Annotated in this window: 51 protein-coding genes, 6 tRNA genes and 1 pseudogene (2 of these 58 running past the window's edge); 41 read left to right on the plus strand and 17 right to left on the minus strand. The window is 62.7% G+C overall.

What is annotated here, in order from left to right:
* From ACX9NZ_RS02405 to ACX9NZ_RS02445, 9 genes are all read left to right on the plus strand, one after another.
* Nucleotides 1-396 carry the 3' end of a peptide ABC transporter substrate-binding protein gene (locus tag ACX9NZ_RS02405; RefSeq protein ID WP_407495764.1) on the plus strand. The gene continues 1,284 nt to the left of window position 1, outside the view, so only the last 396 of its 1,680 coding nucleotides appear in the window; its start codon lies off the left edge, out of view; its stop codon occupies nt 394-396.
* A gap of 218 nt (nt 397-614) precedes the next feature.
* Nucleotides 615-1,649 carry an ABC transporter permease gene (locus ACX9NZ_RS02410; protein WP_118653986.1) on the plus strand — a complete coding sequence of 345 codons (1,035 nt, stop codon included), beginning with the start codon at nt 615-617 and terminating at the stop codon, nt 1,647-1,649.
* A gap of 33 nt (nt 1,650-1,682) precedes the next feature.
* On the plus strand, nt 1,683-2,615 hold the full coding sequence (locus ACX9NZ_RS02415; RefSeq protein WP_233546203.1) for an ABC transporter permease: 933 nt from the start codon (nt 1,683-1,685) through the stop codon (nt 2,613-2,615).
* 4 nt (nt 2,616-2,619) lie between these two features.
* Nucleotides 2,620-3,753, plus strand: a complete 1,134-nt coding sequence (locus tag ACX9NZ_RS02420) for an ABC transporter ATP-binding protein (protein ID WP_407495766.1) — start codon at nt 2,620-2,622, stop codon at nt 3,751-3,753.
* Nucleotides 3,754-4,776, plus strand: a complete 1,023-nt coding sequence (locus ACX9NZ_RS02425) for an ABC transporter ATP-binding protein (protein ID WP_118653983.1) — start codon at nt 3,754-3,756, stop codon at nt 4,774-4,776.
* Nucleotides 4,777-5,031: 255 nt separating this feature from the next.
* Nucleotides 5,032-6,771 carry an ABC transporter substrate-binding protein gene (locus ACX9NZ_RS02430; RefSeq protein WP_407495768.1) on the plus strand — a complete coding sequence of 580 codons (1,740 nt, stop codon included), beginning with the start codon at nt 5,032-5,034 and terminating at the stop codon, nt 6,769-6,771.
* A 208-nt stretch (nt 6,772-6,979) separates the two neighbouring features.
* A tRNA-Leu gene (locus ACX9NZ_RS02435) sits at nt 6,980-7,069 on the plus strand.
* A 120-nt stretch (nt 7,070-7,189) separates the two neighbouring features.
* The gene (locus ACX9NZ_RS02440; RefSeq protein ID WP_118653981.1) at nt 7,190-9,496 is read left to right on the plus strand and encodes a SpoIIE family protein phosphatase; all 2,307 of its coding nucleotides are present in this window, start codon (nt 7,190-7,192) and stop codon (nt 9,494-9,496) included.
* Between the two features lie 52 nt (nt 9,497-9,548).
* The gene (locus ACX9NZ_RS02445; RefSeq protein WP_407495771.1) at nt 9,549-10,277 is read left to right on the plus strand and encodes an anti-sigma factor antagonist; all 729 of its coding nucleotides are present in this window, start codon (nt 9,549-9,551) and stop codon (nt 10,275-10,277) included.
* A 133-nt stretch (nt 10,278-10,410) separates the two neighbouring features.
* Here ACX9NZ_RS02445 and ACX9NZ_RS02450 read toward each other — a convergent pair.
* Nucleotides 10,411-10,484: transfer RNA gene (locus tag ACX9NZ_RS02450), tRNA-Cys, on the minus strand.
* Nucleotides 10,485-10,526: 42 nt separating this feature from the next.
* A tRNA-Gly gene (locus ACX9NZ_RS02455) sits at nt 10,527-10,602 on the minus strand.
* Nucleotides 10,603-10,946: 344 nt separating this feature from the next.
* Here ACX9NZ_RS02455 and ACX9NZ_RS02460 point away from each other — a divergent pair.
* From ACX9NZ_RS02460 to ACX9NZ_RS02495, 8 genes are all read left to right on the plus strand, one after another.
* Nucleotides 10,947-11,021: transfer RNA gene (locus ACX9NZ_RS02460), tRNA-Val, on the plus strand.
* A 3-nt stretch (nt 11,022-11,024) separates the two neighbouring features.
* Nucleotides 11,025-11,100 (plus strand) — tRNA-Gly (locus tag ACX9NZ_RS02465).
* A gap of 43 nt (nt 11,101-11,143) precedes the next feature.
* Nucleotides 11,144-11,217: transfer RNA gene (locus ACX9NZ_RS02470), tRNA-Cys, on the plus strand.
* Nucleotides 11,218-11,685: 468 nt separating this feature from the next.
* On the plus strand, nt 11,686-13,908 hold the full coding sequence (gene nrdD / locus ACX9NZ_RS02475; RefSeq protein WP_118653979.1) for an anaerobic ribonucleoside-triphosphate reductase: 2,223 nt from the start codon (nt 11,686-11,688) through the stop codon (nt 13,906-13,908).
* A gap of 9 nt (nt 13,909-13,917) precedes the next feature.
* The gene (gene nrdG / locus ACX9NZ_RS02480) at nt 13,918-14,499 is read left to right on the plus strand and encodes an anaerobic ribonucleoside-triphosphate reductase activating protein (RefSeq protein WP_118653978.1); all 582 of its coding nucleotides are present in this window, start codon (nt 13,918-13,920) and stop codon (nt 14,497-14,499) included.
* Nucleotides 14,500-14,608: 109 nt separating this feature from the next.
* Nucleotides 14,609-15,223, plus strand: a complete 615-nt coding sequence (locus tag ACX9NZ_RS02485) for a GNAT family N-acetyltransferase (protein WP_294124058.1) — start codon at nt 14,609-14,611, stop codon at nt 15,221-15,223.
* A 75-nt stretch (nt 15,224-15,298) separates the two neighbouring features.
* Nucleotides 15,299-15,868, plus strand: coding sequence for a GTP cyclohydrolase I FolE (folE, locus tag ACX9NZ_RS02490; protein WP_118653976.1), 570 nt, complete (start codon nt 15,299-15,301; stop codon nt 15,866-15,868).
* Between the two features lie 140 nt (nt 15,869-16,008).
* Nucleotides 16,009-16,896: a biotin--[acetyl-CoA-carboxylase] ligase gene (locus ACX9NZ_RS02495; protein ID WP_294159708.1), complete on the plus strand. Its 888-nt coding sequence runs from the start codon at nt 16,009-16,011 to the stop codon at nt 16,894-16,896.
* Between the two features lie 292 nt (nt 16,897-17,188).
* On the opposite strand, the gene ACX9NZ_RS02500 is transcribed toward ACX9NZ_RS02495, so the two are convergent.
* Genes ACX9NZ_RS02500 through ACX9NZ_RS02520 form a run of 5 tightly spaced genes read right to left on the minus strand, consistent with a single transcriptional unit; the run spans nt 17,189 to nt 20,718 of the window.
* Nucleotides 17,189-18,583: an oxaloacetate decarboxylase subunit alpha gene (locus ACX9NZ_RS02500; RefSeq protein ID WP_118653974.1), complete on the minus strand. Its 1,395-nt coding sequence runs from the start codon at nt 18,581-18,583 to the stop codon at nt 17,189-17,191.
* Between the two features lies 1 nt (nt 18,584).
* Complete coding sequence (locus ACX9NZ_RS02505) at nt 18,585-18,743, minus strand: OadG-related small transporter subunit (RefSeq protein WP_407495775.1); 159 nt, start codon at nt 18,741-18,743, stop codon at nt 18,585-18,587.
* Nucleotides 18,744-18,758: 15 nt separating this feature from the next.
* A complete protein-coding gene (locus tag ACX9NZ_RS02510; RefSeq protein WP_006723662.1) occupies nt 18,759-19,877 on the minus strand; it encodes a sodium ion-translocating decarboxylase subunit beta in 1,119 nt (372 codons plus the stop codon).
* A gap of 54 nt (nt 19,878-19,931) precedes the next feature.
* A complete protein-coding gene (locus ACX9NZ_RS02515; RefSeq protein ID WP_407495777.1) occupies nt 19,932-20,336 on the minus strand; it encodes an acetyl-CoA carboxylase biotin carboxyl carrier protein subunit in 405 nt (134 codons plus the stop codon).
* Nucleotides 20,326-20,718 carry a hypothetical protein gene (locus tag ACX9NZ_RS02520; RefSeq protein ID WP_294123530.1) on the minus strand — a complete coding sequence of 131 codons (393 nt, stop codon included), beginning with the start codon at nt 20,716-20,718 and terminating at the stop codon, nt 20,326-20,328. Before ACX9NZ_RS02520 ends, ACX9NZ_RS02515 begins: the two co-directional genes overlap by 11 nt.
* Nucleotides 20,719-20,944: 226 nt before the next feature.
* On the opposite strand from ACX9NZ_RS02520, the gene ACX9NZ_RS02525 reads away from it, so the two are divergent.
* Together ACX9NZ_RS02525 and folB are read left to right on the plus strand one after the other, a co-directional pair.
* Entirely contained in the window at nt 20,945-21,547 is a 603-nt protein-coding gene (locus tag ACX9NZ_RS02525) for an HD domain-containing protein (protein WP_294123532.1), read from the plus strand.
* A 26-nt stretch (nt 21,548-21,573) separates the two neighbouring features.
* Complete coding sequence (folB, locus tag ACX9NZ_RS02530) at nt 21,574-22,059, plus strand: dihydroneopterin aldolase (RefSeq protein WP_294123535.1); 486 nt, start codon at nt 21,574-21,576, stop codon at nt 22,057-22,059.
* A 17-nt stretch (nt 22,060-22,076) separates the two neighbouring features.
* On the opposite strand, the gene ACX9NZ_RS02535 is transcribed toward folB, so the two are convergent.
* Nucleotides 22,077-22,232: a hypothetical protein gene (locus ACX9NZ_RS02535; protein ID WP_407495982.1), complete on the minus strand. Its 156-nt coding sequence runs from the start codon at nt 22,230-22,232 to the stop codon at nt 22,077-22,079.
* A gap of 17 nt (nt 22,233-22,249) precedes the next feature.
* A pseudogene (locus tag ACX9NZ_RS02540) lies at nt 22,250-22,621 on the minus strand (histidine kinase dimerization/phospho-acceptor domain-containing protein); the annotation flags it as partial.
* 35 nt (nt 22,622-22,656) lie between these two features.
* Between ACX9NZ_RS02540 and ACX9NZ_RS02545 the strand changes: the two are divergent.
* Both ACX9NZ_RS02545 and ACX9NZ_RS02550 read left to right on the plus strand, forming a co-directional pair.
* Complete coding sequence (locus ACX9NZ_RS02545) at nt 22,657-23,142, plus strand: mannosyltransferase YkcB-related protein (RefSeq protein ID WP_302742233.1); 486 nt, start codon at nt 22,657-22,659, stop codon at nt 23,140-23,142.
* A 22-nt stretch (nt 23,143-23,164) separates the two neighbouring features.
* A complete protein-coding gene (locus tag ACX9NZ_RS02550) occupies nt 23,165-24,394 on the plus strand; it encodes a CPBP family intramembrane glutamic endopeptidase (protein ID WP_294123539.1) in 1,230 nt (409 codons plus the stop codon).
* On the opposite strand, the gene ACX9NZ_RS02555 is transcribed toward ACX9NZ_RS02550, so the two are convergent.
* On the minus strand, nt 24,389-25,684 hold the full coding sequence (locus ACX9NZ_RS02555) for a type II toxin-antitoxin system HipA family toxin (protein WP_294123541.1): 1,296 nt from the start codon (nt 25,682-25,684) through the stop codon (nt 24,389-24,391). The genes ACX9NZ_RS02550 and ACX9NZ_RS02555 overlap by 6 nt on opposite strands.
* A 3-nt stretch (nt 25,685-25,687) precedes the next feature.
* Nucleotides 25,688-26,134, minus strand: a complete 447-nt coding sequence (locus tag ACX9NZ_RS02560) for a helix-turn-helix domain-containing protein (RefSeq protein WP_199588911.1) — start codon at nt 26,132-26,134, stop codon at nt 25,688-25,690.
* A 236-nt stretch (nt 26,135-26,370) separates the two neighbouring features.
* On the opposite strand from ACX9NZ_RS02560, the gene ACX9NZ_RS02565 reads away from it, so the two are divergent.
* The 10 genes from ACX9NZ_RS02565 to ACX9NZ_RS02610 all read left to right on the plus strand — a co-directional run bounded on the left by ACX9NZ_RS02565 (nt 26,371) and on the right by ACX9NZ_RS02610 (nt 32,990).
* A complete protein-coding gene (locus ACX9NZ_RS02565; protein WP_233546200.1) occupies nt 26,371-27,609 on the plus strand; it encodes a radical SAM/SPASM domain-containing protein in 1,239 nt (412 codons plus the stop codon).
* Between the two features lie 105 nt (nt 27,610-27,714).
* Nucleotides 27,715-28,200, plus strand: coding sequence for a hypothetical protein (locus ACX9NZ_RS02570; protein ID WP_118653965.1), 486 nt, complete (start codon nt 27,715-27,717; stop codon nt 28,198-28,200).
* Nucleotides 28,201-28,236: 36 nt separating this feature from the next.
* A complete protein-coding gene (locus ACX9NZ_RS02575) occupies nt 28,237-28,482 on the plus strand; it encodes a helix-turn-helix domain-containing protein (protein WP_118653964.1) in 246 nt (81 codons plus the stop codon).
* A gap of 263 nt (nt 28,483-28,745) precedes the next feature.
* Nucleotides 28,746-29,138, plus strand: coding sequence for a hypothetical protein (locus tag ACX9NZ_RS02580; protein ID WP_147352850.1), 393 nt, complete (start codon nt 28,746-28,748; stop codon nt 29,136-29,138).
* Nucleotides 29,139-29,285: 147 nt separating this feature from the next.
* Nucleotides 29,286-30,092, plus strand: coding sequence for a hypothetical protein (locus tag ACX9NZ_RS02585; RefSeq protein WP_459389429.1), 807 nt, complete (start codon nt 29,286-29,288; stop codon nt 30,090-30,092).
* The gene (locus ACX9NZ_RS02590) at nt 30,089-30,811 is read left to right on the plus strand and encodes a hypothetical protein (protein ID WP_118653962.1); all 723 of its coding nucleotides are present in this window, start codon (nt 30,089-30,091) and stop codon (nt 30,809-30,811) included. Before ACX9NZ_RS02585 ends, ACX9NZ_RS02590 begins: the two co-directional genes overlap by 4 nt.
* A gap of 36 nt (nt 30,812-30,847) precedes the next feature.
* Entirely contained in the window at nt 30,848-31,516 is a 669-nt protein-coding gene (locus ACX9NZ_RS02595; RefSeq protein WP_158574838.1) for an ATP-binding cassette domain-containing protein, read from the plus strand.
* A 49-nt stretch (nt 31,517-31,565) separates the two neighbouring features.
* Nucleotides 31,566-32,219 (plus strand): hypothetical protein, encoded by a 654-nt coding sequence (locus ACX9NZ_RS02600; RefSeq protein ID WP_118653960.1) that lies wholly within the window; start codon nt 31,566-31,568, stop codon nt 32,217-32,219.
* A 283-nt stretch (nt 32,220-32,502) separates the two neighbouring features.
* Complete coding sequence (locus ACX9NZ_RS02605; RefSeq protein WP_407495787.1) at nt 32,503-32,775, plus strand: hypothetical protein; 273 nt, start codon at nt 32,503-32,505, stop codon at nt 32,773-32,775.
* A gap of 50 nt (nt 32,776-32,825) precedes the next feature.
* Nucleotides 32,826-32,990: a hypothetical protein gene (locus tag ACX9NZ_RS02610; protein WP_294159743.1), complete on the plus strand. Its 165-nt coding sequence runs from the start codon at nt 32,826-32,828 to the stop codon at nt 32,988-32,990.
* An 85-nt stretch (nt 32,991-33,075) separates the two neighbouring features.
* Here the strand turns inward: ACX9NZ_RS02610 and ACX9NZ_RS02615 are convergent, their stop codons facing one another.
* The 3 genes from ACX9NZ_RS02615 to ACX9NZ_RS02625 all read right to left on the minus strand — a co-directional run bounded on the left by ACX9NZ_RS02615 (nt 33,076) and on the right by ACX9NZ_RS02625 (nt 39,185).
* Nucleotides 33,076-35,208 (minus strand): YgiQ family radical SAM protein, encoded by a 2,133-nt coding sequence (locus ACX9NZ_RS02615; protein WP_407495790.1) that lies wholly within the window; start codon nt 35,206-35,208, stop codon nt 33,076-33,078.
* 74 nt (nt 35,209-35,282) lie between these two features.
* Entirely contained in the window at nt 35,283-35,942 is a 660-nt protein-coding gene (locus ACX9NZ_RS02620) for an HAD family hydrolase (RefSeq protein WP_407495793.1), read from the minus strand.
* 285 nt (nt 35,943-36,227) lie between these two features.
* Nucleotides 36,228-39,185: a magnesium-translocating P-type ATPase gene (locus ACX9NZ_RS02625; protein ID WP_407495796.1), complete on the minus strand. Its 2,958-nt coding sequence runs from the start codon at nt 39,183-39,185 to the stop codon at nt 36,228-36,230.
* Between the two features lie 635 nt (nt 39,186-39,820).
* Between ACX9NZ_RS02625 and ACX9NZ_RS02630 the strand changes: the two genes are divergently transcribed.
* The 4 genes from ACX9NZ_RS02630 (at nt 39,821) to ACX9NZ_RS02645 (ending at nt 42,635) form a co-directional block, all read left to right on the plus strand.
* Nucleotides 39,821-40,486 carry a YoaK family protein gene (locus ACX9NZ_RS02630; protein ID WP_118653955.1) on the plus strand — a complete coding sequence of 222 codons (666 nt, stop codon included), beginning with the start codon at nt 39,821-39,823 and terminating at the stop codon, nt 40,484-40,486.
* Nucleotides 40,487-40,582: 96 nt separating this feature from the next.
* Complete coding sequence (locus ACX9NZ_RS02635) at nt 40,583-41,254, plus strand: DUF3990 domain-containing protein (RefSeq protein ID WP_407495799.1); 672 nt, start codon at nt 40,583-40,585, stop codon at nt 41,252-41,254.
* Complete coding sequence (locus ACX9NZ_RS02640; protein WP_118653953.1) at nt 41,235-41,897, plus strand: helix-turn-helix domain-containing protein; 663 nt, start codon at nt 41,235-41,237, stop codon at nt 41,895-41,897. Before ACX9NZ_RS02635 ends, ACX9NZ_RS02640 begins: the two co-directional genes overlap by 20 nt.
* A 144-nt stretch (nt 41,898-42,041) precedes the next feature.
* Entirely contained in the window at nt 42,042-42,635 is a 594-nt protein-coding gene (locus ACX9NZ_RS02645; protein WP_294159757.1) for an RNA polymerase sigma factor, read from the plus strand.
* 20 nt (nt 42,636-42,655) lie between these two features.
* Here the strand turns inward: ACX9NZ_RS02645 and mnmA are convergent, their stop codons facing one another.
* Together mnmA and cysK are read right to left on the minus strand one after the other, a co-directional pair.
* Entirely contained in the window at nt 42,656-43,840 is a 1,185-nt protein-coding gene (mnmA, locus tag ACX9NZ_RS02650) for a tRNA 2-thiouridine(34) synthase MnmA (RefSeq protein WP_407495803.1), read from the minus strand.
* A 48-nt stretch (nt 43,841-43,888) separates the two neighbouring features.
* Nucleotides 43,889-44,827 (minus strand): cysteine synthase A, encoded by a 939-nt coding sequence (cysK, locus tag ACX9NZ_RS02655; RefSeq protein WP_407495806.1) that lies wholly within the window; start codon nt 44,825-44,827, stop codon nt 43,889-43,891.
* A 245-nt stretch (nt 44,828-45,072) separates the two neighbouring features.
* Here cysK and ACX9NZ_RS02660 point away from each other — a divergent pair, with 245 nt between their 5' ends.
* A complete protein-coding gene (locus ACX9NZ_RS02660; protein WP_302742206.1) occupies nt 45,073-45,495 on the plus strand; it encodes an RrF2 family transcriptional regulator in 423 nt (140 codons plus the stop codon).
* A gap of 13 nt (nt 45,496-45,508) precedes the next feature.
* Here the strand turns inward: ACX9NZ_RS02660 and ACX9NZ_RS02665 are convergent, their stop codons facing one another.
* Nucleotides 45,509-45,874, minus strand: a complete 366-nt coding sequence (locus ACX9NZ_RS02665; RefSeq protein ID WP_118653949.1) for a phage holin family protein — start codon at nt 45,872-45,874, stop codon at nt 45,509-45,511.
* A gap of 160 nt (nt 45,875-46,034) precedes the next feature.
* Between ACX9NZ_RS02665 and ACX9NZ_RS02670 the strand changes: the two genes are divergently transcribed.
* From ACX9NZ_RS02670 to dnaE, 5 genes are all read left to right on the plus strand, one after another.
* Entirely contained in the window at nt 46,035-47,108 is a 1,074-nt protein-coding gene (locus ACX9NZ_RS02670) for an FAD:protein FMN transferase (protein ID WP_302742205.1), read from the plus strand.
* Nucleotides 47,109-47,215: 107 nt separating this feature from the next.
* Nucleotides 47,216-47,512: a YerC/YecD family TrpR-related protein gene (locus ACX9NZ_RS02675; protein ID WP_118653947.1), complete on the plus strand. Its 297-nt coding sequence runs from the start codon at nt 47,216-47,218 to the stop codon at nt 47,510-47,512.
* 182 nt (nt 47,513-47,694) lie between these two features.
* Nucleotides 47,695-50,697: a PD-(D/E)XK nuclease family protein gene (locus ACX9NZ_RS02680; RefSeq protein ID WP_407495809.1), complete on the plus strand. Its 3,003-nt coding sequence runs from the start codon at nt 47,695-47,697 to the stop codon at nt 50,695-50,697.
* A 3-nt stretch (nt 50,698-50,700) separates the two neighbouring features.
* Nucleotides 50,701-54,249 (plus strand): UvrD-helicase domain-containing protein, encoded by a 3,549-nt coding sequence (locus ACX9NZ_RS02685; RefSeq protein WP_407495811.1) that lies wholly within the window; start codon nt 50,701-50,703, stop codon nt 54,247-54,249.
* 342 nt (nt 54,250-54,591) lie between these two features.
* A protein-coding gene (gene dnaE / locus ACX9NZ_RS02690) for a DNA polymerase III subunit alpha (RefSeq protein WP_407495813.1) crosses the window boundary here: on the plus strand, nt 54,592-55,886 show its 5' portion. 2,509 nt of this gene lie beyond the right edge of the window; the window shows 1,295 of its 3,804 coding nt (coding positions 1-1,295); its start codon is at nt 54,592-54,594; its stop codon lies beyond the right edge, outside the window.

The raw sequence follows: 55,886 nt of genomic DNA on the forward strand, positions 1-55,886 counted from the left end.
GCCGTTGGCTTCACTGTCAAGCAGGACGCCGTCGAGTGGGCTACCTACCTCGACAACCTCTCCAAGGACGAGTTCTCCCTTGGCCGCCTTGGTTGGACTGCCGACTATCCGACCATGGACAACTTCCTGTATCCGAACTTCTACACGGGTGCCGACAACAACTACGAGAAGTACTCCAACCCTGAGGTCGACAAGATGATGGAAGAGGCCCGTCAGATCCAGGACGAGGAGGAGCGTAAGGCAGCTTGCCGCAAGGTCTGCGCTCTCATCGGTGAGGATATGCCGGTTATTCCGATCATGTTCTACGCTCACAACTACGTCGCCTCTGAGCGCATGAAGAACTTCAACTACGACGCTCAGACCATCCCACACTTCGAGACGGCTGAGATCGCCTAGCGACCGGGATCAAAACCCGATAGCGCATGAACAGCAGGACATCGCGCAAGCGGTGTCCTGCCTTTGTTTGGCGGGTAATGCTGCAAAGTGCGGAATCGATCGTGTATATCTACGCATAATCCCCGCAGTATTCCTTAGCGGGTGACGTATAATTGCAATTTACGCTGCGACATACTGCAGCAAAGTGTAGTGTCCAAGAGACTAGGGAGGGTATCGCTGTGCTCAGGTACATCCTCAAGCGAATCCTGCAGTTCATCCCGGTCTTCCTCGGCGTCACGCTCATTCTGTTCATCATGCAGAATGTCGTGCCCGGCGATCCCATCAAGCTGATCGCCGGCGAGAAGAAGCTCGACCCGGTTACCGAGATGAACATCCGCGCCGCTCACGGCTTAATCGTGACGGACGAGAACGGCGACATCGTTTTCGACGAGAACGGTGACACCATCGAAACCCCCATGTGGGATCGTTACTTCACTTATCTGAGCGGCCTGCTCCATGGTGACCTTGGCCGTTCCTACCAGCGTGGCATCGACGTGTCGACCATGATTCTCGATGCCTATCCCTACACGGTGCAGATCGCCGTTGTCGCCATCGTCATCGAGGCAATTGTGGGCATTGGCGCCGGTATCATCTCGGCTATTAAGCGGTACTCCTTCTGGGACATCCTCGTGACCCTCACCACCTCGATGCTCGTGGCGATGCCCGCGTTCTGGCTCGGTCTGCTCCTCCAGTTGATATTTGGCATCTGGCTTAAAGACGCTACCGGCGGTGCCGTTGCGTTGCCCGTCTCGGGCGTCCCCGGTCCGCGCCCGATGTTCCCCGGCTGGATGTACTACATCCTTCCCGCCATCACGTTGGCTGCGGTATCCACCGCCTACACGGCCCGTATCATGCGTTCGCAGCTGATCGAGGTCATGAACCAGGACTACATCCGCACTGCCAAGGCCAAGGGCCTCTCCAAGCGCTCGATCATCTTCCACCACGCGCTCAAGAACGCCCTGATCCCGGTCGTTACCTATGTGGGCATGGACTTCGGTGCGATGCTCGCCGGTGCCATCCTGACCGAGACAGTCTTCAACTGGCCCGGTATCGGCCAGATGACGTACACCGCTATCACTCGCCGCGACTGGCCCATCGTCATGGGCGCCGTCACGGTCATCGTCATCGTGGTCATGATCATCAACCTGATCGTCGACGTGAGCTACGCGTTCCTCGATCCGCGTATCCGCCTTGGTAACAAGAGCGATAAGTAGGAGGCAAGAGACGTGCAGTACTCAATGAATACAATGGGCGAGCAGGTTCGCGCCGCCGCGGCCGAGGCCCATGTCGTTGCCAATGGCTCCGACAAACCCACGCGCACCCTGTGGGGTGACGCCTTCAAGCGCCTGAGGAAGAACAGGCTCGCGATGTTCGCCATCGTGTGGATCCTCATCGTCGTCGTCATCGCGGTCACCGCGGACCTGTGGGTTCCGAGTGTGCTCGGCGATCCGAACGCATCCGACACGGCCACCATGGTTATGAACTCCCGCCTTGCACCGTCCCTCCAGCATCCTTTTGGCACCGACACCCTTGGCCGCGATGTGCTCTCCCGCGTCATCTACGGCGCGCGCATCTCGCTGACCGTCGGTATCGTCGCCACGGGCATCTCCACTGCCATCGGACTGGTCATGGGCGCACTCGCCGCATACTACGGCGGCATCTGGGATACCATCATCATGCGTCTGGCCGACATCTTCCTGGCGTTCCCCTACACGCTGTTCGTCATCGCTATGATCGCGGTCATCGGCAATGGTATTCAGAACGTGTTTATCGCCATCGGCATCCTTGGCTGGCCCTCGATCGCCCGCGTGTTCCGCTCCGCCATCCTCTCCGTCAAGGAGAGCGACTACGTGGATGCCGCCCGATCCATGGGCGCTTCCGACGCGCGCATCATCGCCCGCCATATCTTCCCCAACTCCGTTGCTTCTATCGTGGTCTATGCCACTATGAACATCGGTGGCGCCATCCTGACCGAGTCCGCCCTGTCCTTCTTGGGCCTCGGCGTCGTCCCGCCCGATCCGTCGTGGGGCACCCTCATCCAGGAGGGTCAGAAGTACCTGCAGACCGAGCCGTGGCTCATGATCATGCCCGGCATCGCCATCCTGACCACCGTGCTCGCGTTCACGCTGCTCGGCGACGGCCTGCGTGACGCTCTCGACGTGAAGATGAAGGACGCGTAAAACCATGGCTAAGAACAACGATACTTTCGTGGACCTCAAGACGCAGCCGATCCCCGAGGGCCAGCATCTGCTCGAGGTCGACGACCTGAAGATGTACTTCCACACCGAGGACGGCGTCGTGCATGCCGTTGACGGCGTGAGCTACACGCTCGATCGCGGCGAGACGCTCGGCGTGGTGGGCGAATCCGGCTCTGGCAAGTCCGTGACCGCCATGACCATCATGGGCCTCATCTCCATGCCTCCCGGTAAGATCGAGGGCGGTTCCGTGACCTATCGCGGTCGCGACCTCCTCAATATGTCTGAGGAGGAGATGCAGCACGTCCGCGGCAATGACATTGCGATGATCTTCCAGGACCCCATGACCTCGCTCAACCCGGTTTACAAGATCGGTCGTCAGGTGGGGGAGGGCCTTCGTCTGCACCGCGGCTACTCCAAGCAGGAGGCGCTCAAGCGCGCCACTGAGCTGCTCGACCTCGTGGGCATCCCTGAGCCCGAGAAGCGCGTGAACGAGTATCCGCACCAGTTCTCCGGCGGCATGCGCCAGCGCGTCATGATCGCCATGGCTCTCGCCTGCGATCCCGACATCCTGATTGCCGACGAGCCCACTACGGCCCTCGATGTGACCATCCAGGCGCAGATTATCGAACTTATGCAGGAGATGCAGGAGAAGAACGGTAACGCCATCATCATGATCACCCACGACCTGGGCGTCGTCGCCGACATGGCCGACAAGATCATGGTCATGTACGCAGGTCACCCCGTGGAGTTCGGCACTGCCGACGAGATCTTTTACGAGAGCCGCCACCCCTACACCTGGGGCCTCATTCGCTCCATTCCCGAGCAGGCTACCGACGAGAAGAAGCCGCTTACGCCAATTCACGGCAATCCGCCGTCGCTCGTCAACCTGCCGCAGGGTTGCGCGTTCGCGCCTCGTTGCCCGTATGCCACGGAGCTCTGCCACAAGGAACGCCCCAAGAAGTTCGTCATGGACAACGGTCATTACTCCGAGTGTCATTACGCCGATGACGATGCCTTCGTAAAGAAGTTCGCACCCGACACCTCCCGCTCCCGCGGGACCATGCCGACCGCGATTCCCGATAACGCGGATGTCGCAGCTTCGAAGGGAGGCGAGGCCTAAATGGCAGACAACAATACTCCGCTGCTCAAGGTTGAGCACCTCACGAAGGAGTTCCCCACCGGCTCCGGTTTCCTGGGCGGTAGGTTCTCCAAGAAGGTCGTCTCTGCGGTGAATGACGTCTCGTTCGAGATCCGCGCTGGCGAGACCTTCGGTCTGGTGGGCGAATCCGGTTGCGGTAAGTCCACCACCGGCCGCGCCATCATGCACCTCGACCCGCCGACGTCCGGCAAGGTGTACTTTGAGGGCAAAGATATCTCCAAGATGAACAAGGCCGAGCTCAAGGATATGCGCCGCGACATGCAGTTCATCTTCCAGGATCCGTATGCATCGCTCAATCCGCGTATGACGATCGGCGAGATTGTTTCCGAGCCCATGGTCATCCATGGCATCGGTACGCCCGAGGAGCGCATGGATCGCGTTCGCGAGCTGCTCGACGTCGTTGGCCTCAATCCCGAGCACATTAACCGCTATCCGCATGAGTTCTCTGGTGGCCAGCGTCAGCGCGTCGGTATCGCCCGCTCGTTCATTCTGCGTCCGAAGCTGATCATCTGTGACGAGCCCGTTTCCGCGCTCGACGTCTCCATTCAGGCCCAGGTTCTGAACTTGCTGAAGGACCTTCAGCAGCAGTACGGTACCGCCTATCTGTTCATTGCCCACGACCTTTCCGTCGTTCAGCACATTTCCGATCGCGTCGCCGTCATGTACCTCGGTAAGATGGTCGAGCTGTCCGACTGGAAGAGTCTGTACGCCGAACCGAACCATCCGTATACGCAGTCGCTGCTCTCCGCCGTGCCGGTCCCCGATCCGGACGTGCAGAAGAGCCGCAAGCGCATCATTCTTGCCGGTGATCCGCCGAGTCCGATCGACCCGCCGAGCGGTTGCCGTTTCCACACGCGTTGCCCGATCGCGCAGGGCAGATGTGCCGAGGAAGTGCCCGAGTTCCGTGAAATCGGCGCGGGCCACTTCTGTGCTTGTCATTATGCGACGCCGTTCCCCATCAAGGAGTCGTACATCGACCTGTAAGGGCCCCTCAGCCCTCATGACGCCAACCGATCAAACGTCCTCGAAAGCCCGCCTTTGGCGGGCTTTCTGCGGAATGTACGCTTGGATGTGAAACGCGAGGGCTGTCCGTACTTAGTCGCGCGCGTGGACGAGAAAAGTCTCATGCATGAGGGGACTTTGCTGGGATGGTCACTGCTCGGTTGGGGTTGCGCGGGTTTTGCTTTAGAGTGGTGGGATGAAAGTGCATCTGTGCAATAGATCCGGGAAGGGGCCGAGATGATCGACAGGCGTGCATTCCTAGGCGCTGCGGCATGCGGTGTGATGGGGCTTGGACTAAGCGGGTGCAGCCAGGTTGAGGGCGGCGATGCGGGCTCAAGTGATGACGTCCCGTCCTCATGGGTGACGTGTCGCATCGGCAAGCCCTCGGCAATCGACCCCCTGCTCGTCTCCGATCGCTTTGGCCTGCAGGTGCTTCAGGCGCTATTCTGCCCGCTCACGTGCATCGTGGATGGTGTGGCGACCCCCGCTGCCGCCCGTAGCGTCACCGTTTCCGATGACGCGCGCACGTTCACCTTCAGCCTTGTCGAAGGTGCGACGTTCCACAATGGTGAATCCGTCACGGCCTCTTGCTTCAAGCGGGCGTGGGAGCGTTTGGTCAAGCCGATGTCCGACGATACGGATGAGGATCGGACACACAAGGAGAATGGTGGCGAGGGCCCTCGTAGCCGCTGGGGATCCTTGCTTTCCGCCATCGATGGGTATGATGCCCTGTCTGGCGGCCGGGCCTCGGAATTGGTCGGTTTACGCTGTCCTGACGACCTCACGCTTACCGTGTCGCTTACCGAGCCGCATGCAGCCTTCGCCTCGATTGTCTCGCATCCAGCTCTCGGTCCTGTTCCCGCGAGTGCGGAGGACAATCCCGTTATGTTTTCGGAACAGCCCATGGGCAATGGACCGTTCATGTTAGACCGCCCGTGGAAGGGAAAGGGCGACATTCGGCTCACGCGCTTTGACGAGTGCGCATATGGTGCGAGCTTGGTGGATGGCGTCCTACTCGCCATTCATGACGACACCGTTGCCGCATACAACCATTTCCAGGCGGGTGTCCTCGATATCTGCGATGTGCCCGTTGACCAGTTGAAGGATGCCGAAGATGCGCGCGGCATTTCGTCGAGCGCGGGGACCATGAAACCGGGCGAGCGGTTCGTTCAGGGGCCTGAAGCCGGGTTGACGTACATGGTGTGCAACACGCGTGTGGCCCCGTTCGACAACGCCGTCTTTCGCCGTGCGATTTCCTGCGGTATCGACCGCGAAGCCCTTTGCAAGAAGGTGCTCAATTACAGCGCCGCTTCCGCCATGAGCCCGGTTGCCCCATGCGTGGGCGAGGCGGTGTCGTGGGAGGCGTGCGCGTTTGATGCTGACCGGGCTCTGGAGCTCATAGAGGGGCTGAGCGCGCAGGAGCGGGAGGACGAGGCCCAGCAGACCATGGGTTCTGCCGAAGAGTCAAAAGACGCTCCAGAGATGACGGCGGAGCCGCTGAATCTCGATTTCACCCTAACGTATCGCGAGGGGGGCGTGCAGGGGCGCATCGCCGACCAAATCGCGAGCGATTTGTCCGACTTGGGGCTGACGGTGAAGACCGCTGCGCTGGCAGCGGAAGACCTCGCCGAAAGCCTTGATAAGGGCGATTGTGCGTGCTGCCTCGTCACGTTCGACCCGGCGGCTGCCACAATCGACACGGTGGTGTCCCAGTTGCTTGGCACCACGTCTGAGCGAGGCTCATGGGCGGGATACGAAGATGATGCGCTCACCGCCGCCCTCACCACCATGGCCGAGCAGCGCGACGCGACGGAGCGTACCGAGCGCGCAAGGGAGGCCCTTGTCCTTGCGTCCGAGGCGATGCCGATGATCCCCCTGGTGCATCCGGCGTATGCCAAGGTCGCATCTGATCGCGTGCAGATGGCGAATGTCTTGCCGAACGGGCTCGTCGATCTTGGTTCCGTAGAGCTCGTCTAGCCCTAAATCCCCAGCGGGGAAGGGCGGATCTTTCTTACTGCCAGGCCCCGCCTCTCACCTGCGTTCAGAGGGATCTTTGCAGGTACTTCTTGCAAGGAAGTCTTCTGCAGGCCCTTTCGCAAAACTTTTTTGAAAAAGGGGCTTGCGCGAATGATGGGACTCGGGGTACTATCTTCCTCGTTGCAGACGCGGTAACGCGAAAGCAAACGTCGGAGTGGCGGAATTGGCAGACGCGCTAGCTTGAGGTGCTAGTGACCACATTTCGGTCATGCGGGTTCAAGTCCCGCCTCCGACACCACGCATGTGAAACGCGAGCCCGGTTTGGGTTCGCGTTTTTGCTATATATCGCACGCGGCCGTGCGATTCGCCGGCAGCCCCCTCGCGCGTCCGCGTTATGTTGGTACGGCGGAGGTGGCGCATGGAACATATGCACAACGAGGAATTGAGCGACGTCGCCCGTTTGGTCGAGGTGACGAGTGACGCCGTCGCTATCTGTGATGCCGACGGCGCGGTACGCCATGTCAACCGCCAGTTTCTCGTCCTCCAGAAGATGAGCCGCTCCCAAGTCGTCGGCGCCGACATCAAAGACCTGCTCTACAGTTCGGGATTTGAGCGAGCCGCCGGTCACAAGATGCCTTTTTCGTCCGATGGCGAAGAGAACACGCTGATGCTCAAATTGCCCGACGGCTCCTTCATCCCCGTACGCGTACGTGCGCTTGAGCTCATCGAGACGGAGAAGGGCGACTGCCATGCGCATCGATATGTGGTCGCCATCCGCAGCCTCGAGGAGCAGTACGCCCACGATCGCAAGACGCAGCGCCTGCTTTCTGAGCTCCAAGCCGCCAATAAACGCCTCTCGGGCACGCTGTCGGTCATCATGTCCACGGTGGGCTCCAGCGATATGTCGACGTTGCTGGACACGGTGCTCAACCGCATGGCCGACACGCTCGATGCGGCGGGAACGACCATCTACTTTGCCGAGGGTGGCGGCTTCAAGCTGCGCGGTGTGAGCCGAGGCATTGCGGCCAGGTATGTACCCGATTTCATTCCCTATGGCGCGGGTGTGCCCACCCACGTCCTACGCGAGCAACGAGCCTGCCGACTGTCGCTGGTGCCCGTCGATCCCGCAGACCCTACGGCACCCGGCGCCTTTTATGACCTCGATGCCCGTGTGCGGCACAACGTGCGCCTGCAGGACATGCCTCCATTCAAGACCATGATTGCGGTCCCCGTGTACTTTGGAACGCAGGTTTTGGGCGTTGTTGAGCTTGGCTGGACGCGCCCGTGCAATCCGCGCATCTACGACGTCCGTGTTCTCGAGGTCATATGCGATTATCTGTCCATTGAGTTGATGGGGGTGGTGAGCAGTCTGCGTGCCGCGCGCACCTCGTCCCTCACGCGCTCGCTTAGTCGAATTCGCGAGCTTTTGTACGCGAACGGAAAGGACCCCATTGCGGCATGGACCGAGATGACAAGCGAAGTCACTGAGCAGTTGTCTTGCCACCTTTTGCCCGTGTTACATGATGTGGAGCGCGGTGCCTACGTGATTGACTTTGATGGCGGAAGCCGCATGGACCTTCCCTGCGACGTTGAGGAAATGTTTTTCTCGGTGACGACTCCCGCTGCCCGAGTGGGCGCTCCCGCATCGGCCGACCTGCTTGGTGACGAGGCGGGTGCCCTCGCGGCGCCCGAGCCTCCCAAGCAGATTCGCTTGGCGCGTGTGGACCGCATCACCTGGGTCGGTGAGTGGCTTGAGCGTCACGGCCTTCCGTGCCAGGGCGTTTTCGTGGATATGGGTCGCGAGCAAGACGAGGGCGCATTTGTCGAAGACGACGGCCCGTTCGCCGCCGTCCTCCCGCCCCGTCGATTCTTGTTGCTACGTGATGATTCCCAAGAACCCGTGGACGATATGGAGTTCGATTACCTGACGCATCTCGCGCATGACTTCGAGCTCATCATGGACGGGGCCGTGCAGCAGAAGAGCGAGCGTCGCATTGCCCAGACCTTGCAGGCTGGCATGCGCAACGACCTTGGGGTTGTTCCGGGCATCACCTCGGATTCGCTGTATTCTTCCGCCACGCGCCAAGCGCTCGTGGGGGGCGACTTCTACACCCTCATCCGCCTGCCCGACGATCGCGCCGTGATGATTTTGGGCGATGTGTCGGGAAAGGGCGTGGAGGCTGCGTCGATGTCCGCGCTCGTCAAGACGGCACTCACCGCATATGCCTGGGAGGGGGCGAGCCCGGCGCGTATGGCGCGGTCGCTCAACCGCATGCTCATGAGTTTCTCGCGCGTGGAGACCTTCGTGACCATGTTCATCGCAAAGCTCGATCTGCGCCATGGGCGCGCGACGTATTGTTCGGCCGGCCATCCCCCCACCATGCTCGTGAAGGCCAACGAGGCCGATGGCGTGGAGGCGGAGTTGCTGAGCGTCCAGTCGGGTGTGGTGGGCGCCTTCTCGAGTATGGTGTACGAGAACGGTACCTTCTCGTTTAACCCCGGGGACATTCTCTTTATGTACACCGACGGTGCCATCGAGGCCCGCGATGCTGCAGGCGAGTTCTTTGGCGAGGCTCGTTTGCGTGAGGTGCTGCTTCGTGCCGCTGCTGAGGGCGTTGAAGGCCTGTGCGCACAGGTTCTGGATGAGCTCGATGCATTTACGGGTTCGGCACTCGATGACGATATCGCCCTCGTGGCGTTGAGGTTCGACCGGCGCGGCGTCTGATGCGTTTGCGTGCGAGGGTATCGGTGGACGGTGAACGGGGAACCATAGCAACATGAACGAGTGGAATGACATAGCCGTAATCGCCCCGGCGGGCGATATCGATATCGCTTCGGTACCGCGCCTGCGTGAGCAGGTCGATGCCCTCATCGAAAACGGGGTACGGCGCATTCTGGTGAACTGCCAGAATGTGAGTTTCATCGACTCGACGGGGCTGGCGTTCCTGCTCGTGCGCGCGCGGACGCTATTCGATCGCGAAGGGCTGCTCTCGCTGGTGAACACCTCTCCCCAGGTGGTTCGCTTTCTCCAGATCGCCCGCCTGCTGGACGCCCTGCATGTTTCGGCCGCAGAAAAGCCGCCTATTCCGGTGCTTGCGCCCGATGCGCCGCCCCTGTGGAGCAAAACGCTCGCCATTCGACCCGGCGTCGAGAACCTGGGCATGTACCGGCACCGCATCGCTGAGTTGCTGGGTGGCCTGCCGCTGTCGCGCGATGACTGCTTCGACACCGCTTTGGCGGCGGGCGAAGCGCTGTCGAATGCCTACGATCATGCCTGCGGCGGCAAGGGGAGCACCATGACGGTGATCGCCTACACCGACCGCGTGGTGATCGAGGTGCGTGATTGCGGGTGCGGATTCGAGATCGCGGACGGCGAGGAACCTCCAGGGAGTCGAGAGCGCGGTCGCGGCATCCGACTCATGCGCATGTTGGTCGATAGCGTCGACGTGCGCCGTCGCGTCGACGCGCCTGGCACGCAGGTGCGCCTTATCAAGATGATCGCTTGATGCTCCTGCGGCGGGGCGGGGATCGCATTCGTTGCCACTGGTTTTGTTTTGGCGCCTGGGCAATGACCCCTCTTGACGAGCATGGTCTGGTACGGAAAAGGGCACCCCAAAGGATGCCCTCAATCAAATCATATGGAGGCGGCTCCCGGATTCGAACCGGGGGTAAAGGCTTTGCAGGCCTCTGCCTTACCACTTGGCCAAGCCGCCGAATGAATAGAGCCGATTCTTCAATCGGCTCTTTACAAACGATGGAGCGGACAACGGGGCTCGAACCCGCGACCCCAACCTTGGCAAGGTTGTGCTCTACCAACTGAGCCATGTCCGCTTGCGAGAAAGTACTATACGCAATCAGACGATAATGTGCAAGTCATTTTTCATGATTGTTTACGCTGCTGGGGTGATCCTTGGGGTCGTCCAGACAGCGACCGCCTGTCCTCACGGGCACGCCGCGACAAGTCCGCACCGGTGCCGCGGCGACGAGTTCTTGCCGCAGGGCTCGTTGGCTTGCGTGAGTCGCAGGCATCCTCCTCGAGATCGGTGCGCGGTAATCTGCGTAAAACCCGAGATTAGACTGCTGTTTCAAACAATTTTAAAAAAGATGGAAAAAGTTGTTGACCGAACGCTCGTATCTGGGCTATATTAATCCCCGCGCTGATGCGCACCTGAGTTGGGCGATTAGCTCAGGGGGAGAGCACTACCTTGACACGGTAGGGGTCACAAGTTCAAATCTTGTATCGCCCACCATAAGCGGACATGGCTCAGTTGGTAGAGCACAACCTTGCCAAGGTTGGGGTCGCGGGTTCGAGCCCCGTTGTCCGCTCCATTATATGCGCCAGGGCCGATTTCAATCGGCCCTTTGCATATAAGGCGAAGTGGCCAAGTGGTAAGGCAGAGGCCTGCAAAGCCTTTACCCCCGGTTCGAATCCGGGCTTCGCCTCCATATGATCATGCTGGGCACCCCACGGGGTGTCCATTTTTTCTTTCGTTCCTCCGCGTTCCGAGTGCGCGAAGCCCAATCACAACATATAGGCTTCCTGCGGTTATGGTGAGGGTCTCTTGTTCCACTTGTCGGCGACTGGCGGAGAACTTGTGGACACCTCGGTTGCGGCTCCCGCGAGCATTTTGTCATCCATGCAGGTGGGGGACGGTGGGCTCTCTCCTAGCAATTCGGGTCAATTTGCAACCTTGAATGAGAGGAAAAATTAGCACATTGCTTCTGACCTGCTAAAACACAACATATAGTGATTCCGTTTACGGATGTCACCAGATATTGATGGCAAAATGCCGTATCATACTTGTGAAAGGCAATGATGAGCCTCGACCCCGCTGCCATATGCAAATGCGTGGGGCCGGGGCTTTCCTATCCCGTAACGAAGTCACGAGCAAGCTTGGGTCGCGGAGGAGTCACATGAAGATCATCAAGCGCAGCGGTTCCGAGGTCACGTTTGACCTCCAGAAGATCATCAACGCCATCAACGGCGCCAACAGTGAGGTCAAGAGCAGTGAGCGCCTCACCGATCGTCAGGTTCGCTACGCCGCGGAAAACGTCGCCGACCGCTGCGAAGAGGCCGGCCACACGGTCTCCGTCGAGGAGATCCAGGACATGGTCGAGGATGAGCTTATGGCCCTTGATCGCTTCGAAGTCGCCCGTCGTTACATCATCTACCGTTACGTGCAGGGCCTCAAGCGCCAGAAGAACACCACCGACGACAAGATCCTGTCACTCATCGAGTGCAACAACGAGGAAGTCAAGCAGGAGAACTCCAACAAGAACCCGACCGTCAATTCGGTGCAGCGCGATTACATGGCCGGTGAGGTTTCCAAGGACCTCACGCAGCGCGTCCTGCTTCCCGCCGAGGTCGTTGAGGCCCACAACGAGGGCATCATCCACTTCCACGACTCCGATTACTTCGCCCAGCATATGCATAACTGCGACCTCGTGAACCTTGAGGACATGCTGCAGAACGGCACGGTCATTTCCGGCACGCTCATTGAGCGCCCCCACAGCTTCTCCACCGCCTGCAATATCGCCACGCAGATCATCGCCCAGGTCGCCTCCTGTCAGTATGGCGGCCAGTCCATCTCGCTCACGCACCTCGCACCGTTCGTCGAGGTCAGCCGTCAGAAGATCCGTCGTCAGGTCGAGGCGGAGCTCGTCGAGCTTGGCGTGGATGCCCCCGAGGAGAAGGTGTCCGAGGTCGTGGAGACCCGCCTGCGCGATGAGATCCGCCGTGGCGTGCAGACCATCCAGTATCAGGTCGTCACCCTCATGACCACCAACGGCCAGGCGCCCTTTGTGACGGTGTTCATGTACCTCAATGAGGCCCGCAGCGAGGCCGAGAAGCGCGATCTTGCCATGATCATCGAGGAGACCCTGCGCCAGCGCTACGAGGGCGTGAAGAACGAGGCGGGCGTGTGGGTCACCCCCGCGTTCCCCAAGCTCATCTACGTCCTCGAGGAGGATAACGTCCGCGAGGGCTCCGAGTACTTCTACCTGACCCAGCTCGCGGCCAAGTGCACCGCCAAGCGCATGGTGCCCGATTACATCTCCGAGAAGAAGATGCGCGAGTTCAAGCTCTCAAAGGGTGAGACCGAGGGCAACGGCGATTGCTACACCTGCATGGGCTGCCGCAGCTTCCTCACGCCCGATCGCTCCGGCAACGGGTATGACAACGTGGCCCGCGCCAAGAACTACGAGCCCGGCAAGCCCAAGTACTATGGTCGCTTCAACCAGGGCGTCGTGACCATCAACCTGCCCGACGTCGCGCTCTCCTCGCAGGGCGACATGGACAAGTTCTGGGAAATCTTCGATGAGCGTCTGGAGCTGTGTCATCGCGCCCTGCGCTGCCGCCATGAGCGCCTTCTGGGCACCCTGTCCGACGCCGCGCCCATTTTGTGGCAGTACGGTGCTCTGGCGCGCCTGGACAAGGGCGAGAAGATCGACAAGCTGCTTTTTGGCGGCTACTCGACCATCAGCCTCGGCTATGCCGGCCTGTACGAGTGCGTGAAGTTCATGACGGGCGCCAGCCACACCGATGAGAAGGGCACGCCGTTCGCCATGGCGGTCATGCAGCGCATGAACGACAAGTGCAACGAGTGGAAGGCCGCGGAGGACATCGACTACTCCATCTACGGCACCCCGCTGGAGTCGACCACCTACAAGTTCTCCAAGTGCCTGCAGCGCCGCTTCGGCATCATCCCCGGCGTGACGGACAAGGGCTACATCACCAACAGCTACCACGTCCATGTCTCGGAGGAGATCGACGCCTTCGACAAGCTCAAGTTCGAGAGCCAGTTCCAGCGCCTGTCCCCGGGCGGCGCCATCTCCTACGTCGAGGTGCCCAACATGCAGGACAACCTCAAGGCGGTCATCCGCGTCATGCAGTACATCTACGACAACATCATGTACGCGGAGCTCAACACCAAGAGCGACTACTGCCAGGAGTGCGGCTACGACGGCGAGATCAAGATCGTCGAGGACGACGGCAAGCTGGTGTGGGAGTGCCCGCATTGCGGCAATCGCAACCAGGAGACGCTGAATGTCGCCCGCCGCACCTGCGGCTACATCGGCACGCAGTTCTGGAACCAGGGCCGCACGGAGGAGATCCGCGATCGCGTGCTGCATCTGTAGGGGAATCGGATGAACTACGCGGAGATCAAGCACTTTGATATCGCCAATGGCGAGGGAGTGCGCACGACGCTGTTTGTGAGCGGGTGCCGCCGTGGGTGTAAGAATTGCTTTAACGAGGTGGCGTGGAACTTCGCCGCGGGCAAGCCCTTCACGGCCGAGGTGGCCGACGAGATCATCGGGAGCCTGCGCCCCGATTACGTGGACGGGCTGACGCTGTTGGGCGGCGAGCCCATGGAGCCCGAGAACCAAGAGGGCCTGGTCGAGTTCGTGGAGCGCGTTCGCAAGGAGTTCCCGCGCAGCTGCGGCAAGACCATCTGGTGCTTTACAGGCGACACATGGGACCGCGAGCTCGTGGCGGGTGGGCGACACCATACGGAGTTCACCGACCGCTTGCTTGCCTGCATCGACGTGCTGGTGGATGGCCCCTTCGTCCAAGACCTGCACGACATCACGCTGCGTTTTCGCGGTTCGTCCAACCAGCGCATCATCGACATGCCCGCCACGCTCGCCGCGCTCGCTGCGGGGGAGGCCCCCGCGGACGCTGTGCGTCTGTGGAGGGACGCCGAGGTGTACGCAGCGCATTCGATGTAGGCGCGGTCGGCGAGGACGGGATGGGCCGCGCGGTGGTCACGGCATCGCGGCAGTCGGTGGCGTTTGATGTGTGTCACCACGGCATGTGGCGCACGGGAAAGGGGAGACGATGCGAACGTTGGAGACAGATAGGCTCGTGCTGCGTCGCTTTACCGAGGCGGACGCGTCGGCGCTGTTCCCCATGATGAGCGATGCGCAGGTGAATCGTTTCTTGCCGTACGCCGTGCACGGGAGTGTGGCAGATACGGCGAGCTATCTTGAGGAGAATTACCTGCGATGGTATCGCGCGGCCGACGCGGACGAACGCCGCTCGGATGGGCTGCCGCTCGACATGCATTGCGCGATTTGCCGCAAGCGCGGCCGCGTAGAGGCGGGCGAGTTGCTCGGCTTCGTGAGCATCGACGCTGAGGGCGACGCATATGATATGGGGTACGCCCTGGCTCGCGATGCGCAGGGCCAAGGTTTCGCGACCGAGGCGGTGCGAGCGATGCTCGGTGAGGCTCGCCGAGCGGGCTATCCATTCGTCACGGCGACGCACGATGAGCTCAACCCGGCATCTGGTCGCGTGATGGAGCACTGTGGCATGACATATCGCTATTCGTATCGAGAGCACTGGCAGCCCAAGGGCATTGACGTGGTATTCAAACTCTGTCAAATCGACTTCGCGCCCGATGCGTCAACCTACTCGGGCTATTGGGAGCGCTACCCACAGCATTGGGTGTAGAGGCCGCATGGTGCGGCTCGTGTCTTCCGGCGCGTGGTACGATTGTCGATATTATCTGCGGAAAGTGAGTGAAACATGGTCGATCAAGATAAGGTGTGCGAGGCGGTTCGCCTGCTGCTCGAGGGCATTGGCGAGGACCCGACGCGTGAAGGGCTCCTCGAGACGCCCGATCGAGTTGCACGCATGTACGCCGAGCTCGCGGGCGGCATGGATCAAAGCGCGGCCGCGCATCTATCTAAGACCTTTTCCGTTACCGAGAGCGGCCTCGTCATAGAGCGCGATATCCCGTTCTACTCCCTGTGCGAACATCATCTGCTGCCCTTTTACGGCACGGTGACCATCGGGTATATTCCGAATGGGCGCGTGGCGGGGCTTTCCAAGCTTGCACGCACGGTCGAAGTGTTCGCCCGCCGACTTCAGCTGCAAGAGCAGCTCACCGGCCAGATTGCCGACGCCCTCATGGACAATCTCGACTGTGCCGGGGCCATCGTGCTCATCGAGGCCGAGCACCTGTGCATGACCATGCGCGGCGTGCAGAAGCCCGGCACCAAGACCACCACGCTTGCCCGTCGTGGCGTATGTGCCGAGTCCGGCGTCGAGGCCGCGCAGTGGGAAGAGCGTTTCTTCCGCATGTTGGGGAGATGACACCGGCTGGCGTGCGGATGGTAGCATAACTAGGAAAAACTCCCCGATTTCGCGAAGTTTTGTCGAGTTGTGCTACCAGTTGGCCGGGCATCCGTGGGAGGTCTACCGGCCGTCAGCGGGGAGGAAGATGGCGGGGCCTTATGGACAGTCTAGAACCGATCGAACTGCGCTCTGAAGTGCCCTCGACGAACGCCGAGATGAAGAGGCGCGGCCGCGTGGGTGCGCCCCATGGTGCCGCGCTCAGGGCACTCGTCCAAACTGCGGGACGCGGGCAGCGCTCGCACGACTGGGCGTCGCCCGAGGGTGGCTTGTACCTATCCGTCCTCATCCGTCCCGAAGTCCCGGGCGAGGCCCTGCCCGCCCTGCCCGTTGCCTGCGCCTTGGGCGCCCTGGGGGCACTTCGCGAGGTGGGATGTCCCCGTGCTCGACTCAAATGGCCAAACGACATCGTGGTAGGTAATCACAAGCTCGCTGGTATCCTGACCGAACTTGTCGCAACGGGCGAGGACGTTTTCGCGGTGTGCGGTATTGGGGTGAACATGGAAGCCCCCGTCGTATCGACGCGATCGGGGAGCATTGCCGCGCTGCATCCGACGGGCTTGTTGGACGAGCTCGCACCGGGCATGACGCCTCCGTCGCTCGAGGACCTGGCAGAGCTCGTTCGAAAGCGCATCTTGGATGCCGCCTCGGATTGGGAGGCCGCTTACGGGAAAACCGCGGCGTACCGCGGGTCGGGGAGGCCTGTTGCGCGCGTTCCGGGATATGACATTGCCCGATGGGCGGAAGACCCCGTTCGCGGCGGCGCCGAAGGTCCTCTGGCACCCCTTCTGGCACCTTATAACGCTTGCCTTGCCTTTGTGGGACAGCGGGTGCGCGTATATGCCATCGACGGTGAGGAGCGAGCGCAGGGGACGTTTTTGGGAGTCGACGGGTATGGCCGCGCGCTCGTCGCGCAGCGGGACGGTTCGGTTGCCGGCTATGATGCGGCGGATGTCTCGATTCGTCCGCTCTCGCTCATGGGCGAGTAGCCCGAGTGCCTTAAGGTCGAAGACGAGGGGCCAGCTCCGTCTCGGCGGTTTACGGCGACGAGGCACGTGTCCAAGCGTGGTCTCCATGAGGGAGTTTGCGGGGTCAGAGACGTCGCTTCCAGTCCGTCTATCCTCGGGCTCACGCCGTCCTTGCCGAACCGATCTCGGCCCGCAAAAAGCGCCCGCGGCGTTGCGTGCCGCGGGCGCTGTGCGTTCATGGTGGCGGCCGAGCAGGATATCGGGCCGGGAGCTTGACGTCGGGCCGGGAGCCGGCCTGACTGTCCGGAGCCCCCTATGCCACGTCGATGGAAACGTTGACCTCCTGCACGGGGACGTCGTAGAACGGGTCCTCGCGGCGGCCGAGGAAGTCGCGTGCCTGCTCGGGGAACAGGGCGTAGGACAACACATCCTCCTCCGAGCGGGCGTACTGCGAGATCTCCTCGCGCAGGCGCGGCATCGCGGGTTCGATCAGGTCGGCCGGGCGGCAGGTGATGACCTCGTCGTCGCCGATGATCTGGCGGCGGATCTTCTCTGAGATGGTCACGGGCGGACGGCCGTATTGACCGCGCACGTAGTCCTTGATCTCGGCGGGAACGACTTTGTAGCGCTCGCCGGAGATGACGTTCATGAGCGCCTGGGAGCCCACCATCTGGGACAGCGGGGTCACGAGCGGCGGGTAGCCCAGGTCGGCGCGGACGCGCGGGACCTCGGCGAGCACCTCGGCGTACTTGTCCTCCACATGCATGTCCTTCAGGTTGGCAAGCAGATTGGAGAGCATGCCGCCGGGGACCTTGTACAGCAGCGCCTTGGGCTCGACGGCCATGACCTTGGGGTTCAGGCCACCCTCGTCCAAAAAGCGGTTGCGGATGGGCAGGAAGTGCGCTGCCACGGCCTCGAGCTTCTCGATGTCCAGGCCGGTCTTGTAGCCGAGGGCCTCCAGCGCGATGGCCATGGACTCGGTGGCGGGCTGGCTCGTGCCCTCCGCGAAGGGGGAGGAGCAGGTGTCGATGATGTCGGCGCCCGCCTCGACGGCCTTGAGGTAGGTCATCTGGGCGATGCCGGCGGTGCCGTGCGTGTGCACCTGCAGCGGCAGGTCGCAGGAGGCCTTGATCTCGCTCACGAGCTCGAAGGCGACGTCGGGCGTGAGGACGCCGGCCATGTCCTTGATGCAAATGGAGTCGGCGCCGGCGCGGGCCATCTCGTTGGCGAGGCTCACGAAGTAGCGCACGGTGTGCACGTCGCTGGTGGTGTAGGAGATGGCGGCCTGGACCTCGCCGCCCGCCTCCTTGGCGGCGCGGATGGAGGTCTGGAGGTTACGGGTGTCGTTCAGCGCGTCGAAGATGCGGATGACGTCGATGCCGTTCTCCACCGACTTCTTGACCAGGGCCTCGACCACGTCGTCGGCGTAGTTGCGGTAGCCGAGCAGGTTTTGGCCGCGCAGCAGCATCTGGAGCTTGGTGTTCTTGACGTGGGCGCGGATGGTGCGCAGGCGCTCCCAGGGATCTTCGTTGAGATAGCGTAGACAGCTGTCGAAGGTGGCACCGCCCCAGACCTCGAGCGACTCGAAGCCGCACTCGTCGAGGGTTTCCAGGATGGGGAGCATGTCCTCGATGGGCATGCGCGTGGCGATCTGACTTTGCTGGCCGTCGCGCAGGACGGTCTCCATGAAGCGGATCTTGCGGGTCATGCTAGGCCTCCTTCGACGGCGGGAAGAGTCGGGCGAGGGCGAGCGAGATCACGTAGATGACGAACATGACGATGAAGATGCCGCCCCAGCCTAAGATGAGGATCTGGATGGCGAGGGACAGGTCGGTGGAAAGTCCGAGCGATGCGACGAGATTGGTCATTACCAGCATCCCTTTCTAGAGCAAAAGGCCGAGGACGAGACCGCCGGCGACGACCGAGGCGATCTGACCGGCGACGTTGGCGGCAGCGGCCTGCATGAGGATGAAGTTGCCGGGATCCTCCTCAGTGGCGAGCTTTTGCACCACGCGCGAGGCCATGGGGAACGCGGAGATGCCCGCGGCGCCCACCATGGGGTTGATCTTCTCCTTGCGGAACAGGTTCAGGAGCTTGGCGAACATGACGCCGCCCACGGAGTCCATGATGAAGCCGATGAGGCCGAGGCCCATGATGATGAGCGTGTCGAATTGCAGGAACTCGCTGTACTCCATCTTCACGGAGACGCACAGGCCCAAAAGGATGGAGATGAGGTTCACGAGCTCGTTTTGGGCGGAGGCGGAAAGCGAGTTGAGCACGCCGCACTCGCGCAGGAGGTTGCCGAACATGAGGAAGCCCACGAGCGGCAGGGACACCGGGGCGATGAGGCCGGCGACCACGCAGATGGTGACGGGGAAGAGGATCTTGGCCGTCTGCGAAACCTGGCCGGGGCGGTAGGTCATGCGGATGGCGCGCTCCTTCTTGGTGGTGCAGGCCTTGATGGCGATGGGCTGGATGATGGGGACGAGCGCCATGTAGGAGTACGCCGCGACCATGATCGCGCCCATGTACTTCGAACCGAGCGAGTTGGCCACGAAGATCGAGGTGGGGCCGTCCGCGGCGGCGATGATGCCCGCGGAGGCGGCGTCGGCGATGTCGAAGCCGAACACGCCCGTGGCCACGATGGTCACGAAGAAGATGCCGAACTGCGCGGCCGCGCCGAATAGCAGCAGGAACGGGTTGGCGAGCAGCGGGCCGAAGTCGATCATGGCGCCGATGCCGATGAACAGCAGCAGCGGGAACAGCTCGGTCTCGATGCCGGCGTCGAACAGGATCTGGAACGGTCCGGGCTCGGTGCCGGTCATGAGGACGCCGGATGCGGGAATGTTCACCAGGATGGTGCCGAGTCCCATGGGCACGAGCAGCGTGGGCTCGTACTCCTTCTTGATGCCCAAGTACATGAGGACGCAGCCGATGAGGATCATCGCGATGCGTCCCGGCTCGGCGATGAGCGCCTGCACGCCGTCGAGTAGGATTTCCATAGTGCCTCTTTCTGGAAGAAAGCGCCGCCTTGGCGGCGGCGCGTCGGGGTGTACTTAGGCGAGGGTGAAGAGCGTGTCGCCCGGGTTCACCATGGCGCCCTTTTCGACGTTGATGGAAGCGATGGTGCCCGCCTGCTCGGCGACGACCTCGTTCTCCATCTTCATGGCTTCGAGGACCATGATGGGCTGGTTGGCGGCGACGGTATCGCCAACGTGCACGTGGATGTCGAGGATGGTGCCAGGCATGGGCGCGGTCTGAGAGAAGGCGCCGGCCGGAGCGGGGGCGGGGGCTGCAGGAGCGGGCTCGGGCGCGGGAGCCGGTGCAGGTGCAGGTGCGGGGGCTGCGACGGGAACAGGCGCCGGTGCGGCGTCCGCCGGGGTCGGGGTCGGGGCGCCGACCTCCTCCATCTCCACCAAATACTGGGTCCCATCGATTGAGATCTTGAATTTACGCAGCATGGCTGCCCTCCTCTTTCATCTTGTAGATGTTCTTGACCGTGAACGAGCTTTGCTCGAGCGCACCGGCGGCGAGCGCCGTGGCGATGATTGAGACCGTGCGGTGCTCCGGGTTCGCAACCAGCACGCGTTTGACGCGAAATTCGCTCGTGGGGTGGTCCCCCGCGGCAATGGCCGATGCGATAACGCATGCGTGTGCGTGTTCGTGGGCATCGACCGGCAGGTATGCGGGAACCGGTTCCCACGTATCCGGCGCCTGCGTGCTCGACGCTGCCTCGGCTGCGGATTGTGGTGCTTCGACGGACGCGGGGGCCTGCTGCGCCCGCGAAGTCTGCGGAGCGTCATGGTGCCCGATGTGCCTCTTAATCCAAGAACGTAGTCCCATGGCCCTTCCTTTCCCGTGGGGACGTGCCGTGACGCAATGGGGCAAGACCTCACGAATGCCTATGCTAGCGAGATTTGTAGGAATTGTGGCGCTTGGTTGGGGCTTCTTCGGTGACTGGTAGGAATTGGGCGGTGCGGTGGTGTTTCGTTTTACCAAAGCCGTTCACGCCGCTTTGTGCATGGATTGGGTACAACAGCTAAACAGCTGGCGATTGATGGAGACGAACATGCGACGTGTTCATGCGATAGAAGATAGCTTCGCATTCCGCGGGCACATGAGGCGCATCGAGGATGCCGAGCAAACGCGGGAGTTTTGCAAACATGGTATGACGCACCTGCTGGACGTCGCGCGCATCGCTTGGATTTTCAATCTCGAGCGTGGGCTCGGCTTTGACCGCGAGGTCGTCTACGCCGCCGCCCTCCTGCACGACCTCGGCCGCTCTGAGCAGTACGCGACGGGCGAGGACCACGACGTCGCGGGCGCACGGATAGCCGCCGACATCCTAGACAGCTTGCCCGATGGCCTTCGATTCGACGCCGATGAGCGGGCTGTCATCCTTGCCGCCGTCTCCGGACATCGGGGTGCGTGCGCGGACGGGGAGGTCGTTGTCGCACCGCGGGCTGCAGAGGTCCCTACGGGTGAAGCTGACGACCGGGGGTACATGGGCAGTGCGCGTCATGCGAGCGGGACGCGTCGCGGCGAAGGGGCGGAGTCACTCGCCCATCTCATCAAAGAAGCCGACAACCGTTCGCGCGCCTGCTACGCCTGCCGCGTCCGCGACGCCTGCTATTGGCCAGACGAGCGCAAGAACCTTTCGATAGATATATAAGTGCGTGGAAACGTGAGGAGCACACCATGGATATGAAACATCTGCCCGAGAACATCGTCGACGACCGCGGTACGCTTGCCCGTCGCGAGGCCGGCCTTCCCGCCACGCGCACGCAGCTCGCGCGCCTGGACCCGGAGCAGCTGCATACACTCGACAAAATCGCCATCGAGGGGCTCGAGGTGTTCGCCAACCACGGCGTCTTTCCCGAGGAGAACAAGCTCGGCCAGAAGTTCGTGGTGAGCGTGACGCTCTATACCGATACGCGTCGTGCGGGGGAGACCGATGACCTTTCCGCGTCGATCCATTACGGCGAGGCGGCTCATGCCATCGACGAGTTCATGCGTGTGCATACCTTCAAACTCATCGAGACGGCGGCCGAAAGCGTTGCCGCCATGTTGCTCGACCGTTACCCGGGCGCGTACGGCGTGCGCGTCAAGCTCGAGAAGCCCTGGGCGCCGGTGGGTTTGCCGCTGCGCACCGTTTCCGTCGAGATCGAGCGCACGCGGGCATAGGGCTCGCGTCGGCGGCGCTAGGGGCGCAGTACGATGCCGAACGTGATGGTGTCGACGCCGTTGGTCGTGCACAGGGCCTTGCCATGGTGCGCCTCGGCGATGGCGCGCTTTGCCAGTTCGGAGAGATCGCAATCCTCCATATCGAGCTCGCCGCCCTCGTCCATTTTCGCCAAATGACGAGGCGTTCGGTGAGCTGCGCCATGCGTGCGACCTGCTCGTGGATGCCTTTGGTCCATTCGCTCTCACCGTCGGCCATCTCTATGACCTCGGTATTGGCGTTTATGACGGAGAGCGGGGTCTTGGGCTCGTGGCTTGCATCGGTGACGAACCGCCGCTGCTTGGCGTAACTTTCCGCTGTGGGCTTGATCGCCATGCCCGAAAGACACGCTACCAATGCGTACACAAGCGCAAGGCCCACGCCGCTGATGATGCTGCTCGCTGTGCTCGAGGATGGTCGCAAGGGCACGGGCGAGACTCTGTTCGTCTTCGGCATTTTGGCCGTCATCGCCGACGGTGCCGCGATGAGTACAGCGGCGTCGTCAGGGATATTGTTGGAGCGCATGGGTAAATCGAGGAGATTGGTGGGTACGTCCCGCCATGGCGATACTGTTCGCCGCCGAGGTGCGCCGATGGCTCACTGCGGTTGGCGTGGGTCTTGGTGTGTTGGCGTGCCTAGCCGGTCCGTTTGCGTGGACGGCGGAGACCATCGCCTCGGGACATCACAGCTCATTGCCGACGGCTGGCCCCTCGGGTGAGGGTGAGCCCGGCGGTCAAGGTGGCGCATCCGGCCAGGACGGAGCGGGAGGACTGCATGGTGGCGGCGATGCGAGTGACGAGCTTGTGAACCTGTTGCTTGAGAACGCCTCCGGGTACCGTTGGGCCGCCGCGACGACGGGCTCGCAAAACGCAGCGGGCTATCAGCTCGCGAGCGAGTTGCCCGTGATGGCCATCGGCGGCTTCAACGGCAGCGATCCCGCACCTACGCTCGCGCCGTTCAGCTGCGCGCCAACCGCGCCTAGCGTGCAAGGGGAGAGCGGTCGCAAGCTTCTGAATCGCCCTGTGGTACAGTCATGGGAAACTTGAGCGCACGCGTAAGGAGGGCCTCATGGATTCGTCCCAGAGCAGTTCGGACACCCAGAGTGGCATTGACCCTGCCAAGGGCTGCCTGCCGTCTTGCGACCGTTCGATTGAGGGCGGGCGTCTCGGAGGCCCGACGCCTCCCGCGGGATACGAGCGTGACGTGCGCGTGCGAACGCCGGCGCCATCGTCGGGGGCGCCCGCCGCGCCGGGCACCTCCCGTGCGCTTCATTTCGTCAAGTGGACTCTCGCCATGGTCGGCGTGCTCGCCCTGTATCTCCTGCTGCAAATCGTCGTGTCGCTGATAGGGGGGACGGTCATCGTCTCCATCAGCTTCGCGGTCGACGGCGCGGGCACCGAAGTCGGCGACGCGTTGTTCGACAACGGCATCCAGGTGGTCATGGCGGTATCGCAGCTCATCGCTGCCGCGATCTTCGGGCTCTGGTGGCGGCGCGTCCGGCTCGGCTCGTTCGCCGGGCGCCGCGGGGCGGTCGCTTCCGCAGGCGCCCCCGTCATGAAGACGATCGCCTCCCTGCTGCTCGTCGGCTTCGCCGCCCAGTTTTTCGTGAGCGGCATCCTCGGTTTTGTCGAGCTGTTCTTCCCCGAGACGATGGCGGAGTACGCCGAGCTCATGGAGGATTCCGCCGTCGGGGTGTTCGCGATTATCCAGGTGATCTCGACGGTCATCCTCGCGCCGCTCAACGAGGAGATCGTGTGCCGCGGCGTCATGCTCGAGTACGCGATGCGCGCCGTGAGCCCCGGTTGGGACCCTCGCCACCGCGCTCGTCGCAGGACCGTCTCCGTGCGCGCGTTTTGGGTCGCCAACGTGTTGCAGGCGCTCGCGTTCGGCGTCCTCCACATGAACATCATCCAGGGGAGCTATGCCTTCGCCCTGGGCATCCTACAGGGCTGGGTCTTCTGGCGAACGGGCAAGCTCGGGTACGCCATGCTGCTGCACTTCGCCCTCAACGCCTCGTCCTATCTCGTCGCGCCGTTGGCTCCCATGGTCAACGTGCTGCCCACGCCCATCGTGTTCGCAGTCTTTGGGGGCTTGCTTGCCGGAGGCATCGCCATGTTCGAGCGCGCCTGGCACGTCTCGGACGCCCTGCCTGAGGTCGAGGTGGCCGAGGACGACGAGGAGGACGGGGCGGCGGCGGATGACGATGCGATTCTGGGTGACGTTCTGCCAACCGACGATGCCGCCGCGCGGGTTTCTGCCGTCAGCACCGGCCCTGGTAAAGGAGGCAGCCCACTATAGAAGCGCAAGCGTCTTGGCGCAGTTCTCGCACACGGCGCCGAGCATGCGTTCCCGCAGTTCGGCGGCACCCGGGATGCCGTTTGCTTCGGCTTCGTCAAACACTTCTGCCATGCTCACGGGAATCTCTTGGGCAAGATCGGCCATAATCGCCGTGCAAGAGTCCTCCGTAAACTCGGCTTTTTCGAGCATCGCGGCGAGCGCGGGGTCGTTGCCGCCCATATAGCGGTGGATAGCCCCCGAGCCCACACGACCAAAGCGGTTCTCCCCGCCGACCGCCATGGCAAGTCGTCCCTTGCGGCGCAGGTTCTCGTAGGCCAGCCCGGACGCCACATCGTACATGGGAGCTATGACCCTGTCGTTATCGGGTCCGAGAAGCAGCGAATAGTTCTTGGCGTGGGCATCGGGGGCCCCAATAAGGCAGTTGAAGAACAGGATTTGCGTGAAAACCAAAAGATTGAAGTGAGCGCGATTGGTGCTGCATAGCAGGGCCAGCGCATCGCGTGTGGTCGGACCGCCATCTGAGGTGTACTTCTGGTTTGGCATTATTCCCAAAGCTTGGCAAAAGTCTTCTTGGTGCAGCCGGACGACGTTGCCGTTGGAGCGGCGGGCACGGTCGTAGCGAGTGACGATTAAGGCCGGTTCATCTTCGAAGAGGCGATATTCAACATCGGAAGTTGCGACACCGCAGCGCTTGGAGGTCGCCATGCAAATGTACTCGTTGAGGGCCTGAAACTTAAATCCTATGACGCCGTTTTTGAAAATGTGGGTCGTGCGAGCGGATCCCTGGCACTCGCACCATATGCCGTCATGTAGGCCCAATGCGAACTTGCCCTGATTGCCTCCTAGAGACCAACTTTCTTCGCCTCCCATCCACGAGGAATCGCCATCCTGCCTAATGCTGGCAAGGCGTGCTGCGATTGCCTGGTCGCTCAGCGGGAGGTAAGAGCCTTTGCGTCTGCGTGCCGCGCTGAGGTCCTCTTCCCTGTAAAATTGAACCCCTCCCGGACAGTCGAGACCGATGTGTTCCAAAAGCGCAAGCGGATTATTGGGCCTTACTTCGTATTCGGCTGCAATGGCGCGGCGCTGCTGCTCGCTGTCAGGAAGGAGCCCGAACAGGTAAGGGAGAACGGTTTTTTGGTCATAGCTTCTGTTGCTTATGGGCATGGAGCTCGAGAGGGGTATTCCGGAATAGCCTTCGTCATAACTAAAGCTAATGGCACCATGAGCATTCTGTTCGAGGGTTCCTGCTATGTCGTTGCAGACGATGACCTTGAGAGACCGTGCAGGCATGGCTTACCTCCTTGCAACAAAAGACGTTGCCACATCATCTATACCTTGATGTTTCAAAAAATCGTCAAAGACGGAATCGTAGTCGGCTGGTGATTTCGACGTATCGGTGCGTGGACGGCGTTGTGCGGCCCTGGTTCGATTTCTGGCTTGAATGATTGGGGAGCTGCTAGTGCTGGGATTGATTGCATGATTTTGCTTTTCGCCTGTGGCGATCACGTTGCGCCCGATGTCATCGCCTTGCGCGGCGAGGCCGATGCCGAGCGCGCCGAAGACGGCGAGGAGCTTGTCGAGGCGGATGCCGGTGGCGTCGCCGAGCTCGAGGGATGCCAACAAGCGCTCGGACACGCCCGCCGCCGCAGCGAGCCGGGCGCGCGTAAGACCCTGGCTCTCGCGGGAGCGGCGTACGTAGATTCCGGCTTGGCGCGGCGTGACAATCGGCATCGTGTCCATGGACTCCTCCTCATGCAAAAGTATGCAGATTAGTATATCTGCAAAAGTATGCATACCAAGAATAGTATATCGACAAGGTTTGATTGCATCTGTGCCGTGAATTGCTTCGATAGCCCTCTAGGCAAAGGTTCGGCGGGAAGCAGTTCCATGTTATTTCCGCCTACCGAAGAGCTCTTGCATATAGAACACAACGCTCTATATTAAGAACGAAGTATCCTATGGCATGGAAGGTGATTATGCGACTTGCCTCCCACATCGTTCGCTTTGATATGCGGGGCATTCCCGTAATCGGCAACACGGCTTCCGGCGCCCTTGTGGGCCTCACGCCGGAAGGGGCTGAGCTGTGCGACGCTATGTTGGAGCGTGAAGTCGCCATGGATGAGGTTCCCGCTGGATGCAAGGAGCTCGTGGCTCATCTTGCTGGTCATGGGTTTACGGAAGAGGCTGAAGCGGGTGGGTGCAACCACCTCGCGTCCGCCTATCTCCATGTGTCGAATACCTGCAACCTCTCGTGTGTTGGGTGCTACTCGGCCGACTGCAATCGCAACCGAGCTGTCGACCCGAGTCTTGATGATCTGTGCCACGCGATTGACGTCCTTGCCTGCCTGGGTGTCACGCGCTTGGTGATTTCGGGCGGCGAGCCGTTCTTGCGCGAAGATCTGCCGGAAATCGCGCAGCATGCGCGCGAGCAGGGGATGACGAGCATAACTGTTCTGACCAACGGCACGCATTGCGGTGACGAGATGCTCGCGAAGCTCGTGGGCAACGTCGACGTGGTTTCTGTCTCCTTCGACGGCGCGAGCCCGGATGCCCTTGCGCTCATCAGGGGAGAGCAGCTGTTCGAGGTGCTTGTCGACACCGTTAAACGCATCCAGTCTGCGGGAATCCACGCGCATATGCTGCCCACGCTGCATGCGCGCAACGTTCAGGATGTCCCCGCTTACGTCGAGTTGTCAAAACAATTGGGATGCACGGTTGGCTTTAGCCTGTTGAGCGGCACGCATGCAGACTTGGGCGACCTCATGCCCGACGATTCTTGTCTTGCCGAGCTTGCGGAAATCATGGTCGAGGTGGCGAGCAAGGGCGATGCCGTGTCGATTGACGACGCCTTCAATCCCATGCGGGCACTGTCCGTTCGCACCTGCTGTGGTGCCGGCAAGAACTCGGTGAGCGTTGCTTCGGACGGAACGGTGTATCCCTGCCACATGCTTCATAAACCCGAGTTCGCTCTGGGCAATGCGTTCACCGATGACGCAGCTGCGATTGCGGATAATCTTTCTCAGTTCACCTTGCCTTCGGCGGAGGAAATCGAGGGCTGCTCATCGTGCGAAAACCGATACTTCTGTGGAGGTGGATGCAGGGCTCGGGCATATGATGAGCACGGCTGCATGACCGAGCGCGACCCGTATTGCGCGTACTACCGCAGCGCAATCGAGCGGACGGTCGAGGCGTTCATAAATCATATTCAAGGATAGGAAGGGTAAAATGCTGTTCACTATTGAAGCGCAGGGCGTTACGATGACCGCCTGTAAAGATATTTTCGGTATTCATGTGGGGTATTAAGGATTTGGAAACGTGCAATGAGCCAGTTACCTGTTGGCAAGATGCCGCTTTTGCTTAGACTGATCTGCTTCGTTCTGATCGCAGTCGCGCTCTTCTCCGCCGTCAATATGGTGACGGGTATTGCTGCCTTGTTGGATGCGAAAATGGGCAGTCATCTTTTCGCCTTTGTTCTTAATCAACTTATCACTGTCTCGTTTGTGATTATCCCGCTTTTGGTTTTCGTGAGGTTGGTGCGCGCCGCAATCGTTTCCAAGGAGTTCTTCTCCCGGAAGCAGAGCCAAAGAATGCTGACGATTGCCATCTGCTTTGCACTTCGCGTTGTGCTGGATCTATTCGCTCCTTCCATTGAGGTTCCCGCTTTGCTCGAAGGCGCAGTCGGCCCCATGTCAGTCGGTCCCAGTCTAAACCTCATGACGCTTGCCACATCGATCATGTTCTTCGCACTGGCTGGTGTTTTTGAGTACGGCAGGAAACTGCAGGAGGATTCCGATAACATCCTGTGATATCCATTTAAAAGCGTTCAAAGGGAGGACAGCCGAATGCCCATCGTCATGCGACTCGACCGTGTTATGGCAGATCGGAAGATGTCCTCCCTTGAGCTTGCCGAGAAAGTCGGCATCTCTCCCGTTAACATCTCCCGTATCAAGACCGGTCGCCTCAAAGGTATTCGTTTCTCAACACTTGAGGCGATGTGTGAGGCTCTGCACTGCAAACCAGGCGACATCATCGACTGGATGGATGACGAAGAGTATGTCGAGACGTTTGGCGCGTTGCCCGAGGACTAAGCATATTTTCCATGAGTGGCAATCAGTGCAAAGTCAGAACTAACCGATTGCCGAATGTGGAACAACTGTGGATGTTCCCCATGCTTGACAATGTTATAGGGATTTTCGTCCCGTGCATTTCCCATGTGATAAACCAAGGGGGCTGTCGAGGTTCCTGTCCGTTTGCCGGCGATATACACCCGTCTGCCCGTATAGTATAGACAATATTATATATTAAGAAGATATTAGTAAATATAGGCAGAGAAGGGAGTAAGGAGGTTCCCATGAAGGTATTCAAGAGCCTTAAGGCAAAGGTTGCGCTGCTCGGCGTGTGCGTGGCCTTGGCATGTGGCTTCAGTGGGGCGGCATACGCTTCGTCCCATAATTTCGGCTACACGCTGCCCGGCTTCCAAGAAAATGTTACCGTCCAAGCGGGTACTCGTACCAGTGGATCTGCTTCTGCTAGTGTGAGCGTCAGCAGCGGCGGTACGCGAAAGTGCTGGTTATGGTGTGATGCTCCCAGCGTTGGAACGCGATTGACCGACTCCGTTTTGGTGACGGGTAACAATCAATATACCTTGTCATATTACAACCGCAATTCTGGTAATGTTTATTTGCGTGGTTGCACGGATGGTTGGCAAGATCCCAATTACATCAGTGGTTACGTGAGCTTCTAAGTTCTGTTAACCGATTTGACGAACCGTTTCCTTCTCTGCTTGATCTTCGCGGTCTCCCCCTTCCGTATCATGAGATAGGGGAGACCGCGGCTTTGCGGGAGGTGCAAAATGCCCATGCCGGCTCTGCTTAAGGTGCTATTCCTCCGTATGTTCAGACGGGCTGAATGCAGGATTGCAATTACGGTAACCCTGCTGTGCTGTCTTATCGCTTTTGGCGAAACGTGCTTCAAGTTCTATGGCGCAGACGTGGGTGAATTGCCCTCGGCAGCCTATGCATGGGCGTGGAACATGGACGCAATGCAGGTGAACGCCTCACGTGTGTACCTGTTCTTTGTAATGCCCGTCGCCGCAGCGCTGGTCTTTGCGGATGCCGCCCGACAGGACTTGCGGTCTGGTGCTGCCTGTCTGTTGGCTTCGCGAACATCTGTGACAACCTGCGTACTCGCCTATGGGATAACGAGCTTTATCGGAGCGTTTTTGCTGACGTTTGTGGCACTGGTACTCCTACAGGTGCTTGCGCTCGTTGCCTTTCCTGTGGAGGGGACGTTTGAGGGCTATTTGGGGATGCCTATGTACCTCGATCTCCGAACGCCGGGAGGGCTGTTCGCTGGGATTTGGAATAGTTCGCCCTATGCATACAACATGATTTTTACCTGTGGCGCTGCGTTTTGGGCGGGGGCATCGGCGCTACTGTCGTGCTCGCTGGGAATGTTCATGCGCCGGAATAAGTTGGCGCTGATCGTGCCTGCCGCCATCTCATTGGCGGCGTTCGTGGTGCTTCCGTTAGTGGCTCCGCGCCTTGGCAATCTTCTGCACTTTTATGTGATGTATCCCAAGCTGAACGATCAGGTAATCAGCGTTTTTCGTTTTATTGCGACACCCTGCCTTTGTTTGATTCCGTCGGTGTGCCTCATGGCCGTGGCGTGTAAGCGTGGGAGGGATGTGTTGCTATGATTTCATGGCTGTACGTTCATGTCAAAAGAAATAGAAGTACATGTGGCACCTTGGCGGCAGCTCTCGTATGTCGTCTTTTGCAGATGACGGTGCTTGGCAGGCCTTCCCATGCTGCAGATTCGCTTTTCGATTCGTATCTCTCGATGAACGCTGTCGATTTTGCCACGTTTCTGTTTATTCCGCTGTTTTGCGTCGGCCAGATGCGCTCGCTCAAGTTGTATTCTTCGCCCCAATGCGCTTTGGCTTTGGGGAGCCGCTCGCGTGTGGCGCTGCGCATATGCGCAGATTGCGTGCTGACCGGTCTGCTCATGAGCGTTTTGCTACAGGTGACTTCCCTCATTGTTCTGTTTTGGCGGTTCGGGACGATTCCCATGTGGGAGGCGCTGCGTCCCGTCGACTTGGTTCTCCAAGGCGTTGTGTTGGCCAATGCCGGCATGGTGAGCTTTCTTGCTATGTTGGCATTCCATTCCTCGGCGTTCTCTTGCCTGACGGGCATTTTGTATGGGATGTGGGATTTCATGGCCATGAATGTTGTGGGCGGAGGGCTCCCGCCGATTGGATGGAGCTTGGCAATTGTCCCGGACGGCGCCGGTTGGGCGGCGATCGTTGTCCAAGCTGGAGTGCTTGTGTCGTTATCGCTGGTTTTGGGCGTCTTGCTTTGGCTGGCTGCGGGTAAGGTTGACTATCTTGACTGCGGCAGGGGCTTAAGCAAGGCCTAACGTTTCGTTTGAGCCGAAAGCGTAATGGAGGTTGCTATGGATACTGGTGTGGAAGGGCGCAAGGCGAGCCGCGTCGGGGTCCGTGTTTCCGCAGTGTCGAAGACCATCAAGGGCAACCGTGTGCTCGATGGTGTGAGCGCGTCGTTCCCCCTCGCGCGCGTGAGTGGAATTCGCGGGCACAACGGGTCGGGCAAGACGATGCTTTTGCGGGCGATTGCAGGACTGATTTCCATCGATGAGGGATCGATCGAGGTGTTTGGCGAGAAGCTGGATGCGCGAGGCGATTTTCCGGTGGGGATTGGATTCATGGTCGAACCCCTTGAGCTTTGGGACGAGTTCACAGGGCTTGAGATGCTCACGCTGCTTTCGTCGTTGCGTGGCAGGCCGAGAGAGAATCATCTCAGGTCCGCTCTCACTCGCATGGGGCTCGACCCCGATGATCTGCGACGAATTAAGAGCTTTAGCTTGGGCATGAAGCAACGATTGAACCTTGCTCAGGCGCTCATGGATGCTCCCCGCTTGTTGTTGCTGGATGAGCCCACCAACGCTCTGGACGAGGATGGGCAAGAGGCGATTCGACAAGTTCTGATTGAGGAACGCGACCGAGGGACTACGATTATCGTGGTGTCTCACGATCGTGAGGAGCTCGATCGCATTGCCGATGTCCAGTTCATCATGGGCGATGGACGGATACGGGAGGTGTAGAGCAATGAGACCGAGGTCTGTGTCCCGATGGGTGTTTGCGTGGGGGCTTATGCTGGTCGCGGCACTTGTGATTGGGGTCGTTACGCGCATAAGCTACGGCGACGTGTCCGCCCATCCCGAGACGATGGATGGGCTGCCGTATGAAGTGGCGCCCTATTCACAGGAACGGTTTGAGCAATACGCGAAAGGGATGGGCGATGCTAGCACGGCGCAAGCGTTAAGCAATGCTGAGCTTGTCGCTCGTGTTCAGAAAAAGGCTTCTTCTATCTATCGTTACAAGGCATTTGCCTCGGAAATGCGAGTTATGGAGGTGTTGCGCGGAGACGATTGCCTTCAAGGAGTATCAATTGATGTGTATGAGCCCGTTTCCCTGAGAGATTGGGGTGGAACGAGGTGTCTGGTTGCAGTCGACGCATACCAGTTCGGCTCTACTCCAATGCGCGAAGACGAGGAGTACGTGCTGTTCCTCAACCGCGCTCCTCATAATCGTGTGGTGGGCGATGCATGGACGCTTGTAGTGTCGCCATTCGCCAAGATTGCTGCCGACGGCAATCCTACTTGTATGGTCCATGAGGGGGTCGGGGAAAGCATGGAATTGCGCGAACTAAAGGATGCTGACATGGTTGCAGAGAGTGACAGGGACATGGAGGCATATCTTGTTGGTTGCGAAGATGTTCTTAGGAGTCTGGACGTCGAGCGGTAGGATTCGGGGGCTTTCGCCTTGGTGGGTACGGGAAATCTTACGTGATGGCAAGCGAACCTTGCCAGCAGGTTCGATGGTTTTGCGTTGTCCGTGTTTTATGGGGAGCCGGAATGCGCCTCCAGCGTACATGATGTTTCAGTTGTAGCAAACCACTCAGTGCAGCCCGTGGGCTTTTCTTCGACGCGTCTCTTACGCGTGGGCCGTTTGAATGGAGGGGCAATCATGTTTAATTGGCGGCTTTGGGTATGCAAGCGCAAAGGCGTGTGACTGAAAGGAGAGCACGATGCTCACGTACGGGTCTTTGGGTTTCGGTATTCTTGCGGTGGTGGCCCCTCTGGTCCTGTATCGTGCGAGGCGTGCCGAGGTACCCATCTTTTTGAGTATGGCGTCGCTGGCGTGTGTGGCGGCGGTCATGGAAACGAGTGCGCTCGGGGGCGACGATTCGATGTTTTATGACACGGCCCCGGCGTTCATGTACTGCTCCATCACGTTGCTCGTGCTGGTGCTTGCCATCAACGCATGGCTGTTGTGGCGTGCGTTTCGAAAGCATGCTTGATGTCCGCTTGGCGTTGGCCCAGTAGGTTGCCCTGACGAGAGGAGACTTCGATGACGGGTATCGGTACGGCCGAGCTTTCGGTTTCGCTGGTAGTGATTTTGCTGCAGTGGATCATCCCGATCGCACTGGTATGTGTCGCTGCGTATTTCGGCGCGCGCAAAGGCGCCGAGCGTGCGTTGTGCGACAAGCGCGATAACGGCAAGCCGGGTGCCTGATCGCTCGCCCGTGTGGCTGGAGCCGGATTTCGGGCGTCGCTGCGAGATGGTTCGCGGCGGCACCCGATGCCGTTATGGGTCCGCCTTAGTGCCGGTTTGCGCCTTGGCGCCCTTGGGCGGCGCGGTTGCGGGCGTGGGCGTTGGCTGCCTTGTTGGACGCGCCCCCGAACTTGGGCGCGCTGAAGGGCTTTTCCTTGGCGGCGAGCTTGCCGCCTCCAGTGGGCATCTTGCCGGCTTTGCCCGACTTGTTGCCACCTGTCTTGCCGCGCGTCTTCCCGCCGCTCGCACCCGGCTTGGGCGGCACGGGGCGGATGAGGCACTTGGGCCCGTAGCCGATCAGGTCCTCGCGGTCGGCCTTACGCAAGGCTTCCTTCACCAGCTTGTAGTTCTCCGGCTTGCGGTACTGGATGAGCGCGCGCTGCATGGCCTTCTCGTGCGGGTCGCGCGCCACGTAGACGGGCTTCATGGTCCGCGGGTCCACGCCCGTATAGAACATGCACGTGCTCATGGTGGAGGGCGTGGGATAGAAGTCCTGCACCTGTTCGGGCATGTAGCCCATGTCGCGCACGGCCTCCGCCAGCTCCACGGCCTCCTTCATGGTAGAGCCCGGGTGACTCGAGATGAGGTAGGGCACCACGTACTGCTTGAGGCCGTATGACGCGGAGAGCCTCTCGAAGCGCTCGACGAACGCGTCGTAGACCTCGCGGCGCGGCTTGCCCATCACGCTGAGCACCGCGTCGCTCACGTGCTCGGGCGCCAGGCGCAGCTGGCCGCTCACGTGGTGTCGCAAAAGCTCGACCAGGAACTTGTCGGAAGCATCGGCCATGGTGTAGTCGAAGCGGATGCCGCTGCGCACAAAGACCTTCTTCACGCCGGGGAGCTGCCGTAAGTCGCGCAAGAGCTCGGCGTAGGCGTCCTCATTCGTGTCCATGTTGCGGCACACGCTTGGCCACAGGCAGCGGCGGTTCTTGCATACGCCGTGCGTGAGCTGCTTTTTGCATGCGGGTTTGAAGAAGTTCGCGGTGGGTCCGCCCACGTCGTTGATGTAGCCCTTGAACTCGGGGTCGCGCGTGAGCGCCTCGGCTTCGCGGATGATGCTCTCGCGGCTGCGGACCTGCAGCATGCGGCCCTGATGGAAGGCCAGCGCGCAAAACGAGCACTCGCCGAAGCAGCCGCGATTACTGCTGATGGAGAAACGGATTTCGTCGAAGGCGGGGATGCCACCGGCCGCGTCGTAGTCGGGGTGCCAGTGGCGGGCGTACGGGAGCTCCGACACCTCGTCCATCTCGGCCGTGGTGAGCGGAGCCGCCGGCGGGTTTTGCACCACGTAAACGCCGTTCGGGTAGGGCTCCACCAAGCGCTTTGCGGTGATGGGGTCCATGTTCTGCTGCTGGATGTTGAAGGAGCGCGCGTAGGTAAGGCGGTCTGCCGTTAGGTCGTCCCAGCTGGGGAGCAGCTCGTAGTCGCATACGTTGTCGAGCGCATCTGGCCCGCTCACACGATACGCCGAGCCGTTCACGAAGGTGATCTGATCCACGGGCAGCCCGCCGTCGAGTGCGTCGGCCACCTCGACGATCGAGTGCTCGCCCATGCCGTAGAGCAGGATGTCGGCGCCGGAGTCGAGCAGCACGGAGCGCTTGAGCTTGTCCTGCCAGTAGTCGTAGTGCGCCAGGCGGCGCAGGCTCGCCTCGATGCCGCCGATGATGATGGGCTTGTCCTTGAACGTGCGGCGGATGAGGTTGCCGTAGACCGTGACGGCGCGGTTGGGCCGTGCGCCCGCGACGCCGCCGGGGGTGTAGGCGTCCTCGTGTCGCGGTTTCTTGTTCACGGTGTAGTGGTTGACCATCGAGTCCATGTTGCCGGCCGAGACGAGGAAGCCTAGGCGCGGCTCGCCGAGGGCGGCGATGCTCGCGGGATCGGTCCAATCGGGCTGGCAGATGATACCCACGCGGTACCCGTGCGCCTCGAGGACGCGGGTGATGATGGCCATGCCGAAGCTCGGGTGATCTACGTACGCGTCGCCGCAGACGTAGACGAAATCGCACCGGTCCCAGCCGCGGGCATCCATGTCTGCGCGCGAGATGGGCAGGAACGCCTCGCGCGGCGGGCGCCCCTTGGTGCCCGGACATCGGGCAGGGGTGCGGGAGCTGTCGGCTGCGCTCCTGCCCCGCTTCTTGTTCGATGTGCGAATGGGATTCTTGGCGGGATGCTTGGGCATGATGCTCGCTTCCATCGGTGTCGGTATCGTCCTAGCATACGCCAAGACCGGGCGCGCTCTGTTTTCGGGGAAGGCTATCGTTGGGAAACGCACAGCCGATCGAGGGACGCGGGCAGTTCGAGCAGGGAGGGCAACACCTCGGCGCAAAGCGCGCAGATTTCGTCTGTGGGTTCGCTGTAATCGGGGACCATGACCACGCGCATGCCCGCTGCGGCTCCGGAGCGCACGCCGTTGAAGGAATCCTCGACGGCGATGCAGAGCGCGGGATCGATGCTCAGACACCCGGCGGCGGCGAAGTAGACGTCGGGTGCGGGCTTGTGGTGCTCGATGTCCTCATCAAAGACCGCAGCATCGAACAAGTCCATGAGGCCGAAGCGCCTCATGCTGGTGACGGCGCGCTCGCGCACGCTGGAGGTGGCGAGCGCCACGGCAAGCCCCCGCTCGCGCGCTGTCGTCACGGCTTCGGCGGCGCCGGGTTTGAGCGAGAGCTCATCCTCCCAGGTCGCATCGAAGATCTCATGGCGGCGGGTGAAGAGGCGCTCGGTGAACGCGTGATCGCCGAATTCATCGTCGATCATCCTCATGGCGTTGGGGATGCTGCAGCCCACGAAGGCGTGCAAGATGTCCTCGGGGATCGTGATGTCAAAATCCCGCGCCGCGCGCCGCCACGATGCCTGGCTCACGCGCTCGGTGTCGATGAGTGTGCCGTCCATGTCGAAAATGACTGCCTGCATGGGTTCCTTTCGAAGAGATGCCTGAGGCAGTATGGTATCAGCTCGTGGCACGGGCCGCGATTTGCAGCAAAACGGTGCGGTCACGAGGAAGGGGTGCGGGGGAAGTTGAGGTTTTTCGTACTCATATTCGGAAAAGCCAAGTACATCTCAAAAAGACGCAATGCTGAGCAGGCATTTTGTCCTTCAAAAAAAGCGATGTACTTCACGGAATGAGAAAACGATACGAAAAACCTCAACATCCCTGTGGGACACGCCGCTCCGGAGCGCTTCCATAAGAGATGCCGTCTACAGCAACTCGCCGTGCGCGCGGACGTATAGGACCTTGGCGATGCTCGTGAGCAGTAGGTACCCCGCCATCATCGCCGCGAGTACGCCAAAGAACACGCCCGGTAGCGGAACCAGGTCGAGTGCCGAGTTCACGCCCGGGACGTAGGGCATTGCCGTGACGAGGCCCACGCCCAGCATGGTGAGGAGGGTGAGCGAGGCGGCGGGCCTGCTCTGCACAAACGGCAGCCGCTCGGTGCGCAGCAGGTGGATCACGAGGGTCTGGGTCCACATGGACTCGACGAACCAACCGGTCTGGAACACGAGGGCGAACAGCGCGCGTTGGGCGGGGTCGGTGAGGGCGGCCCAGGGCGCGCCCACCACGAGCGGGCACACGACCCAGAACATCGCCGCGAAGGTCAGGATGTCGAAGATCGAACTCACGGGGCCGAGTCCGAGCATGAAGCTCACGATGCCGCGCGCGTCCCAGGTGCGCGGGCGCGCCAGGAACGACTCGTCGACGTGATCCCAGGGCAGCGCGGCGCAGCTCACCGTGTACGCCATGCCGAGCAGGAGCAGCTGCAGCGCGCTCATGGGCAAAAACGGCAGGAACGCGGCCGCCGCCAGCACGGAGAGGACGTTGCCGAAGTTCGAGCTCGCGGTGGTCTTGATGTACTTGATGGTGTTGCCGTACGTGCGGCGCCCATCGACGATGCCATGGGCGAGCACGGTGAGGTCCTTCTTGAGCAAGATGATGTCGGCGCTCTCCTTGGCGACGTCGACGGCGGTGTCCACGGAGATGCCGCAGTCGCTCGCGCGCATGGCGGCGGCGTCGTTGATGCCGTCGCCCATGAAGCCGACGGTCTTTCCGCCGCGCTCGCGCAGCACGTTCACGATGCGCGCCTTCTGCAACGGCGAGAGCTTGGCGAACAACCCCGTGTGCTCGGCGCGCTCGGCGAGCTCCTCGTCGCTGAGCATGTCGATCTCGGCGCCGGTAAGCATGTTCCGGGCGTTGATGCCCACCTGCTCGCACACGGTTGCCGCCACGGCGGCGTTGTCCCCGGTGAGGACCTTGACGGTCACCCCCAGGCCGGAGAGCTCATCGACCGCCGCCTTGGCACTGGACTTGGGCGGGTCGAGGAACGCGAGGTAGCCGATGAGCGTCATGTCGCGCTCGTCGTCGGCGGTGAGGTCGCGGGCGGGCACGTCGTTTCTCTGTGCCACGCCCACCACGCGCATGCCGCGCTCGTTCAGGCCGCGCACGCGGTCGAGGATCCGGCCTGCCTGCTCGGGCGTGAGCGGGAGGACGTCGGCGCCCACTTCGACCTCGCTGCAGACGTCGAGCATCTCCTCGACGGCACCCTTGGTGATGAGCTGGCGCTTGCCCGCTTCGTCGGCGACCACCACGCTCATACGACGGCGGTCGAAGTCGAAGGGGATCTCGTCCACAAGGCGCCACTGCACGCGCGCGGCGGCGATGGAGCCGGCTTCGGGCGAGGTGCGTTGCCGGGCCCTGCCCGGGGCGCTCGCATCGGTTCCGTTGAGGGCTCCCGTCGCGGTGTTCCCGGCCCGCGCGTCCATGCTCCGCCCGCCCGCCGCCAGCGCCTCGGCACGCTCGATGATGGCCTCGTCCATGAGGTTGCGCAGGCCCGTCTGGAACAGGCTGTTGAGGTAGGCGTGGCGCAGCACGCGGTCGCTGGGCGCGCCGAGCACGTCGAGATGGCGCTCGAGCACGATCTTGTCGCGCGTGAGGGTGCCGGTCTTGTCGCAGCACAGCACGTCCATCGCGCCGAGGTTCTGGATGGAGGAGATCTCCTTGACCACGACGTCCTTCGCGCGCATGGCCTCGGCGCCGCGCGCCAGGCACGTCGTCACGATGACGGGCAGCATCTGCGGGGTGATCCCCACGGCGACGGAGATTGAGAACAGCAGCGCGTCGAGCCAGTCACCTTTGGTGAGGCCGCAAAGCACGAAGACGATGGGGCACATGACGAGCATGAAGCCCACGAGAACGCGGGAGACCGAGGCCACGCCGGCATCGAAGCTCGTGGTGGTTGGGCGGGAGTCGAGGGCGCTCGCGATGCCGCCGAGGTAGGTGCGGGCACCGGTGGTCACCACCACGCCCGTGCCCGAGCCGCTCTGTACGGTCGTTCCGGCGAAGGCGAAGTTCGTGCAGTCGTCGATGACGAGCGCGCGGCCCGCCGGCTCGGCTATGGCCGCCGGCGTCTTCTCGACGGGGTCGGACTCCCCGGTGAGCGCCGCCTGGGTGAGGAAGAGATCCTTGGCGGTGACGATCCTCAGGTCGGCGGGGATGATATCGCCCGCGGCGAGCTCGATGAGGTCACCCGGGACGACATCTGCCAGCGGGATTTCGGCAGCTCCGGTGTCCTCGCGCACGCAGCGGCAGGTGATGGAGACGAGGCCCTTGAGGGCGTCGGCCGCCGCCGCACCGCGCGTGTCCTGCCAAAACGAGATGCCACCGGAGATGAGTACCATCACTCCGATGATGATGGCGGTGGAGGGGTCCTCGTCACCGGGGGCGGCGAGGTAGACGTTGGTGTAGAGCGAGATCGCCGCCAAGGCGAGCAAGATGAGGGTGAACGGCGTGAGGAACGCGCGGGAGAGGCGCGCGGCGAGTGGGTCGTGGTGCTCGGGCGCGATGATGTTGGCGCCGTGCACGGAGCGGATGCGATGGGCCTGCTGCTCGGTGAGCCCGCGCGGGCCGCAACCGAGCAGGTCCATGACCTCCGCGGCCTCGAGCGCCCCGATGCGGGCGATCTCGGGATCGAGTCCCTCGGTGCGGCGCGCGGCGGCTGCCGAACTCACGCTGTGGCGGACATGCGCACTCACACTGCCGATGATGCGGTGGATGCCGCGGCGCATATGGGTCTTTGTGGGGCGGGCGATCCCGGAGACCGCGAGGGGGTTACGGCCGAGGTTCGCCTGCTCGTTTTGTACGGTGTGCTTCATCCAGGTCATGAGGCACCTCCTTGACGTCGTGCTCAGCGCTGCTGAGCCGGTTGTCCAATTACCGGGGAGGTGCGCCCATGCAGAAACGGCGATGCGACGTTTGCGAGACGTTGCGTTGGAATTCAGGATGGGAAATGCGCCGAAAGGATGCTCTCGAAGCACAAACGAGCCGATTGTGGCAGTTTCAGGCAGCGAGAGTTAACTCTCGCGGAGCTCGTTGCTCGTCAGTTGTCTTCGATGTCCGCGACACGCTCGGTGCCGTCATGGCGCAATCGGGGTTTCGCCGTCTGCGGGGCGCAGCTACTGGCAGGGTGGTCCATGACGCACCTCCTTCAATGTCACGGCCGTGGCCTTCTTTGAGAATCGGACGCTAGTGTAGACCGGCCTACATGGTTGTCAAGCGCGATTCTACTCTAATCCATAAATTAGGTAGGTTTGTAAAGGAAGGGTAAAGCTGCGGAGCTGATAACCTCAATTTGGGGCAGGCATGCAATCGAGGCCGAGGAATCAAGACCCTGAACCGAGGATAAGCTGATGGCTATCGGTTAAATCTTCGCGGTGCTATCGCGCGCTGTGCGCATGGCATATGCTGTACAGGTGCCGGACATCATGACGTGGCCGGCGCGAGAAGAGGGGAGAGGTTCGTGCAGCGCGCGAAACAGGTTTCCGAGTCCATCGAGCTCGGCATCATCTTGGCTTTGGTCGGCGGTTTCATGGATGTGTACTCGTACATGGGGCGCGATGGCGTGTTCGCCAACGCGCAGACGGGCAACATCCTGCTCGTGGGCGTGCATCTCTCGGAAGGCGATTTCGCCGTTGCCATGCGCTATCTACTCCCGGTGCTGTGTTTCTCCGTTGGCATCATGCTGAGCGACCTCGTGCATGAGCGCTTCGCGAGTGTCATGCATTGGCGGCAGCTCACCGTGCTCGTCGAGGCGGTCATCCTGCTCGGCGTCGGCCTGCTCTCGTCTGAGTACAACATACTCGCCAACGGCCTCACGTCGCTCGCCTGCGGCATGCAGGTCGAGAGCTTCCGCAAGATCCACGGGCGTGGCATCGCCACCACCATGTGCATCGGCAACCTGCGCAGTGCCCTGCAGAACGTCGACGACTACATCATCACGCACCAGCGCGGTTTCCTCATGAACGGAGTCCTGTACTTTGGTGTCATCGCCGTGTTCGTGTGCGGCGCCGTGCTGGGCAATTGGTGTCTCGAGCGTTTCGGCCTGTCCGCCATCGGCATCTGCTCACTGCTGCTGCTCGCGGCGTTCTTCTTGATGTTCACCGACCGCGAGGCGGCGGCGGAGTAGGCCCCGGCGTGCCTTGGCCCGCCGCAAATGGCCCGCGTACAATCTACTGCACATGGGTAGAATAGTATCACTACAGTGATATAGCTAGGAGGCCCCATGGAGTTGTGGCACGGATCACCGGAAATCGTGTGGACGCCCCTGCGGGGGCTGTGCCGGCCCTACAACGATTATGGGCCAGGGTTTTACTGCACGCCCTATGCTGAACTGGCGCGCGAATGGGCGTGCCCGCAGCGCGGGAAAGACGGTATCGCCAATCGCTATGAGCTCGATCTAGGCGGGCTGGGCGTCCTCGACCTAGAGGCGGAAGGGTGCTCCGTGCTGACCTGGCTCGCGGTGCTGGTGAGTAATCGCCCCGTGCAGGTTTCGAGTCCGATCGCGCGTGACGGCATGGAATACCTTCGCCGTGTGTTCGGCATCGACCTCGAGCCGTACGACGTTGTTCGCGGTTGCCGGGCGGATGACTCGTATTTCTCGTTTGTCCGGGCGTTTTTGAACAACACGCTGTCGGTTGCGCAGGTCGGTCGTGCCATGCGGCTTGGGGGACTGGGGAGTCAGGTGATGGTGCGCAGCGAGCTCGCCTTCGGACGGCTTTGCTTCCGGGGATATGAGACGGTCCCCGCATGTGAGTATTATCCGCTCCGCATGCGCAGGGACGCGTCGGCGAGAAGAGCGTTTCAAGACGAGCGCACGGCGGCGGATCTGGACGGTCTGTACATTCGCGACATTCTGCGCGAGGAGGTGGGCCCCGATGATCCGCGCATACGATGAGGTGTACCTGTCTGACGCGATGAACACGTTGGGCGAGTTTTTCGACTACGCGGTGAACGACCACGGTGCCGAGGGGGACGAGATCGCCGACCTGTTCTGCATGAGCGAACTGGCACGGTCGTTTGGCCGAGGCGAGCCATGGACCGTCGCCGGCCTGTGCGGATGCGAGCTGTTCATACGTCTGAGCAGGGAGTTCGGATATTCCGTCGAGGGATTGGCCGCTCCTTGCGCGCGCATGGGAAAGACGCGGGAGTACTGGCTCGGCTGGATTGCGGCGTATGTGCAGTGGAGGCTGGACGTGCCCTTCGACAGGCTGTTTTCTGCCGTGCCATACGACGAGCTGCTGGCCATGTACGACCCGTGGCACGAGGCGTCCGAAGAACGGGTGGCAAAGCTTGTTGCAGAGAGAATCGAGCAGGCGAGAGGGGAGACGCGTCTCGCCGCGATGCGCAAGCGCCTGGGACTGAGCCAGCGCGAGTTGGCGCATCGGTCGGGGGTGTCCTTGCGTTCCATCCAAATGTACGAGCAACGAAACAAGGACATCAATCGCGCCCAGGCATGTTCGGTGGCGGCGCTATCCCGCGTCCTACATTGCACCATGGAGGATCTACTTGAGGTCGAGCTGGGGGAGTCGGCGATATAGGCGTCCAACGGTTGGCGGCAATTCCAGTTCTATTGCATGTCCACCGCTCTCCCCGTCACGAACGGCCGGAGATCTGGGATGTCGGATTATTTGCAACGAATAGACCCCTGAATCGAATATAGAAGTAGATGGGGAGGTGATGAGATGGAGCTGGGAAGCGTCTTTGGTTTGGACGAGGCGCGCGGGGCAAACGCGGCGGCGCGGCGCGATGCGCGGCTGGTACGGGCGATTGTGCGCACGGGGTCGCGCGCCAAGGCGGACACGCTGGTGCGCGCGTATTACGACGAGATGCTGCGGTTCGCACTGAGGCAGATCACATCCGCGGAGGACGCGCGCGACGTGACGCAGGAGATTTTCGTGGCGGCGCTGCGTGGACTGCCGGGGTTCGACCCGCGGCGCGCCTCGTTTCGCACGTGGCTCTATCGCATCGCCTCGAACAAGGTGATCGATTGGCTGCGATCAAGCCGTTCGGCGTCCGCAACGGTGTCGCTGGAGGAGCTCGACTGCGAGGTTTCCGATGGATGCGACGAGATGGGGGAACTGTCGGAGCTCGCTGCGAATTCCGCGCGAGCCGCCCGCATCGGCGAGCTCCTCTGCACCTATCCGGATGACGTGCAGCGCATCGTGCGGTTGCGCGTATATGCGGAGCGTCCATTCGGCGAGATCGCGGAGGTCGCAACGGCATGGTGCTGCATTGCGTTCCGCCGTCAAATGCGTTGTGATCTCAAGACGAGGTGAGCGTCGGGGAGGCAGGTGGGCTACTTGACCGCACGCACCACGGTGCCGCCGCCCAAGACGACGTCGCCGGCATAGACCACGACGGCTTGGCCGGGGGCGATGCCGCGTTCTGGTTCGTCGAAGACGAGCTCGAACGTGGCATCGTCGCCGCTCGTCGCCCGGCATAGGCGCGCAGGCTGGGCGGGGTGGCGGTAGCGGATCTTGGCGCGAACGGGGAGACCCTCGGCCCCCGCCTCATCCAGCAGTTCTTCCATGACGCGAGCAGGTGCGCTCCAGATCCAGTCGTCCGCGATGAGCCCGTGCGCCATGAGGTCCTCGACCTCGCCCAGGGTGACGGTATTCGCCACGGCGTCGATGCCCGTCACGTAGACGGGGTGCGCGCATGCCACGCCCAGGCCCTTGCGCTGGCCCACGGTGTAGCGGATGGCGCCATGGTGGCGCCCCAGCACCTCGCCGTCTGTGTTCACGATGTCGCCCTCAGGCAAAGACACGCCGTTGCGTTGCTCGATGTAGGTCGCGAAGTCGTTCTTGGGCACGAAACAGATGCCCTGGCTGTCGCGCTTGCCGGCGTTCTCGAAGCCCTGCTCGCGCGCGATGCGACGTACGTCGCGCTCCTTGAAGAGGCCCCCGAGCGGCAACAGCACCCGTGCGAGGCGCTCCTGCGTGAGCGAGTACAGGACATAGCTCTGGTCCTTCGAGGGGTCGAGCGCACAGGATAGCGCGCGCACGGCCTCCGGCCCGTCGTATCGATTGACGATGGCGCTGAGCAGGTTCGCCTCGGTTGGGGGGATGTTGGCGTACGGGGCATGGTCGAGCGCGGCGACCTGCGCGTAATGCCCCGTGGCGATGTAATCGCAGCCGCGCTCGCGGGCATGTGCCAGGAGCGCGCCGAACTTCATATGCCGGTTGCAGTCGATGCAGGGGTTGGGTGTCCGCCCTGCCTCATACGTGCGCACGAACTTTTCTACCACGTGCTGTTCGAAGGCCGTGCGCATGTCGATGACCTCGTGGGCAAAACCCAGGCGGTGGGCGATGGCGGCGGCGTCATCGGCGTCCGAGCCGCTTCCGCACGCCCCCGGCGCGGCGTCGCCGTGCAGCAGCATGGTCGCGCCGAGGCATTCGTACCCCTGCCCCTTGAGCAGGAAGGCGGTGACGCTCGAGTCGACGCCGCCGCTCATGGCGACGAGTACGCGCTTACGGGTCATGGGGCTCCTCGGTGTTCGGATGGTCGGTATGAGTGCGGACGCGGCTGCCTACTCGGCGAAGAGTGCCGTGGAGAGGTAGCGCTCGCCCGTGTCGGGCAGGAGGGCGACAATGGTCTTTCCCGCATTTTCGGGACGCTTTGCGAGCTCGAAGGCTGCCCAAACGGCGGCACCGGAGGAGATGCCCACCAGTACGCCCGCCTTGCGCGCGAGCGCACGGCCCGTTGCGAGGGCGTCCTCGTTCTCTACGGGAATGATCTCATCATAGACCGCGGTGTCGAGCACCTTTGGCACGAAGCCCGCGCCGATGCCCTGGATGGCGTGCGGGCCCGCCGCGCCGCCCGAGAGGACCGGCGAGCTCGCGGGCTCGACCGCGACGACGTGGACGTTGGGGTTGCGGGACTTGAGGTAGCGACCCACGCCGGTGATGGTGCCACCGGTGCCCACGCCTGCGACGAAGATGTCGACCGCCCCATCGGTGTCCTCCCAGATCTCGGGGCCGGTCGTGGCCTCATGGGCGGCGGGGTTGGACGGATTGGTGAACTGGCCGGCGATCCAGCTCTTCGGCGTGGCTTCCGCCAGCTCTTCGGCGCGTGCGATAGCGCCCTTCATGCCCGCGGCGCCCGGGGTGAGGACGAGCTCGGCACCGTAGGCGGCCAAGAGGGCACGGCGCTCGGCACTCATGGTCTCGGGCATGGCGATAATCAGGCGGTAGCCACGCGCGGCGGCCAGCGCGGCGAGGCCCACGCCGGTATTGCCGCTCGTGGGCTCGATGATGGTGTAGCCGTCGTGCGGTGCGATGAGGCCCGCCGCCTCGGCCTCGTTCAGCATGTTGAGCGCCACGCGGTCCTTGACGGAGCCGGCGGGATTCTGGCGCTCGAGCTTGACGAGGACGCGCGCGTTGACGTTGGCCTCGCGCTCGAGTTGTGTCAGCTCCAGCAAGGGGGTATGTCCGATCAGCTGGTCGATGGATGCGTAGACGGCACTCATGGCGATCTCCTAACGTGAGGCCCCGCCCTCTGAGGGGGTGAGGTGCTTGGCTGTATGATACACGCGGACCATGGTACGCACGCCTTCAATTACATACCAATCATATAGGGAATAGGTAATCAATCTGAAACATGACGTTCATTTCCGCAGGAGTCGGCTGAAAAAACCATCGTTGCCTATAAAGGAAGGGGGGTTGTCTGTTATCCTTCGGCATATCGGACCACTGCGAAGGGAGCACGGACATCATGTTGGTCTCCACAAAGGGACGCTATGCCCTGCGCGTCATCGTCGATCTTGCAGAGCACGCTTCGGAGGGCCGTATTCCGCTCAGGCAGATTGCCGACCGTCAGGGAATCTCGGAGAAGTACCTCGAGAACATCTTGTCGACGTTGGTACGTCACGGTATTTTGTCGGGGCTGCGCGGCAAAGGCGGCGGTTACTGTCTCACGCGTGAGCCCGATCAGTTCACGGTGGGGGAGGTCCTGCGTCTGACCGAGGGCTCGCTTTCTCCCGTGTCGTGTCTGAGCGAAGAGCACAACATCTGCGAGCGCGCGGCTACCTGCCGCACGATTCATGTGTGGAGGGAACTCGATCATCTCATCGAGGACTATCTGGAGGGCGTGACCATAGCCGATCTGATGTGCGCTCATCCGGAGGCGGAAGAATAGCCAGCCGCTTGCCTTAATCCTCGGTCACCACGCCGAGAATCGTGCACATGATGCTCACGATAATGCTGCCTATGAGCGCAGATCCGAATCCGGCAATGGAGATCCCCGAACCGAGCAGATTCACCGAGAGCCAGCTTGCGAGTTCGAGCATGAAGCTGTTTACCACCAGCTGGAAGAGCCCCACGGTAAGACACGTGAGCGGCAGCGAGATGACGGTGATGAGAGGCTTGACCAACGAGTTGACCAAGCCGAGAAACAGCCCGACAAACGCGAAGCTGAGCCAGGGATCCGCCGCTCCGAACGGAGCGATGCCGGGGACGAGGAACGTGGCGATGGCGATGGCGATGGACGTCAAGAGCCAGTTGAGGAAAAAGCGCATGAGAGGCCTCTCGGTCTGCGTGCGACTCGGATATGCGATGAAGGATCCGAGGACGTGGCGTGCACGCTAAGATAATGGTACGCGGCCGTGGCATTGTCATGGCCGTTCTCGGATATTCTACCCAAAGCCCCGTCATTCCGACGGACGTGTGAGGAACGCCATGCAACAGTACGCCTATGCGCAGATTGAGACGGCGGAGCCTTATCCCGGCGAGGATGGCTCGCGCGTCATCTCATTTTTCGTCTTCAACACCGATGTGCACTTCCACGTGTATTGCGGGGACGGTCGCGAGAGGACGGAAGACGAAGGTGCCGGGCGTACCGTCGAGGCACTCGATGACGCCTTGCGGGCATGTCGGGATCGGTGCCTCTTCTTTGAGCGCCATCTATCGCGGACCCGATCGGATTCGGATATCTCCCGCGCCCATGCCGCCTCCCCCCATCCGATCGATGTCGCGCCCGAGACGGCCGAGCTTGTGCGCTTGGCTTGCGGGTACTGCGCGCGAAGCCGGGGTTGCTTTGACATCACCATGGGGACGGTGACGCGCCTGTGGGATTTTCACGAGGGAGTTGTTCCGAGCGCCCTGGAGCTTGCCCGTGCGTTGCCACATGTGGACATCGACGCGATACGCGTGAGCGCGCCCGACGAGGCGCCCTGGCTTGCCATCGAGGACCCTGCATGCTCTCTCGACGTAGGCGGGGTCGCCAAGGGCTACATTGCCGACGATCTTGCTCAGCTGCTCGTGGCCCACGGCGTCGAGCGCTTTGCGATCAACTTGGGCGGTAACGTGGTTATGCGCGGCGGACGTCCTGCCGATGAGGCGTCGCGCCCTCCCGTGCATGCCGGTGACCCTTGGAAGATCGGCATCGTGAATCCGCGCGACCCCGCCCACTATCGCGCGATCGTGGACGTGGCGAATGGGTCGGTCGTGACGAGCGGCCTGCACGAGCGCCGCTTTTCGAAAGGCGGACGGACGTATCACCACATACTGAGTCCCGTTGACGGCATGCCCGCGCACACGGACGTCACGAGCGCGACGATCATCGCCGACCGTTCGCTTGACTGCGATGGCTATTCGACGACGGTGCTCATGCTCGGCATGGATGAGGGGCTCGCCTTTGCCGAGAGCATCGATGGCGTCGAGGCGGTGCTCATAAGTGATGCGGATGAGGTGCGCTGGACATCCGGAATTGCCGAGCGTCTCTCACTCGTCCCCACGCTACCAAGCTGGTGACGCGTGCCGCTCGCGGATGACATCGGTGCTTTAGCACGCTAGTGTGCTAAACTTCGCCTTGGCAGTAGGGTTACTGCCAAGTACATTGATGATGCCTGGTGGTGACCATGAATATAGAAAAGATGTTCGAGCGACCCGATGTCGATCAGCTCGTCGAGGCGTTCCGTCTCGTCGAGGGCCCCGATGAGATTCGCGCATTCCTCACCGACCTGTGCACGCCGCGCGAGATCTGCGACTTCGCGCAGCGCTTGCAGGTCGCCCGTTATCTCGACGAGGGAGAGCCCTATGTTGAGGTGCAGGCGCGCACGGGAGCCTCGTCGACCACGGTGAGCCGCGTTTCCAAGGCGCTCAACGGCGAGTACGGCGGCTATCGCGGTATCCTCGTCAAGCTCGGCGATAATTAGCGCGTGCCGACAACTGCCAAAGCCCGCCCCTCGCAGTCACGAGATTGCGGGGGGCGGTTTCTTTTGCGCGGCGGACGGGGACCAACCGCCGCATCGATCGCATGGGGTTTGCCCGCGCCACACGAACGTGTCCGCGCGGGCGTGTAGGATGGAATGATGAGACTTCTATCGAGGATGGGGACATGGGACTGAAGGTCTACACGACGCAATCCGCGTCGGCGCTCACGGGCGCCGAGGTATCGCTGCTCGCAGGAGCGGCGCGCGAGCACGGCCGCGCCACGCTGCTGGTGCCCACGTTCGCCGAGCGGGACCTGTGTCGCCGCGCCCTGGCCGACGCGCATGTCGGCACGGGCGTCGACGTGGCGACGCCCACGACGTGGATCGAGGGGATGTGGGAGCTGTTCGGCGACGGGCGCCGCATCGTGGCTCCGCTCGAGCGCCACATGCTCGTCGCCGCGCTCATGGCCGGCCGCAGCGCCGCCTTTATCGCGCCCCTGCGGGGCAATCCGGGCACGGTGCGGCTCGTTTGCCAGATTGCCGAGGCGCTGCTGCCCGAGATCGCCGCCCCCGCGGCGTCGGGAAAGGAACTGCCCGAGGCCGACAATGACGCCGAGCGCGTCGTGTTCTCATTGGTGCGCGATTACGCCGGCATGCTCGAGGCACGCGGGCTCGTCGAGGCGTCGGAGGCCGCCCGCCTCTTGGCGCGGCTCGTCGACTCCGAGGCGCCCGCGTGCGCGCGTTTCGTCGCCGTGCGCGACGTCTCCCGCCTGCCCGGACATGTGATGCGCCTGTTGATGGCCGTCGCCGGCGTGGGCGAGGCAGCTGTGCTGCTCAACCCCGACCAGCGATCCCTCGCCGCGGGACTGCCCACCCCCGTCGAGGTGGTCGGGCTCGATGCGCTCGCATCTGCCCCGCGCTTCCAGGGCGACCCCGAGTTCCTCGAGGTCGCGGGCCCGCATGCTCGCGGAGCCGCCTACGCGCGCGCCATCAGCGGGCTCGTGGCGGACGGCCGTGATGTGGTGGTTGCCTCCGCTCGACCGTCAGACGTGTTCGATGAGGTCTCGCCCCGTTTGGCGGCTCGTGGGATCTGCTCGGAGTGCGCTCTCGTGGCACGGTTTGGTGACACCGAGGTCGGCCGTCGCTTCGCCTCCCTGTCCGACGTGGTCGCCCGCATGAAGGAGGCGGGGGAGGACCCCGAACGCGCTGCGACGTGGTGGCCCGCGCCGGAACTCACCGATTGGCTCTATTCGCCGCTCTCCGGCATGGACTCCAATTCCGCGCGGAAGTTCGATAAGAAGATCCGCTCCAATCGCTCCCTGACGCCCGAGGCGGTTCTGCGCACCCTGCAGAGCTACCAGAGCCAGACCGCGACCATGCGCCAGCGCTCCGAGCATTCCGGGCCCTATGCCCAGGTCCCCGCCGTCTGCGCGAGCGTCGTCTCGTATCTGTGGCAGGAGCGCCCCGTTTCGGCGCTCAAGGCCATGTGCGCCGTCGCCGCGGCGCTTCCCCCGAGCGCCTTCGGTTGGAGGGATGGGTCGGTCCGCGCCGGCGTCGAGGCCACCATGGCCGCCAAGGCCATCGAGGCCCTGGCGGATACCGCCCGTGAGATGGACGTCCCCCAGTCCGTGGCCGTGACGGTGTTGGACGGCCTAACCGTATCCGCCCGTCGTCGCGCCGAGTCGAGCGGCTTCGCTCATGCGGGCCCCGATGGGGGCGCGACGGCGCCCTGCGTGCGGTTCATGACGCTCGCCGATACCGCCCTGCTGCCCGCGGGCTCCGTGGACGCCGTCTTCATCGCCGATGTCGACGTCGACAATTTCTCGCTCGCGCACGAGGAAGGGGCTCTCGAGGCCCTTTCCGCCAAGCTCGGCGCCGCTCCCGTCGAGCTCGAGCCGGCCGCCCGCCTGCGCGACCTGTTCGACCGGGCGTTGGCCGCGGCGCGCTTTCGCGCGATTCTCGCCCGCGTCACGCATGACCGCCAGGCGAAGGACCGCTACCCCGCCGCGATGTGGACGGAGCTGGCGGCGGCCGTTCGCGCGTCGGGGCGCATCGCGGATGTCGTCTCGGCGGGCGAGGGCGATATCGTGGGGGATCTCGACATCGCCGCCGGCGCCGGCCTGGCTTGCGAGCGGGTGGCGTGCCTGTCCCCGCAGGAGCTGGGGAAGGACGCCCTCCGTCATCTGGTACTGTACCAACGCGACCCCGCCGACCCGTCCCGTCTCGTGCCGCGCCAGCTGTCCGCCTCGCAGATCGAGAGCTATGCGACCTGTCCGCTGTGCTGGTTCATCTCATCGCGCGTCCGCCCCCAGTCGCTTGATGCGGGGTTCGGCAATATGGAGAAGGGCAATTTCGTTCACGACGTCATGCATCGCCTGCACGCCGAGCTCATCGAGGAAGGGATCCCGCGCGTCACGCTCGAGAATCTCGCGGGGTGCCTGGAGAGGCTGCGGAGCGTGTTCGATCGCGTCCGAGCCGAGCATGCGCGCAACAAGACCTCGAGCTCCGGCGCGCTCGTCGCGCACTCGGCCCTCGAGCGCGCGCAGGTGGATGAGATCCTTCCGCAGCTCGAGGCGGTGGTCCGGTACGAGGCCGAGGCGCTCGCGCCCTTTGCGCCGGAATACCTCGAGTACTCTTTCAACGGCCTCGGGGTCGAGTACGCCGGGCGCCCGCTCGGCGGGCGCATCGACCGCGTGGACGTCGATGCCGAGGGACGCGCGATGGTCATCGACTACAAGCACCGCGCCGACGTCAACGCCTTCAAGCTCTCCGACCCCACGGTGGCGAAGCGCGACGGCACCGTCCCGGCGGATGACCCCGACTGGCTGCCCGAGCATACGCAGTCGCTCATCTACGCGCAGGCGTTGCGTCACTCCGAGCTCGCCCTCGACGCCCGCGGAGCCCTCTATTTCTCGACCAAGGGCGGCGCCCCCGCCATGCGTGGCGCCGTTTCCGAGGAATTCGCCGAGGTCGAGCGTGGCGACGGCCGCGTGCCCGGCCTGCGGACGGGCTTCCCCGACACCGAACGCGGCGGTTCCATGAGCTTTGACGAGCTGCTCGACCGCGTCGAGCGGACCATCGCGCGCAAGCTCGACTCCCTCGAGGCGGGAGACGTGGCGGCGGCGGAGAAGCCAGGCGCGCGGTGCGCGTTCAATCACGACCTTGGATTCGAGCGGAGGGACGCTTAAACGATGGATCTTTCCACCCTCATGCCGCAGCAACGCGACATCGTGACCACCCTCGACCGCCCGCTGTTCGTTTCGGCGGGCGCGGGCTCGGGCAAGACCTTCACCCTCACGCGCAGGATCTTGTGGGCGCTCTCGCCCGAGTCCGGCCCCTTCATCCGGAGCCTCGACCAGGTGCTCGCCATCACGTTCACCAAGGATGCGGCGGCCGAGATCCGCGAGCGCGTCCGTGGCGCCCTTATCGAGGAGGGGATGGCCGACGTCGCCCTGCAGGTCGATGACGCCTGGATCTCGACCATTCACGGCATGTGCTCGCGCATTCTACGCGCCCATGCGCTCGAACTCGGCCTCGACCCCGAGTTCACGGTGCTGGATGAATCCGTCTCCGGCCCACTCATGGATCGGGCGGTCGATGCCGTGATCGGCCGTGAGCGGGACGGTTTGGGCGCGCTGAGGGAGTGGTTCCCGCTCACCGGCGAGCTCGACCCTTCCGGTTTCGAGGCGGGCACGAGTGCCAGGCGCCTGGTGCGCGTGCTGCTCGAGCGCGCGAGCGCCTCGCGCCACGGCTTCGACGACATCGATTTCGTCCGCGGCACGGCGGACTTCTCCGGCCTCATGGACGCCTATCGCCAGTGCCTCGGCGCGAGTGCCAAGGCGGCAGAGACCGCGCGCATCGCGCTGGACGCCCTCGAGGCGTACGAGAGCGGCCCCCAGACGCGCGGCGACCTCGCTTCCTGCATGCTCGCCTGCGGCATGCCCCGTCCGAGCAAGGCCTTTCCCAAGGAGCAGGTTGCCCTGCTCAAGGCGGAGGCGGCCGATGCCTTCGTCAACGCCTATCTGGCCCTCGGCGGCCCCGCACTCGATGAATTGCTCGCGCTCGCCCGCGCCGTCGGCGACGAGTACGCCGCCCTCAAGGCGGAGCGCTCGGCGCTCGACAACAACGACCTCCTCCGTCTCACCTATGAGGCGCTGCGCGACCATGCCGGCATCCGCGAGGCGTACGCCGGCAAGTTCGCGATGGTCATGATCGATGAATTCCAGGACACCGACCAGCAGCAGGTCGACCTCATCAACTTCCTTACGGGCGAGGGCGGTCGCGCCCTGTGCACCGTCGGCGATGCCCAACAGTCCATCTATCGATTCCGCGGCGCCGAAGTCGAGGTCTTCCGTCGCGCGCAGCGCCGTATCGAGGATGAGGCGGCCGCGGGATCCGTAGGATCCGTGGTCGAGCTCGTCAAGAACTTCCGAAGCCACGCCGAGGTGCTCGAGTACGTCGCCCGCATCTTCGACGGCGGGAAGGGCGGCATCATGCCGGGCTTCCTCGATTTGCTCCCGCACGACGGGCGCGTCGACGGTCTGCGGGTCGCGGGCGCCTCGCGTCGTCAGGCCCTGCTTGTCGCGGGCGGCACCACCGAGGAGCGCACGGCGGCCAAGGCCGAGGCCATCGCCCGCCGGTTCCGCTCGCTCGCCGATGCCGGTCAGCCCGTGGGGGGCATGGTGCTGCTGCTGGGCGGCATGCCCCGCGCCGGCGTGTACGCGGACGCGATCCGCGCGCAGGGTCTCGACTGCGTGATCAGCGGCGGATCGGTGTTCGCCTCCACGGAGGAGGCCAAGACCGTCCGCGCGCTCGTGCACATGCTCGGCAACCTGGCCGATACCGCGCATGGCCTCGCCCCCGTGCTCGCCTCGCCGCTGCTCGCCCTGGGCGTCCAGGAATTCCTTGCCCTGGCCACGGCATGGGATACGCAGACCGGCGAGACCCGTCGCCGCAATATCGAGCTCGGCATTCTCGTCGATGACGACGCACCGGGCTTCGGGGAGCTTCCGCTGCTCGCCCGTGCCCGAAGCGTCCTGCGCCGGGCTCTCTCGCGCCTGGGGAAGGACCCGCTTACTTCGATCGTGCGCGATGTGGTCAACGAGTCCGGTTGGATGGTCCGTCTCGCCGAGCGGGGGGCGGAGGGCCGCGCGCAGGCTGCGAATGTCCTGAAGGCCATCGACGCCGTGGCGGAGGCCGAGGCCGAGTTGGGCAACGCGCCGCGCCAGGTGGCGTTCGCTTTCGACCGTTTCCTGGCGGGCAAGCAGGCACCCGGCGCCCTCAACGAGGAGGGGGGCAACGCGGTGCGCATCATGACGGTGCACGCCTCCAAGGGCCTCGAGTTCCCCGTAGTCGCGGTGTCGGAGTGCTTCGGCATCCGATCCAACTCCGATCGCATGCAGTCCGCCCGCCGCGATGACGGCACGATCGGCCTCGTCGCCCTGCCCGGCCGTTTTCCGAGTTGCCGTGATTCGTCCGGCTCCTTCGTCGACGGCGCCGAGGTGGAGAAGCAATTCAAGAAGTATCTGAGCGGATCGGGCGCCACGGGGCCCTGGCTCGATGCGAGCTTGGTCGACGATGTGTGCGCGACTGGATCGGCCGCCGAGGCATGGCTGTCCATGCGCAACGAGGAGGACCGCCTCGCACTCGAGGAGCGGGCCCGTCTGCTGTACGTCGCGATGACGCGCGCCCGCGAGGTCTGCCTGCTCGCGATGGATGTGCCCGTTGGCCGCGGCAAGGACGCGGCTCTCGCCCTCAGGCCCGAGTTGGATCTCACGCAAGCCGTGCTCGAGCGCATCCTGCCCGATGAGGGCGCCTCGCTCGCGTGCGACCGCCTCGTGTTCGACAACGCCCAAGCGGGCGATTTCGAGCTGATCGCCCTCAGGGACTTCTCGTATGGCGGCGCCGCATACGAGGCGAATGCCGAGCCGGCCGATGCGGAGGCCTCGGTTGCGGACGCCCCGGCACCCGAACCGACGGATTCCTTCACGCTCGTCGAGCCGGCGAGTGTGTACATGCGCGTCGTGCCCGCCGAGCGCGCCCCACGTGATTCGTACAGTTATTCATCGATCTCCGCCGAGTTGCACGAGGAGGGGGAGGACCGTGCGGCCGCCGCCGGGGCTCCCGAGGGCGATGACATCGATGAGGCGGTCGCGCCGAGCGAGGTCGACGCCCTGCGCGATGAGCGCGAAGAGAGGGCCGCTCTGTCGCGTGCCGGAGACCCGACCGCCCTGGGTAGCGCCTTCCATGCCGCATGTCAGTGGTTGATCGAACTTGATCGCGTCGATTTGCCCGCCGAGCGCGCTGACGCCCTGTGCCGCTACTGGGGCTGCACGCCCGCCCAGCGCGAGCGCTTCGATGCCGCGGTCGCGCGCTGGCTTTCGAGCGATGTGCGCGCCGAGGCACTTGCCTGGCCGTGCCGCCGTGCCGAGGTGCCGTTTTACACGCTGGGCATGGACGGGCTCGTGGGGCGCTTTGGGCCTTATGCCGAGGGCGCCATCGACTTGCTGTGCACCGACCCCGCTCGCCCCGGTCATGCCCTGCTGATCGACTACAAGACCGGTGGGAGCCCGGACGAGACGCCCGGGCGGCTGCATGAGAAACACCGCCTGCAGGCCGAGGTGTACGCCGACGTCCTGCACAAGGCCGGCTTCGAGCGCGTGACGCTCAAGTTCGTGCGCGTCGAGGTACCCGACCCCGTCGACCCCGCGCAGCCCCAGGTCGTCACGTACGAGCTGTGATGCTTCCGATGAAACCCGCAAAATCGAGGTCGGGGGCGATCACTATGGCCGCTTGCCCCCGCGGTCAACTCGCTTGTTCGATGAGGTCTCTGTTCGGATCGCCTTGTGGCGGCAAACGGTAGCACAACTCGACAAAACTTCCGGAAATCGCGAAGTTTTTGCTACTTGTGCTACCGTTTGTCCTCGCGCCCCCGGTCGCGTAATCGAACACACTGTGTGCCTTCCACGAGCCGGGGGCGCACATGCGTTCTGTCCGCTCGCTCGGTTAGAATCAATAGCGTTCGAAATGGGGTCGAAGGGCCTCGAGGATATTCTCAGCACATCAGTTAGGAGCCATAGCACATGGCATTCGTCCACCTGCACAACCATACCGTCTACTCCATGCTCGACGGCGCGACGCGCATCGGCGACATGGTCAAGCGCGCGGTCGATCTTGGCATGCCCGCCGTGGCAATCACCGATCACGGCTACATGTACGGCGTCCCCGAGCTCGGCCTCGCCTGCGACGCCATTAACCACGGCACGCCTGAGTACAAGGTATGGAGCAAGGACAAGTCGTTCCTCGAGAAGGGCCGCCGCGACGAGCTCGAGTGCCCCGACTCCGAGAAAGATCCGCGCGGGTACGAGCAGCATATGAAGGACCTCGCGATGTGGGACGCCCAGGGCAACATCGATGAGCTCAAGCCACCGCTGGTCATTAAACCCATCTTTGGCTGCGAGGTCTATTTCACCCCCGACGAGACGCTCGCGCGCGACCGCAAGCCCGAGCTCTACCACATGGTGCTCTTCGCACAGAACGAAACGGGCTACGTCAACCTCATGCAGACGGTCTCCGAGGCCGCCGTGCAGGGTTTTTACTATAAGCCGCGTGTGACGCTGGACAATCTGCGCCGCCACCGCGAGGGCCTCATCGCGAGCTCGGCGTGCATCGCGGGCATCATCCCCAAGTGCATCGACCGCGGTGAGATGGACAAGGCGATCGAGTGGGCGGAGACCTTCCGCGACACCTTCGAGCCGGGCAATTTCTACATCGAGATCCAGGAGCACGGCATTACCACCGACTCCGGCATCACCGACGAGGAGCTCTCCAAGATCCTTATCGAGATCGCCCGCCAGGTGGGCGTCAAGGTCATCGCCACCAACGACTTCCATTACCTCACGCGTGACGACGCTCCCGTGCAGGACGTGGTCATGTGCATCGGCACGAACTCCAAGATCGACGACCCCAACCGCATCCGCATGGAGGGCTCCGAGTTCTACATGAAGACCGAGGAGGAGATGCGCGCGCTGTTCCCCTATTGCCCCGAGGCGTGCGACAACACCCTCGAGATTGCCGAGAAATGCAACGTCGAGCTCGACTGGGACAGCATCATCCTGCCGAACTACCCGCTGCTCGACCCCGGCGAGACGCACGAGAGCCAGTTCCGCCGCGAGTGCGAGGAGGGCCTGGCAAAGCGCTATGGCGACGATTGGGACGGCAAGGAGATCAACGGCGTCGACATCCGCGAGCGCTTCGAGTTCGAATACAAGGTCATCTGCGAGAAAGGCTTCGCCGCTTACTTTCTCATCGTGGCAGAATACGTGCGCTGGGCAAAGCAAAACGGCATCGGCGTGGGTCCGGGCCGTGGCTCGGCAGC

Source organism: Collinsella sp. BM28 (assembly GCF_054551995.1).

What these genes read in the sequence shown, in the direction of transcription:
- ACX9NZ_RS02415 (WP_233546203.1), top strand. Translation starts at nt 1,683, where the DNA reads ATGGGCGAGCAGGTTCGCGCCGCCGCGGCCGAGGCCCATGTCGTTGCC.
- ACX9NZ_RS02420 (WP_407495766.1), top strand. Translation starts at nt 2,620, where the DNA reads ATGGCTAAGAACAACGATACTTTCGTGGACCTCAAGACGCAGCCGATC.
- ACX9NZ_RS02425 (WP_118653983.1), top strand. Translation starts at nt 3,754, where the DNA reads ATGGCAGACAACAATACTCCGCTGCTCAAGGTTGAGCACCTCACGAAG.
- ACX9NZ_RS02430 (WP_407495768.1), top strand. Translation starts at nt 5,032, where the DNA reads ATGATCGACAGGCGTGCATTCCTAGGCGCTGCGGCATGCGGTGTGATG.
- ACX9NZ_RS02440 (WP_118653981.1), top strand. Translation starts at nt 7,190, where the DNA reads ATGGAACATATGCACAACGAGGAATTGAGCGACGTCGCCCGTTTGGTC.
- ACX9NZ_RS02445 (WP_407495771.1), top strand. Translation starts at nt 9,549, where the DNA reads ATGAACGAGTGGAATGACATAGCCGTAATCGCCCCGGCGGGCGATATC.
- nrdD (WP_118653979.1), top strand. Translation starts at nt 11,686, where the DNA reads ATGAAGATCATCAAGCGCAGCGGTTCCGAGGTCACGTTTGACCTCCAG.
- nrdG (WP_118653978.1), top strand. Translation starts at nt 13,918, where the DNA reads ATGAACTACGCGGAGATCAAGCACTTTGATATCGCCAATGGCGAGGGA.
- ACX9NZ_RS02485 (WP_294124058.1), top strand. Translation starts at nt 14,609, where the DNA reads ATGCGAACGTTGGAGACAGATAGGCTCGTGCTGCGTCGCTTTACCGAG.
- folE (WP_118653976.1), top strand. Translation starts at nt 15,299, where the DNA reads ATGGTCGATCAAGATAAGGTGTGCGAGGCGGTTCGCCTGCTGCTCGAG.
- ACX9NZ_RS02495 (WP_294159708.1), top strand. Translation starts at nt 16,009, where the DNA reads ATGGACAGTCTAGAACCGATCGAACTGCGCTCTGAAGTGCCCTCGACG.
- ACX9NZ_RS02500 (WP_118653974.1), bottom strand. Translation starts at nt 18,583, where the DNA reads ATGACCCGCAAGATCCGCTTCATGGAGACCGTCCTGCGCGACGGCCAG.
- ACX9NZ_RS02505 (WP_407495775.1), bottom strand. Translation starts at nt 18,743, where the DNA reads ATGACCAATCTCGTCGCATCGCTCGGACTTTCCACCGACCTGTCCCTC.
- ACX9NZ_RS02510 (WP_006723662.1), bottom strand. Translation starts at nt 19,877, where the DNA reads ATGGAAATCCTACTCGACGGCGTGCAGGCGCTCATCGCCGAGCCGGGA.
- ACX9NZ_RS02515 (WP_407495777.1), bottom strand. Translation starts at nt 20,336, where the DNA reads ATGCTGCGTAAATTCAAGATCTCAATCGATGGGACCCAGTATTTGGTG.
- ACX9NZ_RS02520 (WP_294123530.1), bottom strand. Translation starts at nt 20,718, where the DNA reads ATGGGACTACGTTCTTGGATTAAGAGGCACATCGGGCACCATGACGCT.
- ACX9NZ_RS02525 (WP_294123532.1), top strand. Translation starts at nt 20,945, where the DNA reads ATGCGACGTGTTCATGCGATAGAAGATAGCTTCGCATTCCGCGGGCAC.
- folB (WP_294123535.1), top strand. Translation starts at nt 21,574, where the DNA reads ATGGATATGAAACATCTGCCCGAGAACATCGTCGACGACCGCGGTACG.
- ACX9NZ_RS02545 (WP_302742233.1), top strand. Translation starts at nt 22,657, where the DNA reads ATGGCGATACTGTTCGCCGCCGAGGTGCGCCGATGGCTCACTGCGGTT.
- ACX9NZ_RS02550 (WP_294123539.1), top strand. Translation starts at nt 23,165, where the DNA reads ATGGATTCGTCCCAGAGCAGTTCGGACACCCAGAGTGGCATTGACCCT.
- ACX9NZ_RS02555 (WP_294123541.1), bottom strand. Translation starts at nt 25,684, where the DNA reads ATGCCTGCACGGTCTCTCAAGGTCATCGTCTGCAACGACATAGCAGGA.
- ACX9NZ_RS02560 (WP_199588911.1), bottom strand. Translation starts at nt 26,134, where the DNA reads ATGGACACGATGCCGATTGTCACGCCGCGCCAAGCCGGAATCTACGTA.
- ACX9NZ_RS02565 (WP_233546200.1), top strand. Translation starts at nt 26,371, where the DNA reads ATGCGACTTGCCTCCCACATCGTTCGCTTTGATATGCGGGGCATTCCC.
- ACX9NZ_RS02570 (WP_118653965.1), top strand. Translation starts at nt 27,715, where the DNA reads ATGAGCCAGTTACCTGTTGGCAAGATGCCGCTTTTGCTTAGACTGATC.
- ACX9NZ_RS02575 (WP_118653964.1), top strand. Translation starts at nt 28,237, where the DNA reads ATGCCCATCGTCATGCGACTCGACCGTGTTATGGCAGATCGGAAGATG.
- ACX9NZ_RS02580 (WP_147352850.1), top strand. Translation starts at nt 28,746, where the DNA reads ATGAAGGTATTCAAGAGCCTTAAGGCAAAGGTTGCGCTGCTCGGCGTG.
- ACX9NZ_RS02585 (WP_459389429.1), top strand. Translation starts at nt 29,286, where the DNA reads ATGTTCAGACGGGCTGAATGCAGGATTGCAATTACGGTAACCCTGCTG.
- ACX9NZ_RS02590 (WP_118653962.1), top strand. Translation starts at nt 30,089, where the DNA reads ATGATTTCATGGCTGTACGTTCATGTCAAAAGAAATAGAAGTACATGT.
- ACX9NZ_RS02595 (WP_158574838.1), top strand. Translation starts at nt 30,848, where the DNA reads ATGGATACTGGTGTGGAAGGGCGCAAGGCGAGCCGCGTCGGGGTCCGT.
- ACX9NZ_RS02600 (WP_118653960.1), top strand. Translation starts at nt 31,566, where the DNA reads ATGCTGGTCGCGGCACTTGTGATTGGGGTCGTTACGCGCATAAGCTAC.
- ACX9NZ_RS02605 (WP_407495787.1), top strand. Translation starts at nt 32,503, where the DNA reads ATGCTCACGTACGGGTCTTTGGGTTTCGGTATTCTTGCGGTGGTGGCC.
- ACX9NZ_RS02610 (WP_294159743.1), top strand. Translation starts at nt 32,826, where the DNA reads ATGACGGGTATCGGTACGGCCGAGCTTTCGGTTTCGCTGGTAGTGATT.
- ACX9NZ_RS02615 (WP_407495790.1), bottom strand. Translation starts at nt 35,208, where the DNA reads ATGCCCAAGCATCCCGCCAAGAATCCCATTCGCACATCGAACAAGAAG.
- ACX9NZ_RS02620 (WP_407495793.1), bottom strand. Translation starts at nt 35,942, where the DNA reads ATGCAGGCAGTCATTTTCGACATGGACGGCACACTCATCGACACCGAG.
- ACX9NZ_RS02625 (WP_407495796.1), bottom strand. Translation starts at nt 39,185, where the DNA reads ATGACCTGGATGAAGCACACCGTACAAAACGAGCAGGCGAACCTCGGC.
- ACX9NZ_RS02635 (WP_407495799.1), top strand. Translation starts at nt 40,583, where the DNA reads ATGGAGTTGTGGCACGGATCACCGGAAATCGTGTGGACGCCCCTGCGG.
- ACX9NZ_RS02640 (WP_118653953.1), top strand. Translation starts at nt 41,235, where the DNA reads ATGATCCGCGCATACGATGAGGTGTACCTGTCTGACGCGATGAACACG.
- ACX9NZ_RS02645 (WP_294159757.1), top strand. Translation starts at nt 42,042, where the DNA reads ATGGAGCTGGGAAGCGTCTTTGGTTTGGACGAGGCGCGCGGGGCAAAC.
- mnmA (WP_407495803.1), bottom strand. Translation starts at nt 43,840, where the DNA reads ATGACCCGTAAGCGCGTACTCGTCGCCATGAGCGGCGGCGTCGACTCG.
- cysK (WP_407495806.1), bottom strand. Translation starts at nt 44,827, where the DNA reads ATGAGTGCCGTCTACGCATCCATCGACCAGCTGATCGGACATACCCCC.
- ACX9NZ_RS02660 (WP_302742206.1), top strand. Translation starts at nt 45,073, where the DNA reads ATGTTGGTCTCCACAAAGGGACGCTATGCCCTGCGCGTCATCGTCGAT.
- ACX9NZ_RS02665 (WP_118653949.1), bottom strand. Translation starts at nt 45,874, where the DNA reads ATGCGCTTTTTCCTCAACTGGCTCTTGACGTCCATCGCCATCGCCATC.
- ACX9NZ_RS02670 (WP_302742205.1), top strand. Translation starts at nt 46,035, where the DNA reads ATGCAACAGTACGCCTATGCGCAGATTGAGACGGCGGAGCCTTATCCC.
- ACX9NZ_RS02675 (WP_118653947.1), top strand. Translation starts at nt 47,216, where the DNA reads ATGAATATAGAAAAGATGTTCGAGCGACCCGATGTCGATCAGCTCGTC.
- ACX9NZ_RS02680 (WP_407495809.1), top strand. Translation starts at nt 47,695, where the DNA reads ATGGGACTGAAGGTCTACACGACGCAATCCGCGTCGGCGCTCACGGGC.
- ACX9NZ_RS02685 (WP_407495811.1), top strand. Translation starts at nt 50,701, where the DNA reads ATGGATCTTTCCACCCTCATGCCGCAGCAACGCGACATCGTGACCACC.